The 57,264-nt window shown below is 64.7% G+C and carries 50 protein-coding genes (2 of these 50 running past the window's edge); 35 read left to right on the top strand and 15 right to left on the bottom strand.

Translation table 11 applies throughout. The annotated features are described in order from the left end of the window. The 7 genes from AC1DN9_RS18095 to AC1DN9_RS18125 form a co-directional block, all read left to right on the top strand. On the top strand, window positions 1–264 hold the end of the coding sequence (locus AC1DN9_RS18095) for an RBBP9/YdeN family alpha/beta hydrolase (protein ID WP_478102569.1). The gene continues 315 nt to the left of window position 1, outside the view; only the last 264 of its 579 coding nucleotides appear in the window; the start codon falls outside the window, past its left edge; the stop codon is at window positions 262–264. Continuing rightward, window positions 261–1,265: a sulfate ABC transporter substrate-binding protein gene (locus AC1DN9_RS18100; protein ID WP_478102570.1), complete on the top strand. Its 1,005-nt coding sequence runs from the start codon at window positions 261–263 to the stop codon at window positions 1,263–1,265. The genes AC1DN9_RS18095 and AC1DN9_RS18100 overlap by 4 nt, the downstream gene beginning before the upstream one ends. Then, window positions 1,266–2,159: a sulfate ABC transporter permease subunit CysT gene (cysT, locus tag AC1DN9_RS18105; RefSeq protein WP_478102572.1), complete on the top strand. Its 894-nt coding sequence runs from the start codon at window positions 1,266–1,268 to the stop codon at window positions 2,157–2,159. Beyond that, window positions 2,156–3,055, top strand: coding sequence for a sulfate ABC transporter permease subunit CysW (gene cysW / locus AC1DN9_RS18110; RefSeq protein ID WP_478102574.1), 900 nt, complete (start codon window positions 2,156–2,158; stop codon window positions 3,053–3,055). Before cysT ends, cysW begins: the two co-directional genes overlap by 4 nt. Window positions 3,056–3,067: 12 nt before the next feature. Further along, window positions 3,068–4,162 carry a sulfate/molybdate ABC transporter ATP-binding protein gene (locus AC1DN9_RS18115; RefSeq protein WP_478102576.1) on the top strand — a complete coding sequence of 365 codons (1,095 nt, stop codon included), beginning with the start codon at window positions 3,068–3,070 and terminating at the stop codon, window positions 4,160–4,162. Then, window positions 4,159–4,671 carry a disulfide bond formation protein B gene (locus AC1DN9_RS18120; RefSeq protein ID WP_478102578.1) on the top strand — a complete coding sequence of 171 codons (513 nt, stop codon included), beginning with the start codon at window positions 4,159–4,161 and terminating at the stop codon, window positions 4,669–4,671. The genes AC1DN9_RS18115 and AC1DN9_RS18120 overlap by 4 nt, the downstream gene beginning before the upstream one ends. 322 nt (window positions 4,672–4,993) lie before the next feature. Continuing rightward, window positions 4,994–6,022: an AraC family transcriptional regulator gene (locus AC1DN9_RS18125; protein ID WP_478102580.1), complete on the top strand. Its 1,029-nt coding sequence runs from the start codon at window positions 4,994–4,996 to the stop codon at window positions 6,020–6,022. A 52-nt stretch (window positions 6,023–6,074) separates the two neighbouring features. Here the strand turns inward: AC1DN9_RS18125 and AC1DN9_RS18130 are convergent, their stop codons facing one another. From AC1DN9_RS18130 to AC1DN9_RS18150, 5 genes are all read right to left on the bottom strand, one after another. Beyond that, window positions 6,075–6,518 (bottom strand): LysR family transcriptional regulator, encoded by a 444-nt coding sequence (locus AC1DN9_RS18130; protein ID WP_478102582.1) that lies wholly within the window; start codon window positions 6,516–6,518, stop codon window positions 6,075–6,077. A gap of 169 nt (window positions 6,519–6,687) precedes the next feature. Further along, a complete protein-coding gene (locus tag AC1DN9_RS18135; RefSeq protein ID WP_478102803.1) occupies window positions 6,688–7,851 on the bottom strand; it encodes a porin in 1,164 nt (387 codons plus the stop codon). Between the two features lie 424 nt (window positions 7,852–8,275). Further along, window positions 8,276–8,968: a P-loop NTPase family protein gene (locus AC1DN9_RS18140; protein WP_478102584.1), complete on the bottom strand. Its 693-nt coding sequence runs from the start codon at window positions 8,966–8,968 to the stop codon at window positions 8,276–8,278. Between the two features lie 47 nt (window positions 8,969–9,015). Then, a complete protein-coding gene (locus tag AC1DN9_RS18145) occupies window positions 9,016–10,317 on the bottom strand; it encodes an esterase/lipase family protein (protein ID WP_478102586.1) in 1,302 nt (433 codons plus the stop codon). Between the two features lie 24 nt (window positions 10,318–10,341). Next, window positions 10,342–11,094: a hypothetical protein gene (locus AC1DN9_RS18150; protein ID WP_478102588.1), complete on the bottom strand. Its 753-nt coding sequence runs from the start codon at window positions 11,092–11,094 to the stop codon at window positions 10,342–10,344. 104 nt (window positions 11,095–11,198) lie between these two features. On the opposite strand from AC1DN9_RS18150, the gene smc reads away from it, so the two are divergent. From smc to def, 5 genes are all read left to right on the top strand, one after another. Continuing rightward, window positions 11,199–14,714: a chromosome segregation protein SMC gene (gene smc, locus AC1DN9_RS18155; protein ID WP_478102590.1), complete on the top strand. Its 3,516-nt coding sequence runs from the start codon at window positions 11,199–11,201 to the stop codon at window positions 14,712–14,714. Window positions 14,715–14,808: 94 nt separating this feature from the next. Then, on the top strand, window positions 14,809–15,903 hold the full coding sequence (locus tag AC1DN9_RS18160; RefSeq protein ID WP_478102592.1) for a cell division protein ZipA C-terminal FtsZ-binding domain-containing protein: 1,095 nt from the start codon (window positions 14,809–14,811) through the stop codon (window positions 15,901–15,903). A gap of 24 nt (window positions 15,904–15,927) precedes the next feature. Beyond that, a complete protein-coding gene (gene ligA / locus AC1DN9_RS18165) occupies window positions 15,928–18,015 on the top strand; it encodes an NAD-dependent DNA ligase LigA (protein ID WP_478102594.1) in 2,088 nt (695 codons plus the stop codon). 96 nt (window positions 18,016–18,111) lie between these two features. Then, on the top strand, window positions 18,112–18,510 hold the full coding sequence (locus AC1DN9_RS18170; RefSeq protein WP_478102595.1) for a hypothetical protein: 399 nt from the start codon (window positions 18,112–18,114) through the stop codon (window positions 18,508–18,510). A 27-nt stretch (window positions 18,511–18,537) separates the two neighbouring features. After that, window positions 18,538–19,077, top strand: a complete 540-nt coding sequence (gene def, locus AC1DN9_RS18175) for a peptide deformylase (RefSeq protein ID WP_478102597.1) — start codon at window positions 18,538–18,540, stop codon at window positions 19,075–19,077. 14 nt (window positions 19,078–19,091) lie between these two features. Here the strand turns inward: def and AC1DN9_RS18180 are convergent, their stop codons facing one another. Next, window positions 19,092–19,496, bottom strand: coding sequence for a DoxX family protein (locus tag AC1DN9_RS18180; protein WP_478102599.1), 405 nt, complete (start codon window positions 19,494–19,496; stop codon window positions 19,092–19,094). A gap of 161 nt (window positions 19,497–19,657) precedes the next feature. On the opposite strand from AC1DN9_RS18180, the gene AC1DN9_RS18185 reads away from it, so the two are divergent. Genes AC1DN9_RS18185 through AC1DN9_RS18195 form a run of 3 tightly spaced genes read left to right on the top strand, consistent with a single transcriptional unit; the run spans window position 19,658 to window position 22,745 of the window. Beyond that, window positions 19,658–20,689 carry an amino acid ABC transporter substrate-binding protein gene (locus AC1DN9_RS18185; RefSeq protein WP_478102601.1) on the top strand — a complete coding sequence of 344 codons (1,032 nt, stop codon included), beginning with the start codon at window positions 19,658–19,660 and terminating at the stop codon, window positions 20,687–20,689. Beyond that, window positions 20,686–21,690 carry an amino acid ABC transporter permease gene (locus AC1DN9_RS18190; RefSeq protein WP_478102603.1) on the top strand — a complete coding sequence of 335 codons (1,005 nt, stop codon included), beginning with the start codon at window positions 20,686–20,688 and terminating at the stop codon, window positions 21,688–21,690. The genes AC1DN9_RS18185 and AC1DN9_RS18190 overlap by 4 nt, the downstream gene beginning before the upstream one ends. Beyond that, window positions 21,687–22,745, top strand: a complete 1,059-nt coding sequence (locus AC1DN9_RS18195) for an amino acid ABC transporter permease (protein ID WP_478102605.1) — start codon at window positions 21,687–21,689, stop codon at window positions 22,743–22,745. Before AC1DN9_RS18190 ends, AC1DN9_RS18195 begins: the two co-directional genes overlap by 4 nt. Before the next feature lie 10 nt (window positions 22,746–22,755). Here AC1DN9_RS18195 and AC1DN9_RS18200 read toward each other — a convergent pair whose 3' ends face one another. Next, window positions 22,756–25,341: a [protein-PII] uridylyltransferase gene (locus AC1DN9_RS18200; RefSeq protein ID WP_478102607.1), complete on the bottom strand. Its 2,586-nt coding sequence runs from the start codon at window positions 25,339–25,341 to the stop codon at window positions 22,756–22,758. 29 nt (window positions 25,342–25,370) lie between these two features. Continuing rightward, entirely contained in the window at window positions 25,371–26,201 is an 831-nt protein-coding gene (gene map, locus AC1DN9_RS18205) for a type I methionyl aminopeptidase (protein ID WP_478102608.1), read from the bottom strand. A 157-nt stretch (window positions 26,202–26,358) separates the two neighbouring features. On the opposite strand from map, the gene purL reads away from it, so the two are divergent. Beyond that, window positions 26,359–30,357, top strand: coding sequence for a phosphoribosylformylglycinamidine synthase (purL, locus tag AC1DN9_RS18210; RefSeq protein ID WP_478102609.1), 3,999 nt, complete (start codon window positions 26,359–26,361; stop codon window positions 30,355–30,357). A gap of 81 nt (window positions 30,358–30,438) precedes the next feature. Beyond that, window positions 30,439–30,951 (top strand): methyltransferase family protein, encoded by a 513-nt coding sequence (locus tag AC1DN9_RS18215; RefSeq protein WP_478102611.1) that lies wholly within the window; start codon window positions 30,439–30,441, stop codon window positions 30,949–30,951. A 232-nt stretch (window positions 30,952–31,183) separates the two neighbouring features. Here AC1DN9_RS18215 and AC1DN9_RS18220 read toward each other — a convergent pair whose 3' ends face one another. The 5 genes from AC1DN9_RS18220 to AC1DN9_RS18240 all read right to left on the bottom strand — a co-directional run bounded on the left by AC1DN9_RS18220 (window position 31,184) and on the right by AC1DN9_RS18240 (window position 34,796). Continuing rightward, window positions 31,184–31,969 carry a foldase protein PrsA gene (locus tag AC1DN9_RS18220; protein ID WP_478102612.1) on the bottom strand — a complete coding sequence of 262 codons (786 nt, stop codon included), beginning with the start codon at window positions 31,967–31,969 and terminating at the stop codon, window positions 31,184–31,186. 112 nt (window positions 31,970–32,081) lie between these two features. After that, window positions 32,082–32,345: a BolA family protein gene (locus AC1DN9_RS18225; RefSeq protein ID WP_478102614.1), complete on the bottom strand. Its 264-nt coding sequence runs from the start codon at window positions 32,343–32,345 to the stop codon at window positions 32,082–32,084. Then, a complete protein-coding gene (locus AC1DN9_RS18230) occupies window positions 32,342–32,881 on the bottom strand; it encodes a septation protein A (RefSeq protein WP_478102616.1) in 540 nt (179 codons plus the stop codon). Before AC1DN9_RS18230 ends, AC1DN9_RS18225 begins: the two co-directional genes overlap by 4 nt. 17 nt (window positions 32,882–32,898) lie before the next feature. After that, window positions 32,899–33,318, bottom strand: a complete 420-nt coding sequence (msrB, locus tag AC1DN9_RS18235; RefSeq protein WP_478102618.1) for a peptide-methionine (R)-S-oxide reductase MsrB — start codon at window positions 33,316–33,318, stop codon at window positions 32,899–32,901. Beyond that, on the bottom strand, window positions 33,315–34,796 hold the full coding sequence (locus AC1DN9_RS18240; RefSeq protein WP_478102620.1) for a protein adenylyltransferase SelO: 1,482 nt from the start codon (window positions 34,794–34,796) through the stop codon (window positions 33,315–33,317). Before AC1DN9_RS18240 ends, msrB begins: the two co-directional genes overlap by 4 nt. Before the next feature lie 79 nt (window positions 34,797–34,875). Here AC1DN9_RS18240 and AC1DN9_RS18245 point away from each other — a divergent pair, with 79 nt between their 5' ends. The 18 genes from AC1DN9_RS18245 to AC1DN9_RS18330 all read left to right on the top strand — a co-directional run bounded on the left by AC1DN9_RS18245 (window position 34,876) and on the right by AC1DN9_RS18330 (window position 55,956). Next, window positions 34,876–36,495 (top strand): carboxylesterase/lipase family protein, encoded by a 1,620-nt coding sequence (locus tag AC1DN9_RS18245; protein ID WP_478102622.1) that lies wholly within the window; start codon window positions 34,876–34,878, stop codon window positions 36,493–36,495. 169 nt (window positions 36,496–36,664) lie between these two features. Further along, window positions 36,665–38,308, top strand: coding sequence for a 3-(methylthio)propionyl-CoA ligase (locus AC1DN9_RS18250; protein WP_478102623.1), 1,644 nt, complete (start codon window positions 36,665–36,667; stop codon window positions 38,306–38,308). 166 nt (window positions 38,309–38,474) lie between these two features. After that, the gene (locus AC1DN9_RS18255; RefSeq protein ID WP_478102625.1) at window positions 38,475–39,713 is read left to right on the top strand and encodes a branched-chain amino acid ABC transporter substrate-binding protein; all 1,239 of its coding nucleotides are present in this window, start codon (window positions 38,475–38,477) and stop codon (window positions 39,711–39,713) included. 80 nt (window positions 39,714–39,793) lie between these two features. Then, window positions 39,794–40,747, top strand: coding sequence for a branched-chain amino acid ABC transporter permease (locus tag AC1DN9_RS18260; protein ID WP_478102627.1), 954 nt, complete (start codon window positions 39,794–39,796; stop codon window positions 40,745–40,747). Window position 40,748: 1 nt separating this feature from the next. Then, window positions 40,749–42,080, top strand: coding sequence for a branched-chain amino acid ABC transporter permease (locus tag AC1DN9_RS18265; RefSeq protein ID WP_478102629.1), 1,332 nt, complete (start codon window positions 40,749–40,751; stop codon window positions 42,078–42,080). Continuing rightward, entirely contained in the window at window positions 42,077–42,847 is a 771-nt protein-coding gene (locus tag AC1DN9_RS18270) for an ABC transporter ATP-binding protein (protein ID WP_478102631.1), read from the top strand. Before AC1DN9_RS18265 ends, AC1DN9_RS18270 begins: the two co-directional genes overlap by 4 nt. 5 nt (window positions 42,848–42,852) lie before the next feature. Further along, entirely contained in the window at window positions 42,853–43,548 is a 696-nt protein-coding gene (locus tag AC1DN9_RS18275; RefSeq protein WP_478102633.1) for an ABC transporter ATP-binding protein, read from the top strand. A gap of 178 nt (window positions 43,549–43,726) precedes the next feature. Then, on the top strand, window positions 43,727–45,832 hold the full coding sequence (locus tag AC1DN9_RS18280; protein WP_478102635.1) for a 3-hydroxyacyl-CoA dehydrogenase NAD-binding domain-containing protein: 2,106 nt from the start codon (window positions 43,727–43,729) through the stop codon (window positions 45,830–45,832). Between the two features lie 19 nt (window positions 45,833–45,851). Next, a complete protein-coding gene (locus AC1DN9_RS18285) occupies window positions 45,852–47,321 on the top strand; it encodes a M20 family peptidase (RefSeq protein ID WP_478102636.1) in 1,470 nt (489 codons plus the stop codon). 37 nt (window positions 47,322–47,358) lie between these two features. Further along, window positions 47,359–48,534 carry an acetyl-CoA C-acyltransferase gene (locus AC1DN9_RS18290; RefSeq protein WP_478102638.1) on the top strand — a complete coding sequence of 392 codons (1,176 nt, stop codon included), beginning with the start codon at window positions 47,359–47,361 and terminating at the stop codon, window positions 48,532–48,534. Window positions 48,535–48,680: 146 nt separating this feature from the next. Continuing rightward, window positions 48,681–50,513 carry an acyl-CoA dehydrogenase gene (locus AC1DN9_RS18295; RefSeq protein WP_478102640.1) on the top strand — a complete coding sequence of 611 codons (1,833 nt, stop codon included), beginning with the start codon at window positions 48,681–48,683 and terminating at the stop codon, window positions 50,511–50,513. After that, entirely contained in the window at window positions 50,513–50,734 is a 222-nt protein-coding gene (locus AC1DN9_RS18300; RefSeq protein WP_478102642.1) for a hypothetical protein, read from the top strand. Before AC1DN9_RS18295 ends, AC1DN9_RS18300 begins: the two co-directional genes overlap by 1 nt. Further along, on the top strand, window positions 50,731–51,015 hold the full coding sequence (locus AC1DN9_RS18305) for a Dabb family protein (protein ID WP_478102644.1): 285 nt from the start codon (window positions 50,731–50,733) through the stop codon (window positions 51,013–51,015). The genes AC1DN9_RS18300 and AC1DN9_RS18305 overlap by 4 nt, the downstream gene beginning before the upstream one ends. Before the next feature lie 14 nt (window positions 51,016–51,029). Continuing rightward, on the top strand, window positions 51,030–51,824 hold the full coding sequence (locus AC1DN9_RS18310) for an SDR family oxidoreductase (RefSeq protein ID WP_478102646.1): 795 nt from the start codon (window positions 51,030–51,032) through the stop codon (window positions 51,822–51,824). Window position 51,825: 1 nt separating this feature from the next. Then, window positions 51,826–52,287 carry a PaaI family thioesterase gene (locus AC1DN9_RS18315; protein WP_478102648.1) on the top strand — a complete coding sequence of 154 codons (462 nt, stop codon included), beginning with the start codon at window positions 51,826–51,828 and terminating at the stop codon, window positions 52,285–52,287. 12 nt (window positions 52,288–52,299) lie between these two features. Beyond that, window positions 52,300–53,316 (top strand): NADP-dependent oxidoreductase, encoded by a 1,017-nt coding sequence (locus AC1DN9_RS18320; protein WP_478102649.1) that lies wholly within the window; start codon window positions 52,300–52,302, stop codon window positions 53,314–53,316. 22 nt (window positions 53,317–53,338) lie between these two features. After that, window positions 53,339–54,979, top strand: a complete 1,641-nt coding sequence (locus tag AC1DN9_RS18325) for an isovaleryl-CoA dehydrogenase (RefSeq protein WP_478102651.1) — start codon at window positions 53,339–53,341, stop codon at window positions 54,977–54,979. Window positions 54,980–55,005: 26 nt separating this feature from the next. After that, complete coding sequence (locus AC1DN9_RS18330) at window positions 55,006–55,956, top strand: glutathione S-transferase family protein (protein WP_478102652.1); 951 nt, start codon at window positions 55,006–55,008, stop codon at window positions 55,954–55,956. On the opposite strand, the gene AC1DN9_RS18335 is transcribed toward AC1DN9_RS18330, so the two are convergent. Both AC1DN9_RS18335 and AC1DN9_RS18340 read right to left on the bottom strand, forming a co-directional pair. Beyond that, window positions 55,942–56,487, bottom strand: coding sequence for a DUF4256 domain-containing protein (locus AC1DN9_RS18335; protein WP_478102654.1), 546 nt, complete (start codon window positions 56,485–56,487; stop codon window positions 55,942–55,944). The two genes, AC1DN9_RS18330 and AC1DN9_RS18335, sit on opposite strands and share 15 nt — an antisense overlap. A gap of 6 nt (window positions 56,488–56,493) precedes the next feature. Beyond that, on the bottom strand, window positions 56,494–57,264 hold the 3' portion of the coding sequence (locus tag AC1DN9_RS18340; protein ID WP_478102655.1) for a class I SAM-dependent methyltransferase. 48 nt of this gene lie beyond the right edge of the window; only the last 771 of its 819 coding nucleotides appear in the window; its start codon lies beyond the right edge, outside the window — the gene reads right to left on this strand; the stop codon is at window positions 56,494–56,496.

A 57,264-nucleotide genomic window follows, 5' to 3' on the forward strand; every position in this document is an offset into this window, starting at 1 on the left:
GCGCCGGTTCCCTACGCAAAGCTGCCCTACCGCAGCATCGTCGTGGCCAGCAGCAACGACCCCTACTGCCCGGTGCGGCTGGCCGGCGCCTATGCCCGCTCCTGGGGAAGCGAATTCGTTCGGATGCAGAATGCCGGCCACATCAACATTGAATCCGGGCATGGGGACTGGCCGCTGGGCCTTGCTCTGCTCCAATCCCTGACGAACGAGCCGACCACGCTGATGGACGGCCGTCAAGATTTCGAACCTTTGGCAACGCTATGACTTCCAGAATCAAGACGATCCTTGGCGCGCTCGTGCTCGCCGCCGCAGGTGCTGCTTCCGCGCAGCCGACGACACTTCTCAACGTTTCCTACGACGTGGCGCGCGAGTTCTACAAGGACTACAACGCCGCCTTCGTGGCGCACTACAAGAAGACCACGGGCAAGGACGTCAAGATCGACCAGTCGCATGCCGGCTCCAGCGCCCAGGCGCGCGCCGTGGCCGACGGTCTGGACGCCGATGTGGTCACGATGAACACCAGCACCGACATCGATTTCCTGGCCAACGCCGGCGTGGTCGCCAAGGACTGGCCCAAGCGATTCCCCTACAACGCGGCGCCGACCACTTCGACGATGCTGTTCCTCACGCGCCACGGCAACCCCAAGGGCATCAAGGACTGGGATGACCTCATCAAGCCCGGCGTGCAGGTCGTCGTCGTGAACCCCAAGACCGGCGGCAATGGCCGCTATGCCTACCTGGCGGCATGGGGCTACGTGAAGAAGAAGGGCGGCACCGACGCCCAGGCGGCCGAGTTCGTCGGCAAGCTCTTCAAGAACGTGCCGGTGCTCGCGCGCGGCGGCCGCGACGCGACGACCGCCTTCCTGCAACGCAACATCGGCGACGTGCTGATCACCTTCGAATCCGAAGTGGTCTCCATCGATCGCGAATTCGGCGCGGGCAAGGTCGACGCCGTCTATCCGTCGATCAGCATCGTGGCAGAGAACCCGGTCGCCGTCGTGGAGCGCACGACCGCCAAGCGGGGTTCGGGCGAACTTGCCAAGGCCTACCTCGACTACCTCTACTCTGACGAGGCCCAGGAAATCGCGGCCAAGCATGCGCTGCGCCCGCGTTCCGAAGCGGTTCTCAAGCAGTTCGCCTCGACCTTCAAGCCGCTGCAACTCTTCACGGTGCAGGAACTGTTTGGCAGCCTGAGCGAAGCGCAGAAAGTCCACTTCAATGACGGCGGCCAGTTCGACCGGCTCTATACGCCCGGCGCTAAATAAATGAGCGGTGCAGTTTCTTCGGCGCTGCCGTCCTCGGCGGCGCCGCTTGCGCGTGCGGGCGGCGCAGGTGTCTCCCGGCGCGTGCTGCCGGGCTTCCACCTGACGCTCGGCTACGCGTTGTTGTACCTGAGCCTGATTGTCCTGATCCCGCTTTCGGCGCTGGTGTTCAAGACCTTCACGCTGACCTGGGACCAGTTCTGGACCGCGGTCACGGCACCGCGCGTCATGGCGTCTTACCGGCTGACCTTCGGCGCATCGCTGATCGCCGCGCTGGTCAACCTGGTGTTCGGACTGCTGGTTGCCTGGGTGCTCGTGCGCTACAAGTTTCCGGGCAAACGAATCGTCGACGCGCTGGTCGACCTTCCCTTTGCGTTGCCTACGGCCGTCGCCGGCATCTCGCTGACCGCGCTGCTCGCGGGCAATGGCTGGATCGGCCAGTACCTTGAACCGCTGGGCATCAAGCTGGCCTTTACGCCGGCCGGGGTGGTGATCGCGCTGATCTTCATCGGACTGCCCTTTGTGGTCCGGACCGTGCAGCCGGTGCTCGAGGACACTGAAAAAGAACTCGAAGAAGCCGCGACGAGCCTCGGCGCGACGCGCCTGCAGACCTTTACCAAAGTAATCCTGCCTTCGATCACGCCAGCGCTGCTCACCGGCTTCGCGATGGCTTTCGCGCGTGCGATCGGCGAATACGGTTCGGTGATCTTCATCGCCGGCAACATGCCGATGATTTCCGAGATCACGCCACTGATCATCATCGGCAAGCTCGAACAGTACGACTACGGCGGCGCGACCGCGGTGGCGCTCGTGATGCTGGTGATTTCGTTCGTGCTGCTCCTCGTCATCAACGGCCTGCAGGTATGGCAGCGGCGTCGCGCCGGGAGTTTGTCATGAGCGCGTCTTCCAGAACCGTTCGCCGCGCGCAGGCCGGAACGACCGAAGCCGCCTGGGTTCGCTGGACGCTGATCGGCATCGCAATGACCTTCATGCTGCTGTTCCTCGTGTTGCCGCTGGCCGCCGTTGCGGCCGAAGCATTGCGCAAGGGCTTCGATGCCTACATCGAGGCGTTGAAGGAGCCGGACGCGTGGAGCGCCATTCGGCTCACCTTGTTGACCGCGGCCATTGCGGTGCCGATGAACCTGGTCTTCGGCGTCGCCGCCGCATGGGCTATTGCCAAGTTCGAGTTTCGCGGCAAGGCCTTCCTCACGACGCTGGTCGACCTGCCGTTTGCCGTGTCGCCGGTGGTGGCGGGCCTGATCTACGTTCTGGTCTTCGGCGCGCAGGGTTGGTTCGGGCCGTGGCTCGCAGCGCACGACATCAAGATCATCTTCGCGGTGCCCGGCATCGTGCTGGCAACGGTGTTCGTGACCTTTCCGTTCATCGCACGCGAACTGATCCCACTCATGCAGGCACAGGGCACGGAAGAAGAGCAGGCCGCGATCGTGCTCGGCGCGACCGGCTGGCAGACCTTCTGGCGCGTGACGCTGCCCAACATCAAGTGGGGCCTGATCTACGGCGTGATCCTCTGCAATGCACGAGCCATGGGCGAGTTCGGCGCGGTGTCGGTTGTCTCGGGTCATATCCGCGGCCAGACCAATACCATGCCGCTGCACGTGGAAGTGCTCTATAACGAATACCAGTCCGTCGCCGCCTTCGCGGTGGCTTCGCTGCTGGCCATCCTGGCGCTGGTCACCCTGGTGATCAAGTCCTTCGTCGAATGGCGGCACGAGCGTGAAATGAAGGCCATTGCCGACCTGCCGCCCGAGCGGCCGCCGGCCGTTGCGTCCTGAAGGAGAGAAATCATGAGTATCGAAATTCGCAACGTCAGCAAGCGGTTCGGCGACTTTCACGCCCTGCGCGACGTGAACCTGGACGTCTCGTCGGGCGAACTGGTCGCGTTGCTCGGCCCCTCGGGCTGCGGCAAGACCACGCTGCTGCGCATCATCGCGGGCCTTGAAACCGCCGACGCCGGCAGCATCCTGTTCGCGGGCGAAGACACCACCGATGTGCACGTGCGCGAGCGGCAGGTGGGCTTCGTGTTCCAGCACTACGCCTTGTTCCGGCACATGACGGTGTTCGAGAACGTGGCCTTTGGTCTTCGCGTGAAGCCGCGCGGCACCCGTCCGAGTGAAGCGCAGATCAAGGCCAAGGTGCATGACCTTCTCAAGCTGGTGCAACTCGACTGGCTGGCCGATCGTTATCCCGCGCAGTTGTCCGGTGGCCAGCGCCAGCGCATCGCCTTGGCGCGTGCGCTCGCGGTGGAGCCGAAGGTCCTGCTGCTCGACGAACCCTTCGGTGCGCTCGATGCCAAGGTGCGCAAGGAACTGCGCCGCTGGCTTCGACGCCTGCATGACGAACTGCACGTCACCAGCATCTTCGTCACGCACGACCAGGAAGAGGCCCTTGAAGTCGCCGACCGCGTGGTGCTGATGAACAGCGGGCAGGTCGAACAAGTCGGTTCGCCGCAGGACGTCTGGGACCATCCGGCGAGCCCCTTCGTCTACGGCTTCCTGGGCGATGTGAACCTGTTCCACGGTCGCGCCCACGAGGGCGAGGTGCACGTGGAAGGCATCCGCATCGATTCGCCCGAAAACAGGGAGGTGCGCGACGGAAAGGCGCTGGCCTACGTGCGTCCGCACGACCTCGCCGTCACGCGGTACACGCCCGGTGCAACGGGCATCGTCGCAACCTTGACTCGCGCGATTGTGGTCGGTCCCATCGCGCGATTGGAACTCGAACCCACCGAATCGAATCCTGATAATCCGGGCTCCGGAACCATCATCGAAGCGCAACTTCCTGCGCAACAGTTCCGGGACCTGGGTCTGCGCGAGGGCGACACGGTTGTCGCCACGCCACGCAAGGCCCGGGTGTTCGTAGAGGACTGGGTTTCACCATGATTGACTGGTATTTCGGCGCGCCGCGGCGCGCCCTGGCACTGATTTGCGCAGCGTGTGTCGCGATGCTTGCGTTCGGCATGTATCTGCAGCACGTGGTCGGGCTGGAACCGTGCCCGATGTGCATCGTGCAGCGGTATGCGCTGGTGCTGGTAGGGTTGTTCGCGGGTCTGGCTTCGCTGAGCCGCCGAAAGGGGTTGCAGGTGACGGGCTCGCTGCTCGGCTTTGTCATGGCGGTCGGTGGTGCCTACACGGCGGCGCGCCAGAGCTGGCTGCAATGGCATCCGCCGGAAGTCACGAGCTGCGGACGCGACATCTACGGAATGATCGAGACATTCCCCTTGCAGCGCGCACTGCCGATGATCTTCCGCGGCGCAGGTGATTGTTCACAGGTGGACTGGACCTTCCTGGGTCTGTCGATCGCAAACTGGTCGTTCATCGCATTCACTGGCTTCGCGATCCTGCTGCTGATTCTGGTGTTCCGTCGCGGGACTTCCGGCTACGCGCGCTGAATCCGGCGCAGTCCTTCGCATGAGCCCGCAGACCGGCCGCGCCGGCTGCTGTGAGCGCCCGCGCCATGCAATGTGGCGTCGCGCCCAAAGCTTCGAATGAAGTTCCAGCTTTTTCGCGGCGACCTTCGCGACCTTTCTCGGCCGTTTGAGAGCCAAACGCGGGCACGCGAAGAGTAGATTTGCCGGGGTCGAACAGCGACTCTGAGAAGTCCCCATCTTGCGGCTGAGCCCGCGAGTTGACGACACCACGACGTCAAGCGCACACCTTTTGGACAAGGGTGCTCCGCGCTACTGACAAGCCAGGCAAATCCACGATCGAGTTATGAATTCCAAGGGTGAGGTCTCCATCCCGTTTGCGCATCCCGTCTATGTTCGAAGCGTCCTCGACTGCTTGAACAGTCGTGGCGTATCGCCCTCGACAGTACTTTCAAGTGCGGGCTTGGCTTGGCAGGACCTCTACGACGGCCAGGAGATGGTGGACTTCTCGGTCTTCCGTCGATTTGTCGCCCAGGCCATCCAATGCAGTGGCGAGCCGGCATTGGGCTTGATGGCCGGATCCATGCTCCAGCCGTATCACAGCCCGGTCGGGATCGCGGCCGTGACAAGCGACAGCCTGGGTCAAGGCCTCGAGTTTGTGAGCCGGCACGCCAACCTGCTCTTTGGGAGCGTAGAGTTCCAGATACAAAGCGGCCCTCAGTGGAGCACTATCAAGGTCAGGCCGTTGCGCCCTCTGTGCGAGACGCACGTCTTCGTCATGCAATCCATTCTCGGCGCGCACTGCCGGCTGCTGGAGGCGATGTTGGGGCGGCCCGCCGACGAACTCACCGTGGGATTGCCCTATCCCCGCCCGGCCGGCAACGATGTGCCGTGTTTGCGCTATGTCCGAAGGGTCGCGTTCGATCAGGAACACCTGACCTTCCGGTTGCCTGCGGAAATACTCCGAGTGCCTTGTACTTCTGCGGATTCAAAGGCATTCCTGGATGCTGCGCAGACTTGTCGGCGAATGGAGTCGGAACTGGGGCAGGGTGACTTCGTGCAGCGCGTGCGACGTGTGCTGCTTGACCGAATGACGATCAATCCGGAAGCAGGTGAGTTGGCCGTTGACTTGGGCATCTCCGCACGGACGTTGGTGCGGAGGCTTGCGGACGCTGGAGTCACCTACTCCGACATCAAGGACGAACTGCGCAAGGAGCATGCCGCCTGGTACTTGCAACACACGGAGTTGTCCATGGAGGACATTGCCTCGCAACTGGGATATTCGGATCCGACCAGCTTCGGTCGCAAGTTCAAGAACTGGTATCGCGTCACGCCGAGCAAGATGCGGCAGGCCTTGCGTTGCGGCACTCATTGAGATGGATGACTGCGCGGTTACGAAGATTCCATCTGCGCAGTCAAGAACACGATCAGGCTTTTTGCAAGCGCAACGCCTCAACGACCGAGTGTGACGGCGGTCGCGGCTTGGAAAATTGTGGCAACAGGCGTTCAGATCGACTCGGCAACGCAATCTCCGAAGCGGAGATGACCCCGCGGCCCCTTGGCCAATCGGTATTGATGCTGCCAATGTAGGTGATCGACTCGTTGACGCGAGTGAGGATTTCAATACAGCGGACCTTCAAGGCCACGCCGGCTCGAGTCAGTTGAACCCTGCGCGTCGTGCGCTGAAGCAACGGGGCTTCGAGCATGGTTTCGAGTCGTGCGATGCTTCTGCTTACGCTTGATTTGTGGATCTTCAAAGCGTCGGCCGCCAACGAGAAGCTGGCAAGCGATGCGACATACGCGAAAACGCGGAGGTCGTTGAGGTCCAAAAATCTCTCTGCAAATGGTCTGGATAGAAAACTGTTCGGCATTTGGACTCCCTTGCCATATCTTTTAACCTCATTAACCGCCACGTGAGCGGATGTGGGCTGATGGCTGATTTGTGAACAACTGGACGGCGCGAAGCGCTCGCGGAAGAGATAAAAGGCTGCCCGACTTTTGCCGGGCAGCCCTCAAACTGCCTTCGATGCTGACGCTCGATCAGAAAGCGTGTCGAATACCGATGTCGTAGCCAGTGGAGCTCTTCGGCGTGGTCCAGACGCCGTCGAACGCAACGTTGTACGCCGGGCCGCCGACGGTCAGACCTGCTCCGTTCTTGTTGTTCACGCGAGCCACAGTCGTGTACAGCGCCGTGCGCTTCGAGAGGTTGTGCACGTAGCCAATCGCGAACTTGTCGGCTCGTGGCTCTTCGTTCAGTTCAAATCCGCGGTACCGCACTGCCGAATAGGAAGCACGGATGAGGCCAGGACCGACAGGCACGGTCGCACCAAGCAACCAACCCTTGGCACCAGGATCGGCCAGCATGCCCAAATTCTGGACGTCGATCCTCAGTCGGTTGTCAGAGTATTCGCCGAACAACTTGACCGGTCCGAAATCGTACGAAGCGCCCAGATTCCAGGTCGCGACGTTTGCGGTCAAGCCCATGAAGAAGTCATCTGCCACCGTGCTTTCACCATAGGAGAGGGCGATGTCAACCGGTCCGGTGGCGTAGCCGACGCGACCACCGATATAGCGACCTGCGCGCTGGGTATCGGGCTCGTTGGGGGTCAGAATGGCCGGATCGAACTTTTCGTTCTCGTTGAAGGCATACATGACCTGGCCGTACGCACCGCCCAAATTGGGTGGCAGGAAGTAGCCGATCGAGTTGCTGGCTCGCGTGTAGTTATCGTTGAGCATGCCACCGTTGGCGGTCGAGACCAGATTCTTGCCAACGCCGTTCGTGCCGAAAGGATCGAACACGGAGTCGTTCCAGTACGTCGGGGTGTAGTCGCGGCCCAGGCGAACTTCGCCGAATGCGCCGGAGAGACTCACCGTCGAGCGACGGTTGAAGCTCAAGCCGCCGGCCGGTCCAGCACCGGTGCCGTCATCGTTATTCAGGCCGGCTTCGAGCCAGAAGCTCGCGGCCAGGCCGCCCCCCAGGTCTTCCGTGCCGCGGAAGCCCAGACGGCTCGAGTTGTAGCCGGAGTTGGTGAGGGCCGTCTGATTCGTGGTGATGCTATTGCCAAGTGGGGTTTCCGCCCTGTTCGAGTAGCTGCTGACCGCAGCGTCAACCACACCGAACAGCGTGACGGACGACTGGGCCGAGGCGGTGCCGGCAACAGTCAGTGTTGCCAGGGCGGCCAGGGCGACTAGAGTTTTTTTCATTCCAAGTTTCTCCAAGGTTCAACAAAGGCACCGGTGTGACAGGCTCACCGTGACGGCACTTTTGTGCTCGCACCGGCCCCCGGGCCAACCTCCCATTGGGAAGTTGAGTCGATTCCATCAGAGGCACTTCTGCGCGGCAGACCCGTTCCTGCAAGGTCATCCAATAACCCTGCAAGATCGACCCTCGAAGATCACATCTGCGTTGTCGCGTTGCGACATGACAGCCACCCAGCGATCGCGCAAGGCGCACGACGGCGCCCCGAAAGACGCATATCCCGGACAAGAAAATGAGATGTGGGCGGCGCGCCTAAATCCCGCGCGCCCAATTCCAGAAACACCGCGGAACCGGCTCGGCCGGGCCGTTGGTGTTGCCCCCGGTAGGGGGTGGGCGGCTACACGGAATGAGCCAACCTGGGGGCGAGCTTTACAACGGCAACGTGTCGAAAGCCCCGTAAGCCGTCGCCAGCCACGTTTTCACGCGCTGTCGTTCGAGCAGCCCGAGCGCGTGCGGCCCTTCGCGGTCGTTGACCGCTTTCCAGAAACTCGTGTTGCGCGCATCGATCTTGCGCATGCTCGCGTCGTGCAAGCGGGGCAGGGCGATCACGCGCGCGCCCTGTGCGGTCGCCTTGCTCAGCGACTGCGAACCGAGCAGCAGCCCGAAGTCGCTGCCGCGGCCGTAGTTCTGCACCACGATGTAGTTCGGCCGATTGCCGAAGGTGTCGATCAGCGTGCCCAGCAGGTCGGTCGAATCCTTGCCATCGTCGAGCACATGCCAGAAGTTGACGGCGACGCCGAGTTCGGCGAACACGTCGAACAGGTCCGACTCCTTGATCCAGCGCGACAGCGGCGCCAGCGTCTGGGCCGCAAGGTCGACGATCACGCTCTGCTGGGGATTGGTTTCGAATCCATTCACTACCGTGTCGAGCCCCTCGAAGCTGTCCACCACGATCGGGGACGCGAAGCCTTCGTAGAAGCGCGTGAAGGAACTGTGCGAGCGATCGGTGTCGAATCCGACGAAGGGCTTGCTGTGGTCGATGAAATACTGCGCCAAGACCCGTGCCGTGACCGACTTGCCGACACCGCCCTTTTCGCCGCCGATGAAGTTGAGGGAGCTCATGAGGTTCCTGGAGAGGGATGAGGAGGGATGGAAAGGTCCGGAGGATTCTAGGGGGACGGAAGCTGATTCAACTCGTCCTTCATGCGCTGCTGCAGTTTGTCGATCATTGCGCTCGACTTGAGGATCGAGCTGTGGTCCTCGTCGAACCCGAAGGTGAAATCGGCGCGGCTTTGGATATCGGGCGGGAGGACGCTCCGCAGCGAAACGACACCGTCGTTGCTGCCGGGCACGAAGCGCGACCGGCCGCCGTAGCCGAAAAAGAGCGTGTACCGGATGTCTGCTGGTCGCCGCACCGTCGGGAGTTCGCGCAGGAACGGCGAACCGGGCGCCATGTCGAGCCACGAGCCCGGCACACGCGTCGGCCCGATGCCCGCCCATCGCGCGCTCTCCTGGCCAAGCCAGGGGGTGGAAATCGTGATCACATGATGGACCGGCGGCACGCGCCCCTCGCGCAGGATGATGTTCAAGGCGCCGCGGGTCACCAATCCGCCCATGCTGTGAGCGACGACCACACTGGTGGCGAAGCCGTAGCGATAGTGCAACTCATCGAGCGCGTTGTTGAGCATCATGGCCGACAGGCCAATGGAAAAACCGCTGGGGTAGTAGAAGACCCATGGCTGGAAGGTCGTGCGGTCGAGCTTGTCGATGACTTCTTCCCAATCGCGCGGCGATCCGCCAATGCCGTGCACGAAGATCACCGGCACCCGTTTCGGATCGAAGGGTTCGAGCATGAAGAGTCCCGCCCGGTCTTCGGCAATGAACTGCAGCGGCGCGAACATTCCTTCGCGCACCTTTTGCGGGGAGAAACGCTTTTCGTCGATCGCGGCTTGCGCGCCGAATCCCTCGTTCCGTCGACGCACCAACTCCGCATAGGCTGCGTCGAACACGGCCGGCAGCGCGACCGTGGGTGCGGCGAAAGGAATCCTGATCTGACCGAGTCCTGTCGAAGCAGTCGGCGGATCGTTGACGGCATCCATGGCCAAGGGCGTGCCTTGATAGAGCGCCGCCGGCTCGCCGCGCTGGTACTGCATGTCGCGATTGACATCCTCGAACGCCAGGATTCCATATTGGCCGGGCGGGGCCGCCAGGTGATAGACCCCGCGGCTTCTCGGAATCACATCGAGAAAGATCGGCCGTGGCTCATCGCCGACCTTGTAGAGCACGACCACGATGGGCCCTCGTGCCTCTTTCTCGGTTTCGACGGTCCCCGTGAAATACACGGCATCATGGATGCGCTTCATCTGCCGATCGGCCGTGATGAGCGCGCAGCCAGCGGTCATGGCGCAGAGCATCACCAGCAGCACGATGCGAAGCGTTGGCGAAATCGTCCTGGCGGTCGTCATCGTCATGGTGTGCTCAGGCCTGGATAGGCCCTAATTCTTGGGCACCATCGAAAAGAACGGCCCCAGGCTGCCGAGAAGCCAGTTCTGACTGAAATCGAGTGCCGCGCGGCGGTACTTTTCGTCCGCCTGTGCGGCCATCAGATCGAGGCGCGCAACCACCTTGGAGAGCTCACGATCGACCAGCAAATTGCGCCCGCGATCGCTGATTTCCGTGGCCAGCAGCAGAGGCTTGCCATCCGGGCTGGTCTTGGAGCCGATGAGCCACAGCGAGATCTCGACGTTGCGCGCGGCGCGGAAGCTGTTCTCGGCGTTCACGCCGTCCAGCATGCTCTGCTCCCAGGTGTTGCCGTTGGCCTGCTTGAGCAGCGAGGCCCAACCCACCACCAGCGCTGCGACGCGATCCCCCTCGTAGGGCTTCGGGGTGGTCTCGAAGGCCAGCCGGATGGCGTCGATGCCAGTCGCCCCGTGAAGATCGGGCAGGGGCTGTTCTTGCTGAATGGCATCCCAGGTGCGCTGGATGGCGTCGTCCGCGCTCGCTGCCCACTTCTTCCATTCGCGCGGATTGCGACGGTAGAGAGACAACTGCACGCGCTTGACGGACTGGATGTTGTCGCGCAGCGCCAGATTGGCGATGCGGTTGGCGCCCGTCTGGAGCCATTCCTGATTGTTGTAGGGCTCGGCGCGTTGAGTGGACGTGCAACCGCAGAGCACGAGGGCCGCGGCGCAGATTCCGGGTCGCCAGATTCGAGGTTCAAGCAGGGGAAAACTGGGGGAGGCGCGCATGGGGCGCACGTTATCATCCTCCCCTCAGGTGGCGGCCGGTCCTCCGGATTCAGGCCAGTGAATTCTCCTTACAAATCAACACCTTGGCTTAGGGCCGACCTGTCGTGCGTCTCAATTCCATCAAGCTCTCCGGCTTCAAGTCGTTCGCCGAACCCACCAATTTCCTCTTGCCCGGCCAACTCGTGGGGGTCGTCGGGCCCAACGGCTGCGGCAAGTCGAACATCATGGATGCCGTGCGCTGGGTGCTCGGCGAATCGCGCGCCTCCGAGCTGCGGGGCGAGTCAATGCAGGACGTCATCTTCAACGGCACCACCACGCGCAAGCAGGCCAGCCGTTCGAGCGTCGAGCTGGTTTTCGACAACGCCGACCACAGGGCCGGGGGGCAATGGTCGCAATTCGCCGAAATCGCGGTCAAGCGCGTGCTGACGCGCGACGGCAATTCGAGCTACTACATCAACAACCAGCCGGTGCGCCGGCGCGACGTCCAGGATGTGTTCCTGGGCACCGGCCTGGGGCCGCGCGCCTACGCGATCATCGGGCAGGGGACGATCAGTCGGATCATCGAATCCAAGCCTGAGGAATTGCGGCTCTTCCTGGAAGAAGCCGCCGGCGTTTCCAAGTACAAGGAACGTCGCCGCGAGACCGAGAACCGCCTCGGAGACACGCGCGAGAACCTCACGCGCGTCGAAGACATCCTGCGCGAACTCAACAGCAACCTCGAAAAGCTCGAGAAGCAGGCCGAGGTCGCCGCGCGCTACAACACGCTGACAAGCGATGCCGCGCGCAAGCAGCATCAACTATGGTTCCTGAAGCGCACCGAGAGTGAGTCCGACCAGAGCCGGATCAAGGCGGATGCCGAGAAGGCGATCAACGATCTCGAATCGCGTACCGCCGATCTCCGCCACATCGAGGCCGAACTCGAAACCGTGCGGCAGGCGCATTATTCCGCCGGCGATCAGGTCAACCAGGCGCAGGGCAAGTTGTATGAAGCCAGCGCCGAGGTGGGGCGGCTCGAAGGCGAGATCCGCTTCGTGGTCGAAGGGCGGCAGCGCGTGGAGCAACGGCTGGTGCAACTGCGCGAGCAGATCGCGCAATGGAGCACTCGTCGCGAAGATGCCGAGACCGAGATCGAAACCCTTGCCGGTCAAGGCATCAACGCCGAAGAACAAGCCGAACTGCTGGCCGCGCAGCTCGAAGAGCACGACGCGCGCATGCCTGAGCTCGAAGACGCCCAGCAACGCGCGCAAAACGAGGCGAATGCCCAGCGTGCTTTGGTCGCGCAGGTCCAGCAGCAGATCCAGGTGCTGGCCGCCGACCAGCGCAACATCGAAGAACAGAGCCGCCAGCTCAACCAGCGCGCCGAGCGTCTGCGCAGCGACCAGAACGCGCTCGCGGCGCCCGACGAGGCCCGACTGCGCGATTTGCAGGAGCAGTTCGCTGCCGCGCAGGAGGCCGCCACCGAAGCCGATGCACGGCTGCATGATTTGCAGGAAGCGGTGCCGCAACTCGACGATGACCGTCGCACGCGCCAGCAGGCCGTGAATACCGAAGGCGCGCGCCATGCCGAGCTCTCGGCTCGCCTCGAAGCGCTCAAGGCGCTGCAGGAAAAGGTCAAGACCGACGGCAAGCTCGCGCCCTGGCTGGCCAAGCATGGCCTCGAAAGCCTGCAAGGCCTGTGGAGCCGCATCCATATCGAACAGGGCTGGGAAAACGCGCTCGAATCGGCGCTGCGCGAGCGCCTGGGCGCGCTCGAAGTCAGCCGGCTCGACATGGTCCGCGCATTCGGCGCCGACGCGCCGCCCGCCAAGCTGGCGTTCTATACGCCACCCGTTGCAGCCGTGCCGCCGGGCCCGGCTGCACTGCCGCGTCTTTCCGACCTGCTGCGACTGAGCGATGCCGGCCAGCAGGCGCTGCTCGCTGAGTGGCTGCACGGCTGCCATACGGCGGACACGCTCGAAGACGCCCTGGCCCAGCGCGACAAGCTTCAGCCGGGCGAGGCGATCTACGTCAAGAGCGGCCATGCGGTCACCGCGCACAGCGTCAGTTTCTATGCGCAGGATTCCGAGCAAGCCGGCTTGCTGGCGCGCCAGCAGGAAATGGAAAGCCTGGAGCGCCAGTTGCGCGCCCAGACGCTGATCGCCGACGAATCGCGCACAGCGCTGGCCCGCGCCGAGGCCGCTTACGCCGAAGCGGCCCAGCGCCTCGTCGCCGCCCGACGCGAGGCGGCCGACACGCAGTCGCGTGCGCACGAACTCCAGGTCGAGACGCTGCGCCTGACGCAATTGGCCGAACAGACACGCGCGCGCAGCGAACAACTGTCCAACGATCTCGGCGAAGTCGTCGCCCAGCTCGAAGAGCTGCAGGAACGGCGCATTGCCGCCGAGTCACGCTTCGAAGAGCTGGACATGCAGCTTGCCGACAGTCAGGAGCGCCATGCGCAACTCGACGAGCGCGTGATCGAAGCGGCCCGTGCGCTGGCTGCGAGCCGCGACCAACATCGCAGCCTCGAACGGCAGGCGCAGGAAGCAACGTTTGCGCAGCGCACGCTCGAAGCGCGCCGCGGCGAACTCAGCCGCGCCATCGAGACAGCGACGCAACAGACCGTCTCGCTGGCCGAGGAAGACGAGCGCGCACGCGCCGAACTCGGCCGCTTGTCCGACGCGGCCGCGCAGGCCGGGCTGCAGGATGCGCTGTCGCTCAAGCTCGAACGCGAAAGCGCGCTGGGCGCCGCGCGCAGCCAGTACGACGACCTGACGCTCAAATTGCGCGCGAGCGACGAGCGCCGCCTGCAACTGGAGCGCGAACTCGACCCGCTGCGCCAGCGCATCACCGATTTCCAGCTGAAGGAACAGGCGGCTCGCCTCGGCTTCGAGCAGTACCAGCAACTGCTGGTCGACGCGCAGGCAGATCTCGAAACGGTCGCGCTGTCGATCGAAACCGACAAGGTTCGCCTCACCGGCCTGCAAAGCGAAATCGACCGGCTCAACCGCGAAGTCGCAGCGCTCGGTGCCGTCAACCTCGCGGCGCTCGACGAGCTGGCTGTCGCGCGCGAGCGCAAGACCTTCCTCGATGCGCAGTCCGCCGATTTGAACGAAGCCATCGGCACACTGGAAGACGCGATCCGCAAGATCGACGCCGAAACCCGTGATCTGCTCGGCGGCACCTTCAAGATCGTCAACGAGCACTTCAGCCGCATGTTCCCCGAGCTGTTCGGCGGCGGCAACGCCAGGCTGATGATGACCGGCGACGAGATCCTCGATTCCGGCGTGCAGGTGATGGCGCAGCCGCCGGGCAAGAAGAACCAGACCATCCACCTGCTGTCAGGCGGCGAGAAGGCGCTGACGGCGATCGCGCTCGTGTTCGCGATCTTCCAGCTCAACCCCGCACCCTTCTGCCTGCTGGACGAAGTCGACGCACCGCTCGACGACGCCAACACCGAACGCTATGCCAAACTCGTGACCGCGATGAGCCGCGAAACCCAGTTCCTCTTCATCAGCCACAACAAGATCGCGATGGAAATGGCCGAACAACTGATCGGCGTGACCATGCAGGAGCAGGGTGTGTCGCGCATCGTGGCGGTCGATATGGAATCGGCCGTGTCGATGGTCGAAGCTGCATGATGGCCCCCACGCTCCTCACTTCGTGTGTCGCTGCCCCCCGAGGGGGCCGCAGCCGCCTTGGGGCGGCCCGGCGGCGTCTGAGTCGGCGCCATCCATGAGCAGCCTCACCGTCGCCCTCGCCATCCTTGGCGGACTCGTCCTTGCCGCAGTGGTCGGCTACAACACATGGATGTCGCGCCGCAATGCGCCGCGGCAACCCGACGCCAGCGCCACCGAGCCGCCCGAGGCGGACGCGTCGTCGCAAGGCGGCCAGGAGCCCGTGCTCCATGTCGATCCGCACCGCTTGCCCGGCACCGAACGGCACGAACCGCTGTTCGACCCGGACCTGCCGGCGCCTGCTGCATTGCCCGTACCCACGGCCGACCGGCGCGGCGGTCTCGACCCGCTGATCGACGTGATCGCGCCGGTATCGCTCGAAGGTCTCGCCTCGGGCGACGCCGCGATTGCCGCGATGCCCGCCACGCGGCGTGCCGGCAGCAAGCCGGTCGCGGTCGAAGGACTCAACGAACACACGGGCAATTGGGAGCCGGCGGTGCCGGGCCAGCGCTATGGCGCCTTCCAGGTCGGGGTGCAGTTGGCCAACCGGACGGGCGCGCTCAACGAGATCGAATACTCCGAATTTGTCGTCAAGGCGCAGGCTTTCGCCGACGCGGTGAACGGTGCGCCCGAGTTTCCGGAAATGCTCGACGAGGTCGGCCGTGCGCGCGAACTCGACCAGTTCGCGAGCACGCATGATGCGCAACTGAGCTTCGTGCTTCGCGCGCGGCATGCCGCGTGGAGTCCGGGTTATGTGCAGCAGAACGCCGCGCGGATGGGCTTCGTGGCCGGCATGATTCCGGGGCGCATGGTCCTTCCCGCTGCGGAACCGGGCCTGCCGCCGATCCTGGGCTTGTCCTTCGATACGCAGGCGGCGCTGGCGGACGACCCCGCGCAATCGGCCATCCGCGAACTCACGCTGAGCCTGGATGTGCCCCAGGTCGGCCGTGAGGAGCAGCCCTTCGAGCGCATGCGAGAGGTCGCCGCCGCATTGGCACGCGAAATGGATGGCGTCGTCACCGACAGCGACGGCCAGCCCTTGCGTGACGAGACCATGGACGTCATCGGCGCCGATCTCCTGCAGCTCTACGACACGCTTGATTCGCGCGACCTCTCGGCGGGATCGCCACTGGCGCGCAGACTTTTCAGTTAACCGCCTTCTCTTCGGGAGACCCGCATGACGACGCGCGAAGAGGCGGCTCGCGAAGCCGCCGCGCTGAGCGAGCAGCTTCACCGGCACGCTCATCTGTACTACGTTCTCGACGCACCCGAGTTGCCGGACGCCGAGTACGACAAGCTGTTTCAGCGCCTCCAGGCGCTCGAAGCTGAATACCCCGACCTGCGCACGCCGGATTCGCCGACACTGCGCGTGGGCGGCAAGCCGCTCGATGGCTTCACCAAGGTTCGCCACAAGGTGCCGATGCTGTCGATCCGCACCGAAACCGACATCACGCCCGGCGGCGCCAGCGCCTTTGACGCGCGTGTTCGCAAGGAGCTCGGGCTGGCGGAAGATGCACCCCAGGTCGAATACGTGTGCGAACTCAAGTTCGATGGCCTGGCGCTGAACCTGCGCTACGAAAACGGCGTGCTGGTGCAGGCCGCGACCCGCGGCGACGGTGAAATCGGCGAGGACGTCACGCAGAACATCCGCACGGTGCAGCAGATTCCGCTCCGGTTGCATGGCAAGGCGTCCGAGATTCCGCCGGTCGTGGAAGTCCGGGGCGAGGTCTACATGCGGCGCGACGATTTCGACACGCTCAACGAGCGCCAGCGCGAAAAGATCGCGGCCGGCCAGAAGAACGAAAAGGTCTTCGTGAACCCGCGCAATGCAGCGGCGGGCGCGGTGCGCCAGCTCGACCCGGCGATTGCGGCGAACCGCCCCTTGAGCTTCTTTGCCTATGGGCTCGGCGAGGTCACGCCGCCGGAGCAGGGTGGCCCGAACTGGCCGACGCAGTTCGATTGGCTGCAGCAATTCGATGCCTGGGGATTCCCGGTGGCCTCGCAGACCGCCCGGGCGCGCGGCGCGCTGGAGCTGATCGCCTTCCACGAGACGATTGGCCGTCAGCGCGATGCGTTGCCCTACGACATCGACGGCGTCGTCTACAAGGTCGACAGCCTCGAGTTGCAGCGGCAACTCGGCTTCGTCTCGCGCGAGCCACGCTGGGCGGTGGCGCACAAGTATCCGGCGCAGGAACAGTTGACCGAGGTGCTTGCGATMGAAGTGCAGGTCGGTCGCACCGGCAAGCTGACGCCGGTGGCCAAGCTGGCGCCCGTGTTCGTCGGCGGCGTGACAGTGACCAATGCCACGCTCCACAACGAAGACGAGGCGCGCCGCAAGGATGTGCGGGTAGGCGACACCGTCATCGTGCGACGCGCCGGCGACGTCATTCCCGAGGTCGTCGGCGTGCTGCCGGAGAGCGCAGCCAGGCCGGACGACCAACGCGGGCCGGTGTTCACCATGCCGCACAAATGCCCGGTCTGCGATTCGGATGCGGTGCGCGAAGAGGGCGAAGTCGACTACCGCTGCACGGGCGGGCTCTTCTGCGGCGCCCAGCGCAAGGAGGCGATCCTGCATTTCGCGGCACGGCGCGCGCTCGACATCGAGGGTCTGGGCGACAAGCTGGTGGAACAGATGGTCGATGCCAACCTGATCCGGACGCTGCCCGATCTCTACAAGCTGGGCTTGTCGACGCTGGCCGGCCTGGACCGGATGGCGGACAAGTCGGCGAAGAACATCGTCGATGCGCTGGAGGCATCGAAGAAGACCACCTTGCCGCGCTTCCTGTTCGGCCTCGGCATCCGCCACGTGGGCGAGAGCACCGCCAAGGACCTCGCCAAGCACTTCGGCAAGCTCGACGCGATCATGGACGCGACCGAAGAGCAATTGCTCGAAGTCAACGACGTGGGCCCGGTGGTGGCGCAGAGCTTGCGGACCTTCTTCGACCAGCCGCACAACCGTGAGGTGGTCGAGCAACTGCGCGCCTGCGGCCTTCACTGGGAAGAGGGCGAGCCGGCCGCGCGGGCGCTGAAGCCGCTGGCGGGCAAGACTTTCGTCATCACAGGAACGCTTCCTACGCTGAGCCGCGACGAGGCGAAGGACAAACTGGAGGCTGCCGGCGCCAAGGTGGCCGGCTCCGTCAGCAAGAAGACCGACTATGTCGTCGCGGGCGCCGAGGCGGGCAGCAAGCTCGACAAGGCGCGCGACCTCGGCGTGGCGGTGATCGACGAGGCGCAGATGCTGGAGATCCTTCAAGCGGCCACCTGAACGGGCCCGACGGTGGCTTTACAAGGCTCCTGGCAAGCCCTGTCAACAAGGCGGATGATCCGACGTTGAACGGATGCGTGGCGACCAGGAGTCCTCATGAATCGAATTCGTCTTATTGGCGCTTGTATCGTGATCGGCGGGGCTGCCTTGCTCAGCGGTTGCGTGGCGTACCCGGCGGGGCCGTACTACAACGGCGCCGTGTATTCGGGGGCCTACCCCTACTATTCCTATCCGTATTCCTATCCGGCCTCGTATCCCTACTGGGGGTGGGGCGGACCCTCCGTCTTCATCGGGGGCTTCTACGGGTCCGGCTACTACGGCGGCGGGCGATATCCCTATTGGGGTCGTGGGGGCTGGGGTCACGGCGGATGGGGTCACACGGGCTGGGGTCAGGGCGGCTGGGGTCACGGGGGCTGGGGCAATGGCGGCTTCGGTCCTGGTCGGGGACCGGGCGGAGGCGGGGGGCGGGGGTTCGGCGGAGGCCGCCGCGCCTGAGCGTGGTGGCCTCGCGATAATCCCGCCATGGCCATCCGCGAAATCCTGAAAATGGGCGATCCCCGGTTGCTGCGCGTCGCGCAGCCGGTCGCAGCCTTCGATACCGACGAACTGCATCTGCTCATCCACGACATGTTCGAAACCATGCACGCGGTCAATGGCGCGGGCTTGGCCGCGCCGCAGATCGGCGTCGATCAGCAACTCGTGATCTTTGGCACCGACGCGGTGAATCCGCGCTATCCGGATGCGCCGCTCGTGCCGCGCACGGTGCTGATCAATCCGGTCATCACCCCCATCGGCGATGAGGAAGAAGAGGGTTGGGAAGGCTGCCTGTCGGTGCCGGGCCTGCGCGGCGTGGTGCCGCGCTTCGCCAACATCCGCTACACCGGCTTCGATCCGTACGGCGATCCGATCGACCGTACGGTGAGCGGCTTTCATGCCCGCGTCGTCCAGCATGAGGTGGACCACCTGCTGGGCAAGCTCTACCCGATGCGGGTGCGCGACTTCACGCGCTTCGGCTTCACCGAGGTCCTGTTTCCAGGCCTCGATGCGGGCGAGGACGACTGATCAGTTCAGCCTGATCAGTTCAGCCGACCGCCGCTGCCGGCGACGCTGAATCGTCCGGCGCCGAGGAAGGCGACTGCCATCCCGCCGAACAGGTACATGCCCTGCAGTTCGAGCGCCCAGCCACCGGTGTTTCCGAGGGCCCACAGGGTCTTCGTGTGCACCAGCCAGATCGCGAACAGCATGTTGATGACGACGATCCAGCCCGCCGCGCGCGCGTAGATCCCCGCGATCAGCAGCACCGGCGCCAGGATCTCGCCGATGAACACTAAATAGGCCAATGCGCCCGGGAGGCCATGTGCAGCGAGTTGGTTCGACACGAACCCGATGCCGCCGCTGAGCTTGGCGATACCGTGAAGAAGAATGAGCACGCCGAGCGCCACGCGCAGAACGAGCTTGCCGGTGTCATCGGAACGAATCATGGACGAGGAATCCTCTTTGGTCGGATAAAAAGGCCCCGATTGTGTTCGATGTCGATGAGCGTTTCGCGAATGTGCATCCAACCCGCGGTTCTTTGGCAGACTCTCACCTGCCTCGTAAACTGCCCGCTGCAGCTATTTCCAACAATGAAGAGGGTCTCCGAATGAACCAACGTTTCCGCCCGGCGCTTGCCGCCGCCGCCGCCGCCCTGGCTTTCATTGCCGCGCCGGCGTTTGCCGGCAAGACGCTCGACGCCGTCAAGCAACGCGGCAGCGTCAAGTGCGGCGTGACCAACGGCGTCGCCGGCTTCTCCGCGCCCGACACGCAGGGCAACTGGTCCGGCCTCGACGTCGACACCTGTCGCGCGATCGCAGCGGCCGTGCTCGGCGACGGCAAGAAGGTCGAGTTCGTTCCGCTCAACTCGCAGCAGCGCTTTTCCGCGCTGCAGGCGGGCGAGATCGACATCCTCGCGCGCAACACCACATGGACGCTGACGCGCGACGCATCGCTCGGCTTCCATTTCACGACGATCACCTATTACGACGGTCAAGGCTTCCTGGTGCCCAAGAAGATCAAGGTGACAAGCGCCAAGCAACTCAAGAACGCCACGATTTGTACTCAGGCCGGCACGACCAACGAGAAGAACGTCGCCGACTACTTCAAGGCGCAGAACATCCCTGTCAAGACCGTCGTGTTCGAGAGCTTCGAGGCCTCGTTCAAGGCATTTTTCTCCGGCCGTTGCCAGGCGTTCACGACCGACACCTCGGCGTTGGCCGGCCTGCGCAACAAGGAAGCGCCGAACCCCGACGACTATGTCATCCTGCCTGAACTGATCTCCAAGGAGCCGCTCGCGCCCCTGGTGCGCCGCGGTGACGACGAATGGTTCGCGATTGCCAAGTGGGTGCCCAATGCGCTGATCGAGGCCGAGGAGTTCGGCATCACGCAAGCCAACATCGACGATCTGAAGGCCAACAGCAAGGACCCGGCGCAGCAGCGGCTGCTCGGCACCAGCGACGACCTCGGCAAGTTGCTGGGTCTCGACAAGGACTGGTCCTATCGGGCCATCAAGGCCGTGGGCAACTACGGCGAAGTCTTCGAGCGCAACGTCGGTCCGAAATCCGTGCTCAAGTTGCCCCGCGGCGCCAACAACCTCTGGAACAAGGGCGGCCTGATGTACGGATTGCCGGTCCGATGAGTCGGCCGGCGGCCAGCGGGCGCCGCGCCGTCTGGTTCGCCTGGGCGGTACAGGGCGTGCTGATCGCGGCGGTCGTGGGTGGCGCCTTCTTGCTGGTCCACCATGCGCTCGAGGTGCTCCGGGCGCGCGGCGTGCGCTCGGGATTCGACTTTCTCCTTCAGCCGGCGGGATTCGAGATCTCCGAAGGGTGGCTGAATTTCAACGCGGGCCAGCCATTCTGGCGCGCCTTTCTGGCGGGATTGATCAACACGATCCGCGCCGCGATTCCCGCTGCTGTCGTCGCGGTCGTCTTCGGCACGCTGCTGGGCATCGGCCGCCTGGCGCCGCACGTGCTGGTGCGTGGCCTGTGCGGCGCGTACGTCGAGACGATCCGCAACGTGCCACTGCTGGTGCAGTTGCTGATGCTGTACTTCGCGCTCACGCAACTGCTGCCGGACTCGACCGAACCGCTCGAGCTGGCGAATGGCTTCTGGCTCAGCAAGGGCGGTCTTTCGATGCCGTGGCCGGTGAGCGACGAGGGCGGCTGGTGGCCGAGCCACTTCGAATGGCCCGAGCGTGGCAGCTTCAACGTGAGCGGCGGCGCGGCGCTGAGCCCGGAATACCTCGCGGTAGTGATCGCGCTGGCCCTCTACACGGCAGCTTTCGTCGCGGAGATCGTGCGTGCCGGCATCACGTCCGTTTCACAGGGGCAGAAACTGGCGGCGCAGGCGCTCGGGCTTTCGCCTTGGCAGCAACTCCGGATCGTGGTGCTGCCGCAAGCGCTGCGTGTGATCGTGCCGGCGCTCACCAATCAGTTGCTGAGCCTGACCAAGAATTCTTCGCTCGCCGTCGCGGTGGGCTATCCGGAACTGGTTTCGATCGCCAACACTTCGATCAACTCGACGGGCCGGGCCTTCGAATGCATCGCGGTGATCATGGTGATTTACCTCGGGCTGTCGCTGCTCATTTCCGCCGCAATGAACCGCTACAACGCGCGTGTCGCACTCCGGGGATGGCGATGAGCGGCACGGTCCGATCGCCCGTCGCATGGCGCGCGGAGCTGTGGGGATCACCGCTGCGCGCGGCGTCGACGGTTGCGCTCATCTTCCTGTTCGGATGGGCGGGTTTTCACCTCATCGATTGGGCTGTGCTGCATGCCGTGTTTCGCCCGGACGCCGAAGCCTGCCGGGCCGTGCAGCACGGCGCCTGCTGGGGCGTGATCGCCGAGAAGTGGCGGCCCATCGTGTTCGGGCGCTATCCCTACGAAGACCAGTGGAGGCCGGCGGTCGCTGTCACCGTGCTTTCCGCGACGACGATGCTGAGCGCCTGGCCGCGCACCTGGCGGTGGTGGCTGCTGCCAGTGTGGCTCGTGACGCTGGCGCTATTCCTGGTGCTGATGCGCGGCGGCATTTTCGGACTGGATCCCGTGCCCACCAATCGCTGGGGCGGATTGCCCCTCACCATCGGGCTGGCCGTCGTCGGACTGGCGCTCGCATTTCCACTGGCGCTGGCTCTTGCGCTCGGGCGGCGTTCGCAGTGGCCGGCCGTGCGCACGCTTTGCGCGACCTACATCGAGCTGGTGCGCGGCGTCCCGCTGATCTCGGTGCTGTTCATGGCCTCGTTCCTGCTGCCGTTGCTCTGGCCGGCGGGGTGGCAGCCCGATGTGCTGATTCGAGTTCTTGCAGGGCTGTCACTGTTTGTCGCCGCCTACCTTGCAGAGATCATTCGCGGCGGCCTGCAGGCGGTGCCGCGCGGACAGACCGAAGTGGCGATGGCACTGGGCTTCGGGCGCTGGCCGGTGCAGCGCGACATCGTGCTGCCGCAGGCGCTCCGGATCGTGGTTCCGGCGCTCACGAACAGCGTGGTGGGTACCTTGAAGGACACCTCGCTGGTCACCGTGGTGGGCTTGTTCGAGCTGACCGGCGCGCTGGGGCTTGCCCTCGGCGGCGATCCCACTTGGCGGCCGTTCTACCTGGAGGGCTACCTCTTCATCGCGCTGGTCTACTGGGTGCTGTGCTTCGGGTTGTCGAGGTACAGCGTGTGGCTGGAGCGGCGGCTGGCCACGGGGAGGGTTTAGAGACCACTCCTCAGGAAGCCAACGCCTCCAGCAGTTCCGTCTCGATCGCCGCTTGCGCCCGCTGGCCCTGCAATTCCGGCCCGCTGATCAGGAAGGTATCTTCCACACGCTCGCCCAAGGTTGAAACCTTGGCAAGCTGCAGATTGAGATGGTGCCGGGCCAGCACGCGTGCGACCGAATAAAGCAAGCCCGCGCGGTCGCTGGCCGAGATGCTGAGCAGCCAGCGTTGCGCCTTCTCGTCCGGCAGGAGGCTGACGCGCGGCTTGATCGGAAAGCTGCGCACGCGGCGCGAGACGCGGCCCTTGCTTGGCGTGGGCAGCGGACCCGCCTCGCTCAGCGTCTTGGTCAGCCCGGCCTCGACCATGTTGATGAGGTCGCGGTAGTGCTCCGGAATGAAGGTGGTGATCACCTGGAAGGTGTCGAGCGCGAAACCGTTGCTCGTGGTGTGCACCTTGGCATCCAGGATGTTGAAGGATGCCTGGTCGAAATAGCCGCAGATGCGCATGAACAGGTCCGGCAGGTCGGGCGTATAGACCGCGACCTGCAAGCCTTCGCCAACCGGCGACAGCCGGGCCCGGACCACCGGCGGCGTGCGCGGGTCGATGGGCACGCCCGGATGCGGGACGTGACGCGAAAGCTGTTTGGCATGCCAGGCGATCTCCGACGCGTCGTGGCGCATGAAGTAGCCGACGTCGAGCGTTTCCCAGAGCGCCTTGTGCGAATCCAGGGGCTCCGCGTGCAGCGCGAGTTGCACGAGGGCCTCGCGCTTGCGCGACTCGATCTCGGCGCCCGGGTCGGGCATGCGGCCGCCCAGAGTGCGCAAGGTCAGACGATAAAGGTCCTCGAGCAGCTTGCCCTTCCACGCGTTCCAGACGCGCGGTGAAGTGCCCCGGATGTCCGCGACGGTGAGCAGGTAGAGCGCCGTCAGGTAGCGCTCGTTGCCCACGCGCTTGGCAAAGGCGCCGATCACCTCGGGGTCGCCCAGGTCCTGCTTCTGCGCGACCTGGCTCATCACCAGGTGTTCTCCGACGAGGAATTCGATGAGCTTGGCGTCCTCGCGCGAAATCTCGTGCTGGCGGCAGAAGCGCCGCACGTCGCGCGCGCCCAGTGTCGAATGGTCACCGCCGCGGCCCTTGGCGATATCGTGGAACAGCGCCGCGATGTAGAGGATCCACGGCTTGTCCCACCCGGCCGCGAGCTGTGAGCAAAACGGGTATTCGTGCGCATGCTCGGCGATGAAGAAGCGCCGGACGTTGCGGACCACCATCAGGATGTGCTGGTCGACCGTATAGACATGGAACAGGTCGTGCTGCATCTGCCCCACGATGCTGCGGAAGACGCGCAGGTAGCGGCCCAGCACCGACGTCTGGTTCATGAGCCGGAGCGCATGCGTGATGCCGCGCGGTTGCAGCAGCATGCGCATGAAGGTCGCGTGGTTCACGCGGTCGTTGCGGAACTTGCTGTCCATGACATGGCGCGCGTTGTAGAGCGCCCGCAGCGTGCGCGCCGACAGACCGTTGACGCCGATCGTCTTCTGGTAGAGCAGGAAGGTCTCGAGGATCGCGTGCGGATCCTTGAGGTAGAGATCGTCGCTCGCGACCTCGATCAGCCCCGCCTTTTCGTAGAACCGCTCGTTGATGGGCGTCGGTTCCTCGAACTGCGGCTGGAGACGGTCGGCGATGTTCAGGAGCAGGATCTGGTTGAGCTGTGTGACCGCCTTGGCCGCCCAGTAGTAGCGGCGCATGAGCGCTTCGCTGGCCATGCGCTGCGATTCGCCGACATAGCCGAAGGTCGCGGCCACGGCGGTCTGCAGGTCGAACACCAGGCGGTCTTCGCGGCGGTTGGCCGTCACGTGCAGGCGGGCGCGGATCAGGCTCAGCAGCGCCTCGTTGCGCTTGATCTGCTGAATCTCGAAAGTGGTGGCCAGGCCGTTCTTGGCGAGGTCATCCCAGCGGTTGCCGAAGCCCGCGGCCTTGGTCATCCAGAGGATCGTCTGCAGGTCGCGCAGGCCGCCTGGCGATTCCTTGCAATTGGGTTCGAGCGCGTAGGGCGTGTTTTCGAACTTCTGGTGCCGATGCCGCATTTCCTGCGACTTGGCGGTGAAGAAGGCCTGCGGGTCGATGGCCGCGAAGAAGCTCTTGCGGAACGTCGCGTAGAGCTTCTTGTCGCCGACGATCAGGCGCGATTCGAGCAGCGAGGTCTGTACGGTGACGTCCTTCGCCGCTTCGGCGAGGCATTCCGACACCGTGCGTACGCTGGAGCCGATTTCGAGGCCCGCGTCCCAGCAATGGCCGATGAAGGCTTCGAGACGGCCTGGTTCGATGTCCTCTCCGTGGCCTTCGGGCAGCAGCAGCAGCACGTCGACATCGGAATACGGGAACAGCTCGCCCCGTCCGAACCCGCCGACCGCGACCAGCGCCAACTGGTTGCCGAAACCGGCGTCGGCCCACAGCGCGCTCAGTGTTTCGTCGGCCAGCGCGGCGAGCTGGCGCAGCACCGTGTGCACGCTGCGTGCGGGCGCGCGGGCGCTGCGGAGCTGGTCGAACAGGGCCAGCTTGTGGGTACGGTAGGCGTCACGCAACGAGGAAATGTCCACTGTGGCAGCCCTGGGAGGCCGATGCCACGTCAAGCCGCGGCGGTGGCGGTGACGAAAGCGGGCGGCGGCGGGCTGCCGGCCGAGAGCGTGAGCACCTCGTAGCCGGTCTCGGTGACAAGCACCGTGTGCTCCCACTGCGCCGACAGCGAATGATCGCGCGTCACGATCGTCCAGCCGTCGTATTGGCCGCCCTTGGCGTCTTCCTTGATCTCGCGCTTGCCCGCGTTGATCATCGGCTCGATGGTGAAGGTCATGCCGGGCTTGAGTTCTTCGAGCGTGCCGGGCCGGCCGTAGTGCAGCACCTGCGGTTCTTCATGGAAGCCGCGGCCGATGCCGTGGCCGCAGAACTCGCGCACCACCGAAAAGCCGTTGCTTTCGGCAAAACGCTGGATCGCGAAGCCGATGTCGCCCAGGCGAGCACCCGGCTTGACCTTGACGATGCCGTGCCACATCGCGTCGTAGGTGAAGGTGCAGAGGCGTTTCGCCGCGATCGAGGCGTCGCCGACGACGAACATGCGGCTCGTGTCGCCGTGCCAGCCGTCCTTGATGACGGTGATGTCGCAATTGATGATGTCGCCCTTCTTGAGCGGCTTGTCATTCGGGATCCCGTGACAGACGACATGGTTGACGGAGGTGCAGATCGACTTGGGGTAGGGCACGGTGCTGGCGCCCATGTAGTTCAGGGGCGCCGGGATCGCGCCCTGGACCTGCGTGATGTAGTCGTGCGCGAGCTTGTCGATCTCGTTGGTGGTGACGCCGGGCTTGATGTGGGGGGTGATGTAGTCCAGCACTTCGGAGGCGAGGCGGCATGCCACGCGCATGCCGGCCACGCCATCGGCGTCTTTGTAGGTAATGCTCATGGCCGGAATTATCCCATTCGGAACGTTAAAATTCAGGGTTAGCGCGGATGGCCCCAGTCAGCGGCTGCCGCCTCATTCTCTTCATTCCCAACGCGGCCGACTGGCCGATCCGAACGTGACGTTGCCCGTGAAACCGCCCCTCCATTCCGTTGCTCCCGTGGTGACTTTCTTCGAGGGCGGCAGCGCGCTCAGCGAATTCCGGGCGCAGCAACTGCTGCCGCGCCTCCAGGCCGTCGATTCGCGCATCGAGGGCCTGAGCGCCCGTTTCGTCCACCTGGTCGTCACCGACGCTGCGATCGACCCGTCGGCGCGCGAGCGCTTCGCGGCGCTCCTGGGCTATGGCGAGCCCTTCGTCGCGCCTGCCAAGGCCGGCCTGAAAGTCGTCGTCACGCCCCGCCTGGGCACCGTGTCGCCCTGGGCATCCAAGGCCACGGACATCGCGCACAACTGCGGGCTCGCGCTCCGCCGCGTCGAGCGCGTCACCGAATACCACCTGGCGCTGAAGTCGCCCCTGCTAGACAAGGCGCTGGGCAAGACCGCCACGCTCGAAGGCGACAAGCTCGCGGCGGTCGCCGATCTGCTCCACGACCGCATGACCGAATCCGTGCTGGCCCGGCTCGACCAGGCCGCCGGTCTTTTTGCCGAGTTGCCGCCGCAGCCGATGGCGCAGGTCGACGTGCAGGGCGGCGGCCGGGCCGCGCTGGTGGAGGCCAACAGGACCTTCGGCCTCGCGCTGGCGGAGGACGAGATCGACTACCTGGTCGACGCCTTCACCCGCCTGGGGCGCAACCCCAGCGACGTCGAGCTGATGATGTTCGCGCAGGCCAACAGCGAGCACTGCCGCCACAAGATCTTCAACGCCGACTTCATCATCGACGGCCAGCCGCAGCCGCAGAGCCTGTTCTCGATGATCCGCCACACCGAGCGCCAGAACCCGCAGCACACCGTCGTCGCCTACACCGACAACGCCTCGATCATGGAAGGCACGCGGATCGAGCGCTTCGTTGCCGCATCGGATTCCGGCAGCTACGCCAAGCAGGACGCGCTGAGCCACGTGCTGATGAAGGTCGAGACGCACAACCACCCGACGGCGATCTCGCCGTTTCCCGGCGCTTCGACCGGCGCCGGCGGTGAAATCCGCGACGAAGGCGCCACCGGCCGCGGTTCCAAGCCCAAGGCGGGCCTGACCGGCTTCACGGTGTCGAAGCTGTGGCCGAAGGACGGCAGCTACGGCAAGCCGCACCACATCGCGAGCCCGCTGCAGATCATGACCGAGGGCCCGCTCGGCGGCGCCGCGTTCAACAACGAATTCGGCCGGCCCAACCTGCTCGGCTACTTCCGCGAGTACGAACAGGCCGTGGGCAGCGATGGCGACACCGTGCAGCGCGGCTATCACAAGCCCATCATGATTGCGGGCGGCCTGGGCAGCATCGATGCCGACCAGACAAAGAAGATCCAGTTCCCGGCCGGCGCGCTGTTGATCCAGCTCGGCGGCCCCGGCATGCGCATCGGCATGGGCGGCAGCGCGGCGAGTTCGATGGCGACCGGCGCCAACGCGGCCGAGCTGGACTTCGATTCGGTGCAGCGCGGCAATCCCGAGATCGAGCGTCGGGCGCAGGAGGTCATCAACCATTGCTGGCAGCAAGGCGATGCGAACCCGATCCTCGCTATCCATGACGTCGGCGCAGGCGGCTTGAGCAACGCTTTCCCCGAGCTCACCAACGACGCCGGGCGCGGCGCGCGCTTCGACCTGCACGCCGTGCCGCTCGAAGAGTCCGGCATGGCGCCCAAGGAAATCTGGTGCAACGAGAGCCAGGAGCGCTACGTGCTGGCGATTGCGCCCGAGTCGCTCGACCGGTTCCGCGCGTTCTGCGAACGCGAGCGCTGCCCGTTTGCCGTGGTCGGCGTTGCGACCGAGGAGCGCCAGCTGCTGGTCGGCGACGAAGGCGCCGATGCGCAACCCGTCGACATGCCCATGGACGTGTTGCTCGGCAAGCCGCCCAAGATGCTGCGCGACGTCAAGACCGTCGAGCGTCGCTTCAAGCCCCTGGACCTGACGGGCGTGGATCTGCAGAAAGCAGCCATCGACGTGCTGTCGCATCCGACCGTTGCCTCCAAGCGTTTTCTCATCACCATCGGCGACCGCACGGTCGGCGGGTTGAGCCACCGCGACCAGATGGTCGGACCCTGGCAGGTGCCGGTGGCCGATTGCGCCGTGACGCTGGCCGACTACAAGGGTTTTGCCGGCGAGGCAATGAGCATGGGCGAGCGCACGCCGCTCGCGGCCATCGACGCACCGGCCTCCGGCCGCATGGCGGTGGCCGAAGCCATCACGAACCTGCTGGCTGCGCCGATCGAGCTGTCGCGCGTCAAGCTGTCGGCCAACTGGATGGCGGCCTGCGGCGAGCCCGGCGAAGATGCCGCGCTGTACGACACCGTCAAGGCGGTCGGCTTGGAGCTGTGTCCTGCGCTAGGCATCTCGATTCCCGTCGGCAAGGATTCGCTGTCGATGCGCACCCAATGGCAGGACGGCGGCGCCCAGAAGAAGGTGACGTCGCCGGTGAGCCTGATCGTGACCGCATTCGCCACGCTGGCGGATGTGCGCGGCACCCTCACGCCGCAACTCCATGCCGAAGAGGCCGACAGCACGCTGGTCCTGATCGACCTCGGCCATGGCAAGCACCGCATGGCCGGCAGTATCCTCGCGCAGACGCTGGAACAGAGCGGCGACATCGTGCCCGATCTGGACGATCCGCTAGACCTGGTCAAGCTGGCTGCGGCAGTCAATGCGCTGCGCGCCGAGGGCAAGATCCTCGCCATGCACGACCGCAGCGACGGCGGCCTGTTCGCCGCGGCCTGCGAAATGGCCTTTGCCGGCCATGTCGGCGTGGCGCTGAACGTCGACCTGCTGGTCACTGAAGGCGACGGCATCAGCGACAGCCGCGCCGAATACGGCGACGCCAAGAACTGGGCCGGCCAGGTCAGCGCACGCCGCGAGGAACTCACGCTCAAGGCCCTTTTCAACGAAGAGCTTGGCATGCTGCTGCAAGTGCGCACGTCGGAGCGCAACGAGGTCATGCAGACCCTGCGTGCCCACGGCCTGAGCACCCACAGCCATTTTGTCGGCAAGACCCGGCCTGATGCGTCGACCATGGACGCCGGCAAGGGCAAGATCGAAGTGTGGCGCGACGCCAAGGCCGTCTTCAGCGCCAACCTCATTGATCTGCATCAGGTCTGGGATTCCGTCAGCTGGAAGATCTGCCGCGAACGCGACAACCCGGACTGCGCCGACGCCGAACATGCCGCGGCCGGCGATTCGCAGGACCCGGGCGCGCACGTGCTGTTGGCGGACGGTGTCGCAGACAACGTTGCCGCGCCATTCCTGAAACTTGCGAAACCGAAGGTCGCCATCCTGCGCGAGCAAGGTGTCAATTCGCACGTCGAGATGGCCTACGCCTTCACCGAAGCGGGCTTCGAGGCTTTCGACGTGCACATGACCGACCTCCAGACGGGCAGGGCGGACCTGGCGGACTTCAAGGGCGTCGTGGCTTGCGGGGGCTTCAGCTATGGCGACACGCTCGGTGCCGGCATCGGCTGGGCGCGCAGCATCACCTTCAACCCGAAGCTGGCCGATCAGTTCAAGGGCTTCTTCGGGCGCACCGACACCTTCGGTCTGGGCGTCTGCAACGGCTGCCAGATGTTCGCCGAATTGGCCGACATCATTCCCGGCGCCGAAGACTGGCCGCGCTTCACGACCAACCAGAGCGAGCGTTTCGAGGCGCGCCTGTCGATGGTCGAAATTCTTGAATCGCCCAGCCTTTTCTTCGCCGGCATGGCGGGAAGCCGTCTGCCGATCGCGGTTGCGCACGGCGAGGGCTACGCCAACTTCAAGCACCGTGGCAATCCGGCCAAGGCCATCGCCGCGATGCGCTTCGTCGACAACCACGGCCAGCCGACCGAACGCTATCCGTTCAACCCCAACGGCAGCGCAGGCGGCCTCACATCGGTGACCACCGCCGACGGCCGCTTCACCGCGCTGATGCCGCACCCCGAACGGGTGTTCCGCAACATTCAGATGAGCTGGACGTCAGGCGACAAGAGCGAGTTCAGCCCCTGGCTGCGAATCTGGCGCAACGCCAGAAAGTGGGTGGGCTGAACGCCCAGAGCGCGACTACACCCTCGCGCAGGACATCACGCGACGCCAGCGCTCGCCCAATCCGCACGATTCGCGGCGGCGTTGAGATATGCTCCTATCGTGCAGCGCGCCGCCGCGATCATCGGTTCCGCGATCTTCCTGGTCATCGCTCCGGGCACGCTCGCCGTGTACGTCCCTTGGTACCTCACGCACTGGCACTTCGCGCCTCCGCTATTCCCGATCGCGCGCGTGCTCGGCGCCGCCCTGATCGTTGCCGGGTTGCCCATCTTGCTCGATTCGTTCGCTCGCTTCGCGTTGCAGGGCCTCGGCACACCGGCGCCCGTAATGCCTCCCAAGCGCCTCGTCGTCACCGGGCTCTATCGCTACGTCCGCAATCCGATGTACGTCGCAGTCACGGCGTTGATCGCCGGCCAGGGCCTCCTGTTCGGGAGCGTCACGGTGCTGGAGTACGGCGCGATCGTGTGGGCCGGATTCTTCTTGTTCGTTGTCGCCTACGAAGAGCCTGCACTGGGCGAGCAGTTCGGCGACGAGTACAAGCGCTACCGGGCGAACGTGAGGCGATGGTTACCGCGCATCACCCCATGGCGCGGGTAGGTGGTAAGAACGCTGCGTGCGCGTCGTCGTCCAGCATCGCGATTCGCACGGCAATCGCGTCGCGCGCGTCACGTTCAAGGCCGGGCAAGCGGTCTCCGAGCCACCCGAAGGTGGCGAGGGCCGCTTTTTCCTTCCAGAAACACCGCGGAACCGGCTCCGCCGGCCCGCTGGTGTTGCCCCCGGCGAGGGGGTGGGCGGCTACACGAAGTGAGCCAACCTGGGGGAGAGCCAGTTACTCGACTTTTGCCTTGGCGCGCAGTTCTTCCTGGTACTTCTGCAGACGCTGCTGCTGCAGTTGCTGAATGATCTGCGGTTTGACTTCGTCGAACTTCGGCAGCTGTGCCTGGCGGATGTCGTCAACGCGGATGATGTGATAGCCGAACTGTGTCTTGACCGGTGCGGCCGTGGTCTCACCCTTGTTGAGCTTGACCATGGCTTCGGAGAACTCAGGCACGAAGCTCGACGGCGAAGCCCAATCCAGGTCGCCACCGTTGGCGCCCGATCCCGGGTCCTTGCTCTGCTTCTTGGCGACGTCCTCGAACTTGGCGCCCTTCTTGAGGTCGGCGAGGATCTTCTTGGCCTGGTCTTCGGTCTCGACCAGGATGTGACGTGCCTTGAATTCCTTGCCGCTGTTGGCTGCAGCGAACTTGTTGTATTCGGCTTGCGCGTCGGCGTCCGAAACGGTGTTGGTCTTGCGATAGTTGTCGAACAGCTGGCGGATCAGGATGGCCTGGCGCGCGAGTTCGAGCTGGTTCTTGTAGTCCTCGGTCGAGTCGAGGCCTTGCTTCTGCGCTTCCTGCATGAACACTTCGCGGGTGATCACTTCTTCGCGCAATTGCCCTTGCATTTCCGGCGTGACCGGACGGCCGGCGGCGGCCAGCTGCTGTGCCAGCACGTCCATGCGTACCTTCGGCACCGGCTTGCCGTTGACGATGGCCGCGTTCTGCGCAAGCGCCGCGAGGGGAACCGCGCCAAGGAGCACGGCGGCCGCGAAGGCCTGCAAGATTTGTTTCTTCATAGGGGGAGCCTCGGTCCTGGAGGGAAGCGCGCGAAGGCGCGAGTGAAAAAAGCGCTGAAATGAAAAGGGGGAATTTTTGGCCGCACGGGGCGGCAGGTGTGATCAAAGCGCTTCAAAGCGTTTCGATGGCAATCGCGTGAAGACCCCGTGCGATGAAAACTTGCAGCGCATCATACACAAGCCGATGTTGCGCCACGCGGGGCTTGCCGGCGAACAACGGCGAGGCGATGCGGACGCGGAAATGAGTGCCGTAGCCATCCGCATTGGCGCCCGCATGACCGGCATGCGCGGCGCTTTCGTCGATCACTTCGAGTTGGGTCGGCTGAAGCGCGTCACGCAGACTCGCTTCGAGATCCGCAGATGTCGGAAGGCTCATGCAGCAGGCTTGTCGGACTTGAGGTAGGGCGAGATATACAAGCCCTGCGCGACCAGGAAGACGATCGGGAACACATAGCCCCAGAGCTTGAAGTTGACCCACGCCTCGGTGCTGAAATACGCGGCCACGTAGCCATTGAGCACTGCCATGAACACGCAGTAGGCGATCCAGGCCACATTCAACCGCCCCCAGATGTGCGTGGGCAGCTCGAGCTGCGCGCCGAGCAGCATCTTGAGGAAGTTCTTCTTGAAGACCCACAGCGCAATGGCCAGCGCCACCGCCATGGCACCGTAGAGCACCGTCGGCTTCCACTTGATGAAGCGGTCGTCGTGCAGTGCCAGCGTGAGCGATCCGAAAAGAAGGATCAGCACCAGCGTGGCCTTCTGCATCGGCAGCAGCTTGCGTTCGGTGAACCAGATGATCGCCATCTGGATGACCGTGCCGGCCATGAGCACGCCGGTGGCGGTGTAGATGTCGTAGAGCTTGAACGCGCCGAAGAACAGCAGGATCGGGAAGAAATCGAGGATCAGTTTCATGGTCAGGGGATCCGGGATCAGTCGGTCTCGCGCTTCTGGAAGTCCAGCGAGGCCGAGTTCATGCAATAGCGCAGGCCGGTCTCTGTCGGCCCGTCCGGAAACACGTGGCCAAGATGGGCGCCGCAATTGGCGCAGACGTTTTCGGTGCGAACCATGCCGTGCGAGCGGTCGACGATGTTGCGGATCGCGCCGGGCACCGCTTCCTGCGAGAAGCTTGGCCAGCCGCAGCCGGCGTCAAACTTGGTGGCCGACTCGAACAGCTTGGCGCCGCAGCAGATGCAATGGTAGGTGCCGTCGTCCCAGTGGGCTTCGTACTTTCCGGTGAAGGGGCGCTCGGTCGCTGCATGGCGCGTGACCTCGAAAGCGGCGGGTTCGGCGCCTTTATCGGCAAGCACGGCTTTCCATTCGGCGTCGGTTTTCTGGATGGGTTCGGTCATGATGAGCAGCTGATTTCGATCGTGGAAGCCCAATCGGGCGGGAAACCGGCGAAAGCCTCGTGGCCGGCGTGCTCTTCAAATGGGGTTTCGAGCAGCGCGAGCAAGGTGGCAACGCCGGAATAGTCCTTCTGCTGCGCGGCTTCGATGGCTTGCTGGCCCAAGTGGTTCCGCAGCACGAACTTGGGGTTGGACTGGATCATCAGGTCGGCCGCCCGCGCCGCTGGAATGCCCTTGCGGCGTTCCGAAAACGATGCCAGCCAGCCGTCGATGCCGGCGCGGTCGATGAAGAGATCGCGCACGACGTCCGGATTGTCGCCTGCCACGAGGCCGGACAGACGCCGCCAGAAGATCGTGTAGTCGACCTTTTCCTGCGCCAGCAGTTTCAGCACGCCCTCGATGAGCGCGCGGTCGGATTCTGCCGAGTCGATGAGGCCCAGCTTGGCCCGCATGCGTGCCTCGAATTCGTTCGGGAAGACAGTCTTGTACGACTCCAGCGCGGCGATCGCGATTTCCTGGTCACCGATCAACGGCAGCAGCGCCTGAGCGAGGCAGAACAGGTTCCAGTAGGCGACGTTGGGCTGCTGGTTGTAGGCATAGCGGCCGGACGTATCGCTGTGGTTGCAGATGTGCCGCGGATCGAAACCATCGAGGAACTGGAAGGGCCCGTAGTCGATGGTGAGCCCGAGGATGCTCATGTTGTCGGTGTTCATCACGCCGTGGCAGAAGCCGACCGCCTGCCACTGCGCGAGCAGGGCGGCTGTGCGCTCGCTCACCGCTTCGAGCAAAGCCGCGTAGGCGTTGCCGTTGAAGCGGTCGGTGGTCCGGCAGGCGGGGTCGTAGCGGTCGATCACGTAGTCCGCCAGGGCGCGCAGTTCGTCGTCGCGCTGGTTGGCGGCGAAATGCTCGAAGTGCCCGAAGCGGATGAAGCTCGGCGACAGGCGGGTGACCACGGCCGCGGTTTCGAGTTCTTCGCGGCGCACGCGGGCGTCCGAGCCGGTCACGCAAAGTGCCCGGGTCGTCGGGATGCCCAGCGCGTGCATCGCCTCGCTGCACAGGAACTCGCGGATGCTGGAGCGCAGGACGGCACGGCCATCGCCCATGCGGGAGTACGGCGTGAGCCCGCTGCCCTTCAACTGGACTTCGAGGCCGCCCGCTGTCTCGCCGAGCAGGATCGCCCGGCCGTCGCCGAGCTGGCCGGCCCAAACGCCGAATTGGTGCCCGCTGTAGACGGTGGCGATCGGCCGCGTTCCGGCGATGGGGGCGTTTCCGGTGAAAGCCGCCAACCCTTCGTCCGATTCCAGCAAGGACGGATCCAGGCCGAGCTCGCGCGCGGCCAAGAGGCTGCGACCGACCCAATAGGGCTCCGGCAGCGGGCGGGGCTGGAGTTCGGTGAAGAATTGGGAGCCCAGGCCTGAAAAGCCGGGGACCCAGCGCAGTCCGAGGTCCACGACGTCGGCTTCGTCTGCAAGCATGGTCATGGGCCGGATTGTCCCGCACCGGACGCCGACCCCAAAACGCAAGGGGAATGGTGCTACTGTGGCGCCCATGGACGGACTCATGGTGCGCACCACAGCGCAAGGCAAGGTCGAAGGCGTCGACGACACCGTCGGCAGCGGTACCTATTACTGGAAGGGCATCCCCTTCGCCCAGCCGCCGGTCGGCGCGCTGCGCTGGCGCGCGCCGGTCGAGCCCGAACCCTGGACCGGCATCCGCGAGGCGCGCGAATTCGGCCAGCCCTGCCTGCAAGTCGGCCGCATCTATGGTCCGGGTACCAACAATACCTGCGACGCGACCATTGCGAGCACGCTCAATACGCCGGTCGGCAGCGAGGACTGCCTGACGCTCAACATCTGGCGTCCCGCGAGCACTGACGACAAGCTGCCGGTGATGCTGTTCATCCACGGTGGCAGCAACATCTCGGGCTATAGCGCCGACCCCCTTTACGACGGCGCGAACCTCGCCCGGAAGGCGAATGCCGTGATCGTCACCGCGAACTACCGGCTCGGCGTCTTCGGCTTTCTGAATCTTCCGCAATTGCGGCCCGGCGGATCGGAGGGCGACGACTCCGGTAATTTCGCGCTCCTGGACAACCTGGCGACGCTGCGCTACATCCAGAAGAACATCGCCGCCTTCGGTGGCGATCCCGGCAATGTCACGGTGATGGGCCAATCCGCCGGCGCCATCAACCTGCTGGCGTTGATCGCCTCGCCGCTGTCCGAGGGACTCTTCCATCGCGCCATGCCGTTGAGCGGCGGGATTTCGCTCGCCAGCAACCTGCCGCAGGGCAGCCTGCCGACGCTGATGCCCGCTTCGACCTACCTGGCGCAGGGCAATGCGCTGCTGCTGAATCTGCTCGTGGCGGACGGCAAGGCGGCCGACCTCGACGCCGCTGCGGCGTTTGCCGCCAGCCAGACGAAAGAACAGATCGCCGAGTTTCTGCGCTCGCTGGACGGGAAAGCCATCCTGAACACCGTGTTCGCCAAGGGCCTGACCGGCTCAGGGCCGATTCCGGACGGCGTGGTGTTGCCCGCCGACCCGATCGCCGCGTTCGCCGCCGGGCGCTATACGAAGATGCCGATGGTGGTCGGCGTCACGCGCGACGAGGGCAAGCTGTTCGCGGCGTTCCTGACGCTGTTCGGCGGCAAGCCCGGCATCAAGATCGACGACGCGACGCGCTTCACCATGATGCAGAACTTCGATCCGGACGCGCCGACCACGCTGACGTCCGCCGACATCCTCGACGCGTCGTACCTGCCCGTGGAAACGCCCGAGACAGGTTACGACGCAATGACGGCGCGAATCACCCAGGGCTTCATGATGCGCAGCCGCGACAACCTGCTCGACACCTTGAAGACGCAGCAGGCGAACGTCTGGCATTACCAGTTCGACTGGGCGCAGGAGCCCGCGCCGTGGAACGAGATCTACGGCGCCGCGCATGTCTTCGATCTCGGCTTCGTCTTCGGCAATTTCGGTCCGTCGCTGTTCTCCAATGTGACCAACAGCGCCGCCAACCGCCCTGGACGGTTGGCCCTGTCGGACGCCATGATGGCGAGCATCACCGCCTTCCTTCGCGCCGGCGATCCGAACACGCCCGAACTCGGCGCGCACTGGGCGCCGTGGCCGTCGAAGATCGTCTTCGACGCCAGCCCGGACGCCGCCCGCATCCAAACCCACTAGGCCCGCAACAGGCTCGCAATAGGCCCGCCCGCCGCGGGTGAACTACAACTCGCGACTGCGGGTTTGTGTCATTGTGTGCAGCGCACAACATCGGCGAATCTCGGGCGGTCAGAGGACGCCGCGCCGCTGCCTCGATTTTCAGGAAGCCCATTCAACAAGGAGCCAATAGATGCTGGGTTTGATGCAGGACCAACCATTGCTGATCTCGTCGCTGATCGAGTTCGCCGAGCGCCATCACGGCGACGCCGAGATCGTCTCGCGGCGGGTGGAAGGCGACATTCATCGGTCCACCTGGCGAGAGATCGCGTCCCGCTCGCGCCAGGTCGCCAATGCGCTCGACGACGAGCAACTGCTCTTCAGCGATCGCGTCGCGACACTGGCCTGGAACGGCTATCGCCACCTCGAGCTGTACTACGGCGTGAGCGGCTCGGGTCGCGTGCTGCACACCATCAACCCGCGGCTGCACCCCGATCAGATCGCATGGATCGCCAACCACGCCGAAGACCAGATCCTGTGCTTCGACCTGACCTTCCTTCCGCTGATACAGGCCGTGCATGCCAAGTGCAAGACCATCCGGAAGTGGATCGCGCTGTGTGATGCCGACAAGCTGCCGGCCGACAGCGGCATCCCCAACCTGGTCAGCTATGAGGCCTGGATGGGCCAGCGCCCGACCGCGTACGCCTGGCCGAGCTTCGACGAAAACTCCGCGTCGAGCATGTGCTACACGAGCGGCACCACGGGCAACCCCAAGGCGGCGCTCTACAGCCATCGCTCGACCTTGCTGCATGCCTACGCCGCGGCCTTGCCGGACGTGATGACGTTGTCCGCACGCGACTCGGTCCTGCCGGTCGTACCGATGTTCCACGTCAACGCCTGGGGCATTCCGTATTCGGGGGCGCTGGTCGGCGCCAAACTGGTGTTTCCAGGCCCGGCGCTGGATGGAAAGTCGGTCTATGAACTGATCGAGGCCGAGAAAGTGAGCTTCGCCGCCGGCGTGCCGACCGTCTGGCAGATGCTGCTCGGGCACCTGCAAGCCAACGGGCTCAAGTTCTCGACGCTCAAGCGCACGGTGATCGGCGGCTCGGCCTGTCCGCCGGCGATGATCAATGCCTTCCAGCAACAGTACGGTGTCGAGGTGTTGCACGCATGGGGCATGACCGAGATGTCGCCACTCGGCACCTTGTGCACCTTGAAGAACAAGCACCTCGATATGCCGCAGGAGCAGCAGACCGCCATCCGCATGAAGCAGGGGCGGGCGATCTTCGGCGTGGACATGAAGATCATCGACGGCGACGGCAAGGATCTGCCCTGGGACGGCAAGACCTCCGGCGACCTGCTGGTCAAGGGGCCGTGGGTGGTCAAGGAATACTTCAAGGGCGAGGGCGGCAATCCGCTCGTGACCGACGTGAACGGCCGAGGCTGGTTCCCGACCGGTGACGTCGCGACCATCGACGCCGACGGCTTCCTGCAGATCACAGACCGCAGCAAGGACGTGATCAAGTCCGGTGGCGAATGGATCAGTTCGATCGACATCGAGAACATCGCGGTGGCGCATCCGTGCGTCGCGATGGCGGCCTGCATCGGCGTCGCGCACCCCAAGTGGGACGAGCGCCCGATCGTCGCCGTCGTGAAGAAGCCGGGCAGCGAAGTTTCTCGCGATGAGCTGCTCGCGTTCTACGAGGGCAAGACGGCCAAATGGCAGATTCCCGACGACGTGGTGTTCGTCGAGGCGATTCCGCTCGGCGCCACCGGCAAGATCCTGAAGACGCGCCTGCGTGAGCTGCTGCGCGACTACAAGTTGCCGGGCGTCTGACCCCGCCGTTCTACCGCTGGGTAGCACCAACAGGATGCGCCGTGTCGCATGGGTGATAGAAACAGCCCCGGCAGCGCTTTTCTTACGGGCATTCCCTGACGGGCGAGGTTCCAAACACTTGTAATCTCGTCCCGCATTCCGACAGCTTGACCCCAGGAGACTCTCAATGAAGTTCGCTCTGAAATTCGCAACTGCCGCCATCCTTGTAGCCAGCGCCACCGGCGCCTTCGCTCAAAAGGGTGAAACCGTCAAAATCGCCTGGATCGACCCGCTCTCGGGTCTGATGGCAGCGGTCGGTACCAACCAGCTGAAGACCTACCAGTTCCTGGCCGAGGAATTCAACAAGAAGAACGCCGCCGGCGTGAAGTTCGAGATCATCGGCATCGACAACAAGCTCAGCCCGCAGGAAACCACGAATGCGCTGCGCTCGGCGCAGGACCAGGGCGCGCGCTACGTCCTCCAGGGCAATGGCTCCGGCGCGGGACTGGCGATCGTCGACGCTCTGGACAAGAGCAACGCCCGCAATCCCGGCAAGGAAATGCTGTACATCAACTACGCTGCGGTCGACCCCGACATGACCAACAGCAAGTGCAGCTACTGGCACTTCCGCCTGGACGCCGACACCTCCATGAAGATGGAAGCGCTGACCACTTTCATGAAGGACCAACCGGAGATCAAGAAGGTCTACATCATCGGCCAGAACTACTCGCACGGCCAGCAGGTCTCCAAGTACGCCAAGGAGAACCTGGCGCGCAAGCGGCCTGACGTGCAGATCGTCGGCGACGACCTCCACCCGCTGGCGCAGGTGCGCGACTTCGCGCCGTACGTTGCCAAGATCAAGGCCTCGGGCGCCGATACGGTGATCACCGGCAACTGGGGTTCCGACCTGACGCTGCTGATCAAGGCGGCGAACGATGCCGGCCTCAACAACGTCAAGTTCTATGTCTACTACGGCAGCGTGAGTGGCACGCCGACTGCCATGGGCGCCGCAGCTGCGGGCAAGGTGTACCAGGTGGCCTATGGCCACGCCAACATGGGCGGCGAGATCGAGCGCCTGGGCAACGAGTTCAACAAGAAGTTCAAGGAAGACCTCTACACACAGTCGGCCTATACGGCGTTCGCGATGCTGAGCGACGCCTTTGTCAAGGCCAAGTCGACCGATCCGGTCAAGGTGGCCGCCGCACTGGAAGGCATGCGCTTCAAGAGCTTCAATGGCGACGTCGAGATGCGCAAGACTGACCACCAGTTGCAGCAAGGCCTCTATATCGCCAAGTGGGAGAAGGCGGGCGGCAAGTACCCCGTCGATGCCGAAGGAACGGGCTACACCTTCGTGCCCGTGAAGTACTACGAGCCCTACGTGGCCAGCACGCCCACCACGTGCGAAATGAAGCGGCCGAGCCCCTGATTCCCTGACGGGGAATTGACCGGTCGAGGCCCGACTTCAAAACTCGGGCCTCTTTTCTTTCCACGCGACCCCAAGGACCGATGAACGTCGAATTCTTCGTCATCTCGCTGCTCAACGGCGTCAGCTACGGCTTGCTGTTGTTCATGCTGAGCTCTGGCCTGACCCTGATCTTCAGCATGATGGGCGTGCTGAATTTCGCTCACACCAGTTTCTACATGCTGGGCGCTTATTTCGCGTACAGCATCTCGCAGGTCGTCGGCTTCTGGCCGGCGCTGGTCCTGTCGCCGCTCATCGTGTTCGCGCTCGGCGCCGCCTTCGAGCGCTACAGCCTGCGCCGCGTCCACAAGTTCGGCCACGTCCCCGAACTGCTCGTCACCTTCGGCCTGTCTTACCTGATCCTCGAATTGGTCCAGCTGGTGTGGGGCCGTTCCACCGTGCCCTATGGCTTGCCGACGCAACTGCAGGGTCCGTTGTTCACGCTCTTCGGTACGCAGTTTCCGAAGTCACGCTCGTTCATCATGCTGGTCGCGATGTTGATGCTGCTGTCGGTGTGGCTGCTGCTCACGCGTACGCGCATTGGCCTGGTGATCCAGGCGGCACTCAAGCATCCCGAAATGGTCGAGGCGCTGGGGCACAACGTGCCGCGCGTCTTCATGCTGGTCTTCGGCGGGGGCGCGGCGCTTGCCGGGCTGGCCGGAGTAATCGGCGGCAACACCTACGTGACGGAGCCGGCCATGGCGGCGTCGGTCGGATCGATTATCTTCGTCGTCGTGGTCGTCGGAGGCATGGGGTCGTTGGCCGGTGCCTTTCTCGCGTCGCTGCTGATCGGCATCCTCCAGACCTTCGCGGTCGCCATGGACCAGTCGCTCGCCGGCGGCCTGCAGATGCTCGGCGTCGCGGTGACGGACCAGACGCCGGGCTACGAGTTGCTCAAGCTCACGATTTCCCAGGTCGCGCCGATCCTGCCGTACCTGCTGCTCGTGCTCATGCTGATCTTCAGGCCCAAAGGTCTGCTCGGCACGCGGGAAGACTGACATGACGCAGCAGAACGCACAACCCATTCAAAACACTGCCGCCAGGCAGTACAACCGCTCCAAGCCCCGGAACATCTCGCGCCTGGTGATCTGGACGGTGTTCGCGGTCGCGCTGATCGTGGCGCCGCTGGTATTCACGAGCAGCCTCGCGCTGACGATGCTGTCGCAGATCGGCTATCTCATCATCATCTGCCTGAGCTACAACATGCTGCTGGGGCAGGGCGGCATGCTGAGCTTCGGGCATGCGGTGTATGTCGGCATGGGATCGTTCATCGCCATTCACGCGATGAACCTGGCGGCCAAGGGCAGCATTCCGGTGCCCTTGGTGCTGATCCCGCTGGTCGGCGGACTGGGCGGGATGGTGTTCGCCATCCTGTTCGGCTATGTCACGACCAAGAAGGCCGGCACCACCTTCGCGATGATCACGCTGGGCATTGGCGAACTCGTGGCCTCCATGGCGCTGATGTTCCCGAGCTTCTTCGGCGGCGAGGGCGGCGTGACGACCAACCGTGTCTATGGCACGCCCTTCCTCGGCCTCACCTTCGGGCCGCAGATGCAGGTCTACTACCTGATCGCGGTGTACTGTTTCATCTGCACGGCGCTGATGTATGCCTTTACCGGCACGCCGCTCGGGCGCATCCTCAACGCCGTGCGTGACAACCCCGAGCGTGTCGCCTTCATCGGCTACAACACGCAGCGGGTGCGCTACTTCGCGTTCATCATCGCGGGCTTCTTCGCCGGCATCGGCGGCGGGCTGGGGGCGATCAACTTCGAGATCGTCAACGCGGCGGACAGCCTGAGCGGCGTCCGTTCGGGCGGCTACCTGCTCTTCACCTTCCTGGGCGGCGCGACTTTCTTCTTCGGCCCGATCATCGGCGCGGTGCTGCTGGTGTTTGCCTCGGTGCTGCTGTCGGAACTGAGCAAGGCCTGGCTGCTGTACCTCGGGCTTGTCTTCCTGTTCATGGTCATGTTCGCGCCGGGCGGTGTGGCGAGCCTGATCATGATGAACCTGCGGGTTGCCAAGTTCGGCAAGTTCAAGCGCTTCTGGGGGATCTATGCGGGCCTGATCGCCACGGGCGTGCTCATGGTCGCGGGCGCAGCGGCCATTGTCGAGATGATCTATCACATGCAACTCAACGCAGCGCTCGGACCCGAGTTGCCCTTCGCCGGACTGACGCTCGACACTTCCTCTGCCGCGAACTGGACGGCCGCCGCGGCGCTGTTCTTCGTCGGACTGGGTCTGTTCGAGATCGTGCGGCGACGCTTCGTGCGCACATGGGGCCACGCACAGGAAGAAATCGAAGCCGAGATCAAGCGGAGGGAAGCCGCATGACCCACGCACTTGAACTCAAATCGTTGCGCAAGAGCTTCGGCAAGACGGAGATCATCCGCGGCGTCGATCTCGCCATCGAAGCCGGCGACCGCATCGCGATCATCGGACCCAACGGCGCCGGCAAGTCGACGCTGTTCAACCTGATCAGCGGACGGCTCGCGCCAACCAGCGGCGAGGTGCTGCTCGACGGGCAGCGCATCGACGGCAAGGAGCCTTTCGAGATCAACCGTCTCGGCTTGTCGCGCAGCTTCCAGATCACCAACATCTTCCCGAAGCTCAGCGTCTTCGAGAACCTGCGCTGCGGCGTGCTGTGGAGTCTGGGCTATCGCTATAGCTTCCTGCGCTTCCTGTCGAAACTGCACGACGCCAACGAGCGCACGGAAGAATTGATCCATCAGGTTGGTCTCGACAAGAAGCGCGACGTGCTGGCGGTCAATCTCACCTATGCGGAGCAACGCGCGCTCGAGATCGGCGTGACCATTGCCGGCGGTGCCAACGTGATCCTGCTCGACGAGCCGACCGCGGGCATGAGCAAGACCGAGACCTCGCACTTCATCGCGCTCATCAAGCACGTCACCGTGGGCAAGACGCTGCTCACCGTCGAGCATGACATGGGCGTGGTGTTCGGCCTTGCCGACAAGATCGCGGTGGTGGTCTACGGCGAAGTCATCGCCTTCGACACGCCTGCCGCCGTGCGCGCCAATCCGCGCGTGCAGGAGGCCTATCTCGGCTCGGCCGTTGCCGATGCCCAGGGCGCTGGACACTGACCGATATGCTGAAGCTTCACGACATCCACGCCTATTACGGCAAGAGCCATGTGTTGCATGGTGTTTCGTTTGACGTCGGTCCCGGGGAAATCGTGGCGCTCTTGGGTCGCAACGGCTCCGGCCGATCGACCACGGCGAAGGCCATCATGGGCCTCGTGCATGCCGAAGGAACGCTGCGCTGGAAGGAGCAGGACATCCTTCGCCGCAAGGCCTACGAGATCGCCCACCTGGGCATCGGCTACGTGCCGGAGAACCGCGACATCTTCCCGAAGCTCACGGTGCACCAGAACCTGCTGCTGGGGCAAAAAGGCAAGGGCAAAGGCAGCCGTTGGTCCTTCGACGACATGTACGGCATGTTCCCGCGCCTCAAGGAGCGACAACATACCGAGGCCGGCGTGCTCTCGGGCGGTGAGCAGCAGATGCTGACGCTGTGCCGCACGCTGATGGGCGACCCCGACCTGATCATCATCGACGAGCCGACCGAAGGCCTCGCGCCGAAGATCGTCGAACTGGTGGGGGAGTACCTGCGCACGCTGAAGGACAAGGGCATCTCCGTGCTCCTCATCGAGCAGAAGCTGACCATTGCCATGCAGATTTCCGATCGTGCGCTGGTGATGGGGCACGGCAGCATCGTTTTCGACGGAACGCCTGATTCCCTGCGCGCAGACGCGGCCACGCGCAAGGAATGGCTGGAAGTTTGATACTTCCGTCTGTTGTCCCGGCAGCGACTGAATGTTGTTGCCGGGTCATTCGAAACGCCTAGAATTCCACAAAAAAAGAACACTCGTGCTTTTTAAGTGCGAAGGCCGCGGCGCCGACGGGTGCCATGGCCTTCGAACCCGTTTTTTTCGATCCTCTCCCATCCCAAAGGAACGCAGCATGACGGCTGAATACAAAGTGCTCGGCGATGTCGCCGTGATCACCATGACCAACCCCCCGGTCAATGGCCTCGGTTTTTCGACACGCATCGGCATCACCGACGGTCTCGCCAAGGCGATCGACGATCCGGCCGTCAAGTCGATCGTCATCACCGGCGCGGGCAAGGCCTTCTCCGGCGGCGCCGACATCAAGGAATTCGGCACGCCGAAGGCCCTGCAGGAGCCCAACCTGCTGAGCGTGATCCTCGCGCTCGAAGCATCGACCAAGCCCATCGTTGCCGCGATCCACTCCGTGTGCATGGGCGGCGGCCTCGAACTGGCGTTGGGCTGCCACTATCGCATCGCCGCACCGGGCACCAGCGTTGCGCTGCCCGAAGTCAAGCTGGGCCTCATTCCCGGCGCCGGCGGTACGCAGCGCCTGCCGCGCGTGCTGGGCGTCGAAACCGCGCTCAACATGATCGTCAGCGGCGAGCCCGTCAAGAGCGAACTGCTCGCCACGCTGCCCGGCCAGAAGCTGTTCGACAAGCTGGCGGGTTCGGCTGAATCCCTGTTCGACGAAGCGATCGAGTTCGCCAAGTCGGTGGCCGGCAAGACCGGCGAAGCGCTGCCGCTGGTGCGCAATCTGCCATGCAAGCACCCGCAAGGCGATGCGTACTTCCAGTTCACGCGCAACATGGTCGGCGGCATGTCGAAGAACTACCCGGCGCCGCTGAAGTGCGTCGATGCCGTGCAGGCCGCGACCAAGATGAAGTTCGACGACGGCATGGCCGAAGAGCGCCGCATCTTCACCGCGCTGATGTTCACGCCCGAATCGATGGCGCTGCGCCATCTGTTCATGGCCGAGCGCGCGGCTTCACGCATCCCCGACGTGCCCGAAGACACCCCCCAGCGCACCATCAAGACCGTGGGCGTGATCGGCGCCGGCACGATGGGCGGCGGCATCTCGATGAACTTCCTGAACGCGGGCATCCCGGTCAAGATCCTCGAAATGAAGCAGGAAGCGCTCGACCGCGGCGTGGCCACCATCAAGAAGAACTACGAAGCCCAGGTCAAGAAGGGCAAGCTCAAGCAGGACAAGTACGACCAGCGCATGGCGCTCCTGAGCACCACGCTCGACTACAACGACCTGAAGGACGCGGACCTCATCATCGAGGCCGTGTTCGAGGAACTGGGCGTCAAGGAAAAGGTGTTCAAGGAACTCGATCGCGTCGCCAAGGCCGGCGCGATCCTGGCTTCGAACACGTCCACGCTCGACGTCGACAAGATCGCAGCATTCACGAAGCGTCCGCAGGACGTGGTCGGCATGCACTTCTTCAGCCCGGCCAACGTGATGAAGCTGCTCGAAGTCGTTCGCGGCAAGCAGACGGCCAAGGACGTGCTCGCGACCGTCATGTCCACGGCCAAGAAGATCAAGAAGACGGCGGTGGTTTCCGGCGTGTGCGACGGCTTCATCGGCAATCGCATGATCGAGCAGTACTCGCGCCAGGCCGGCTTCCTTCTGGACGAAGGTGCGACCCCGCAGCAGGTCGACAAGGCCATCGAGAAGTTCGGCTTCGCGATGGGCCCGTTCCGCATGGGTGACCTTGCCGGCAACGACATCGGCTGGGCGATCCGCAAGCGCCGCGCCACCGAGATCGCCGACATGAAGTACAGCCGCACGGCCGACAAGCTCTGCGAACTGGGCCGCTTCGGCCAGAAGACCGGGGCAGGGTGGTACGACTACCAGGCCGGCAAGCGCGACGCCATTCCTTCGGACCTCGTCAACAAGATGATCGAGGAGCACCGCAAGGAAATCGGCATCACGCCGCGCAAGATCTCCGATGAGGAAATCGTGCAGCGTCTCGTGTATGCACTGGTCAACGAAGGTGCGCACATCCTCGAAGACGGCATTGCCTCGAAGTCCGGCGACATCGACATGGTGTACCTCACGGGCTACGGCTTCCCGATCTTCCGGGGCGGTCCGATGCATTACGCATCGCAGGTTGGCCTCTACAACGTGGCCGAATCGATGAAGCGCTTCGCGAAGAACCCGCACGACGACGCGAACTTCTGGAAGCCCGCACCGCTGATCCAGAAGCTGGTGGCCGAAGGCAAGTCGTTCAGCTGACCGGAGGCGAGACCGCTTTATGGTGAAACGCGTGTTCCTTGGGCTGCTGCTGGTGCTCCTTGCACTGGTGGCGGCAGTGGCGGTCAATACCTGGCGTACGCCGTCGCGGCAAGTTGCCGTGACGCCGGCGCCGGCGTTGCCGATCGATTTGCAGGCGGCTGCCAAGCGGCTGTCCGGTGCGATCCAGTTCCGCACGGTGTCCAGCCTCGACGATCCGACTGGTAACGCGGCCGAATTCGACAAGCTGCACGCGTATCTCGCACAGCAATATCCGAAGGTCCATGCGACTCTCAAGAAGGAAGTCGTCGGCCAGCATGCGCTGCTCTACACGTGGACCGGCTCCGACCCCACGGCGAAGCCGGTCGCGCTGATGGCGCACCAGGACATGGTGCCCATCGCGCCCGGCACCGAAAAGGCCTGGTCGGTCGAGCCTTTCAGCGGCGAGATCAAGGACGGCTTCGTCTGGGGCCGCGGTGCGCTCGACAACAAGGGCAATCTGTTCGCGCAGATGGAGGCCATTGAGATGCTCATCGGCAGTGGCTTCAAGCCACGGCAGACGATCTATCTCGTGATGGGCGACGACGAAGAGGTCAGCGGCCTGCGCGGTGCGCTCCCGATCGCGGAGCTGCTCAAGTCGCGCGGCGTCCGGCTCGACTGGGTGCTCGACGAAGGCCTGCTGGTGCTCGACGGCGTGCTGCCGGGCCTGTCGAAGCCTGCGGCGCTGATCGGTCTTGCCGAAAAGGGCTACGGCACATTTTTTCTCTCGCTCGACACGGCGCCGGGCCACTCGTCGATGCCGCCGATGCACAGCGCGATCGGCATGATGAGCGCCGCCTTGGCAAAGCTGGAAGCGACACCGATGCCCGGTGGCATCAAGGGCGTGGCCGGCCAGATGTTCGGCACGCTAGCGCCGGAGATGAGCGGCATCAACCGCGTCATGCTTTCCAACCTGTGGCTCACCGCGCCGCTGGTGGAAAGTCAGCTCGCCAAGAGCCCGAGCAGCAACGCAATGCTGCGCACCACCACCGCGCTGACCATCGTGCGCGCCGGCAACAAGGACAACGTGCTGCCCGGTCGCGCCGAAGCGGCGGTGAATTTCCGCATCCTGCCGGGCGACACCATCGACAGCGTGGAAGCGCACCTGAAACGCGCGCTCGGCAACGACGCGATCCAGGTCAAGCGCTATCCGGGCAATTCGGAGCCGTCGCCCGTCTCGCCGACCGACGGCACCGGCTACCGCTCGATCGAGCAGGCCGTGCGCCAGACCTTTCCCGACGCCGCCGTCGCGCCGGGCCTGATGACCGCCGCCACCGACTCGCGCCACTTCAGCCTCGTGAGCGATTCGGTCTACCGCTTCTCGCCGTTCCGCGTGAAGAGCGAGGACCTCGCGCGCTTCCACGGCACCAACGAGCGCATCGCGATCGCCAACTACGGCGAGGCGATCCAGTTCTATCACCAGCTGCTGCAAAACACCGCGCAGCCTCAGTAAACGTCAACGTCATTCCTCTTCTTCAAAGGACCACACCATGACCAGCGCCGTCATCGTTTCCACCGCCCGCACGCCGCTCGCCAAGAGCTGGAAGGGTGCCTTCAACATGACGCACGGCGCCACGCTCGGCGGCCATGCGGTGCAGCACGCGGTGCAGCGCGCCGGCATCGATCCCGCCACGGTGGACGACGTGATCATGGGTTGCGCCACGCCCGAAGGCGCGACCGGCTCCAACATCGCGCGCCAGATCGCCCTGCGCGCCGGCTTGCCGATCACCACGTCGGGCATGACCATCAACCGCTTCTGCTCGTCGGGCCTTCAGACCATCGCGACCGCGGCGCAACGCATCATCGCGGGCGAAGGCGAGGTCTACGTGGCCGGTGGCGTAGAGAGCATCTCCTGCGTGCAGAACGAAGCCAACAAGCACATGCTGGCCGATCCGTGGCTGGTCAAGCACAAGCCCGAGATCTACTGGAACATGCTGCAAACGGCCGAGCAGGTCGCCAAGCGCTACAACATCGGCCGCGACGCCATGGACGAATACGGCGCCGCCAGCCAGCAGAAGGCCACGGCCGCTCTCGAAGCCGGCCGCTTCAAGGACGAGATCGCACCGATCACCGTGCTGGCCGGCGTGGCCGATCCGGTGATGGGCCTGCGCACCAAGGAAGTCACCGTCGAGAACGACGAAGGCATCCGTGCCGGCACGACCAAGGAAGGCATCAGCGGCATCCGTCCGGCCATCCCCGGCGGGGTGATCTCGGCCGGCAATGCGAGCCAGTTCTCGGACGGCGGCGGCGCCTGCGTGATCGTCGACGAAAAGTACGCTGAGCAAAAGGGCCTGAAGCCCCTCGGCCGCTTCCTCGGCTTTGCGGTCGCCGGCTGCGAGCCTGACGAAATGGGCATCGGCCCGGTCTTCGCGATCCCGAAGGTGCTGAAGCGCCTCGGCCTCAAGGTCAGCGACATCGACCTGTGGGAACTCAACGAAGCCTTCGCCGTGCAGGTCATCTACTGCCGCGACAAACTGGGCATCCCGGCTGACCGCCTGAACGTCGACGGCGGCGCCATCGCGGTGGGTCACCCCTACGGCGTGAGCGGCCAGCGACTGACCGGCCACGCGCTGATCGAAGGCAAGCGCCGCGGCGCCAAGAAGGTCGTCGTCACGATGTGCATCGGCGGCGGCATGGGCGCGGCGGGCGTTTTCGAAATCTTGTAAAGCTCGCCCCCAGGCTCGCGCACTTCGTGTCGCTCTCCACCCCCTGCCGGGGGCAACCCCGGCGGCCCGGCGAAGCCGGTTCCGCGGGGTTTCTGGCCTGGGGCATCACACTGAGAACGTTAGAACGTTACGCAGCGATACGAACCATGAGCCTTCGTCCCACCCTCGAATTCCTCCTCTACGACTGGCTTCATGCCGAGTCGCTCAAAGAGCGCGAGCGCTTTGCCGACCATTCGCGAGAAACCTTCGACGCCGTGCTCGACACCTGCGAGCGCATCGCGCGCGAAAAGTACGCGCCTTTCAATCGCACCGTCGACACGCAGGAACCGCACTTCGACGGCGAGAAGGTCATCCTGCCGCAGGCCACGCACGACGCGCAGAAGGCCTTCGCGGAGTCCGGCATGCTCAGCGCCGCGCAGGACTACGACATCGGCGGCATGCAGTTGCCCTACACCGTGCAGGCCGCGGCCAACAGCTTCTTCGCGATGGCGTCGGTGAGCATCGGCTCCGGCATGCTGACCAGCGGCAACGCCAATCTGCTGATGGTCCACGGCACGCCGATGCAGCAATCGGTCTTTGCGAAGAACGAGTTCTCGGGCCGCTGGTCGGGCACCATGTGCCTGTCGGAGCCGCAGGCCGGCTCCAGCCTCAGCGATGTCGCGACGCGCGCCGTGCCGGACGGCGCGGATTTCCAGGACGATCCGCTGGGACCGCGCTATCGCCTCACGGGCAACAAGATGTGGATCTCCGCCGGCGACCACGAGCTGACCGAGAACATCGTGCACATCGTGCTGGCGAAGATCCCGGACGAGAACGGCAAGCTGATTCCCGGCACGCGCGGTATTTCGCTCTTCATCGTGCCCAAGCGCATGGTCGACACCGAAGGGCAGCTGACCGGCGAACGCAATGACGTCGCACTCGCGGGCCTCAATCACAAGCTGGGTTGGCGCGGCACGACAAACACGCTGCTCAACTTCGGCGAAGGCAAGTATTCGGTCGGCGGCAAGGCCGGCGCGGTGGGCTACCTGGTGGGGCAGCCCGGCAAGGGCCTGCATTGCATGTTCCACATGATGAACGAGGCTCGGATCGGTGTCGGCACCGCGGCGACGATGCTCGGCATGGCCGGCTACTACGCCTCGCTCGACTACGCGAAGAGCCGCCCGCAGGGTCGGCCGGCCGGTCCCGCGGGCAAGGATTCGGCCAAGCCGCAGGTGCGCATCATCGAGCACTCCGACGTGCGCCGCATGCTGCTTGCTCAGAAGGCGTATTGCGAAGGCGCGCTGGCGCTGGAACTGTATTGCGCACGCCTGGTCGACGAACAGAAGACCGGCAGCCCGGAGGCGGCCGACGACGCGCGCCTGCTGCTCGAAGTGCTGACGCCCATCGCCAAGAGCTGGCCGAGCGAATGGTGTCTCGAAGCGAATTCGCTCGCGATCCAGATTCACGGCGGCTACGGCTACACGCGCGACTTCCCGGTGGAACAGTACTGGCGCGACAACCGCCTCAACATGATCCATGAAGGCACGCACGGCATCCAGGCCGCCGACCTTCTCGGGCGCAAGGTGCTGATGGAAGACGGCCGCGGCCTCACGCTGCTGGCCGGACGCATCACCGAAACGATCGCGCGCGCCGGCAAGCTGCCTGCGCTGGCCGGCCATGCCAAGGCGCTGGGCGCGGCCTTGCAGCGCGTCGGCTCCGCGACCAAGGCGGCCTGGTCCACCGGCAATCCGCAGGAAGCGCTGGCCAACGCCGTGCCCTACATGCAGGCTTTCGGTCACGTGGTGCTGGCCTGGATCTGGCTCGACGTGGCGCAGCGCGCGCTCGAGCGCGACGCAGCCAAGGCATCCCCCGCCACGGCGGGCCGGATCGGCGCGACGGACTATTTCTTCAATTACGAACTGCCCAAGATCGGCGCCTGGCTGAATGTGGTGGAAAGCCGCGACCCGACCTGCGCAGCGCTGCCCGAGGAGGCCTTCTGATGGCCGCGACCCAGTCGCATGCCACGCTGGAGAAGTGGATATGGATCCTGATCTACGGTGGCTTGTTTCTGCTCATTCTCGGCATCGCGACCGGTCGCACGGAAGAGGGGCTAGGCTGGTCCATGGCCGTGCCCGGCGTGGTGATCGCCCTGGTCGGCGTCGTGCTGATCTACGTTCGCTCCCGTTTGAAAGACTCGAAGCAATCGAAGGAATCGCCATGATCAAACACGTCGTCATGTGGAAGCTCAGGAACGCCGGCGACGCCGCGAAGTTCAAGGCCAGGCTCGACACGTGCAAGGGCCTGGTGCCCGGCATGCGCGAGTTCGAGGTGGCCGTTCGCACCGAAGGCTTCGAAGCCAATCACGACGTCGTTCTCGTCTCGGCCTTCGACGACAAGGCGGCACTGCAGGCGTACCTGGAGCATCCGGTGCACGTCGAAGTGTCGACATTCCTGGGCAGCCTGCGCGAATCGCGCAGCGTGCTCGACTACGAAACCCAATGATTCCGGAGACACCCATGACTGCACGAAGCATCCAGAAACTTTTCGACCTCAGCGGCAAGGTCGCACTCGTCACCGGCGGCTCTCGCGGCCTCGGCCTGCAGATGGCTCATGCGCTCGGCGAAGCCGGCGCGAAGATCATGCTGAGTTCGCGCAAGGCGGAAGACCTCGAACAGGCGGCGGCCGAACTCCAGGCCGCCGGCATCGACGCGCGCTGGATCGCCGCCGACTGCTCGAAGGAGGAAGACACCCGGCGCCTCGCGGACGAAACGCTGGAGCGCCTTGGCGCGGTGGACATCCTCGTCAACAACGCCGGCGCGAGCTGGGGCGCACCGGCCGAAGACCATCCGGTCGAGGCCTGGGACAAGGTGATGAACCTCAACGTGCGCGGCTATTTCGTGCTGGCCCAGCAGATTGCGCGCGGCTACATGATCCCGAAGAAGAGCGGACGCATCATCAACATCGCGTCGATCGCCGGCCTCAACGGCAACCCGCCCGAGATGCAGACCATCGCCTACAACACGTCGAAGAGCGCAGTGATCGGCTTCACGCACACGCTGGCGGCCGAATGGGGCAAGTACGGCATCAACGTCAACGCGATCTGCCCGGGCTTCTTCATGACCAAGATGGCGTCCGGGTTGATCAAGTCGATCGGCGAGGAAAAGATGGCTGGCCACGCGCCGCTCGGCCGCCTTGGCGACGACGAAGACCTGAAGGGCATCACGCTGCTGTACGCCAGCGATGCCGGCAAGCACATCACTGGCCAGTGGCTGGCGGTGGACGGCGGTGTCAGCGTAGTGCTCGGCGCATGACATGACGTCCACGACCGACAACATTCATCTGCGCTCCTACATCGGGCAGATTCCGTTTGCGAGCCACCTGGGCATCGAGATCGGGAAATTCGAAGGTGGCGAATCGGAATTGCACTTCACCGCGAAGCCCGAGCACCTGAACACCTTCGACGTGACGCACGGCGGGGTCGTCATGACGATGCTCGATATCGCCCAAGCGGCCGCGGCACGCAGCGACACGCCGGAGATCGGTGTCGTCACGATCGAGATGAAGACCACCTTCATGGCACCGTCGGTCGGCCCGCTAATCGCTCGTGGCAAGCTGCTTCACCGAACCGCGACGATGGCCTTCACCGAAGCCAGGATCTACGACGCGCAGGAACGCGTCTGCGCGCACGCGACCGGCACCTTCAAGTACGTGAAGCGCCGCCTGCCCATCGGACCCGCCAGCGCCAACGACATGCGCCCACCCTCTACAGACTGACCGGAGACTTTCATGCCCACCAACCGCCAACAGCTTCTCGACAACCGCCCCGAAGGCGAAGCCGTCGCCAGCAACTTCAAGCTCGTGAGCACGGAGACGCCCGCGCTCAAGGACAACCAGGTACTGGTTCGTCATCACTACATGAGCCTCGACCCCTACATGCGCGGTCGCATGAATGAATCGAAGAGCTACGCGCAGCCGCAGCCGCTCGGGCAGGTCATGCAGGGCGGAACAGTGGGCGAAGTCGTCGAAAGCAAGCACCCCAAGTACGCCGTAAGCGACAAGGTCGTCGGCTTCGGCGGCTGGCAGGAATACAGCGTCGTCGATGCCTCGCAGCCTGGCGCGCTCAAGAAGGTCGACACGACGCATGTTCCGCTGTCCCACTACCTCGGCGCGGTGGGCATGCCCGGCGTGACGGCCTGGTATGGCCTCGTGAAGATCATCCAGCCGAAGGCGGGCGAGACCGTGGTCATCACCGCCGCCAGCGGTGCAGTGGGCAGCGCTTTCGGCGCACTCGCCAAGGCACGCGGCTGCAGGGTGGTGGGCATCGCCGGCGGGCCGGACAAGTGCAAGTACGTCACCGACGAACTCGGCTTCGATGCCTGTATCGACTATCGCCAGCATCCGGACGTGAAGCGCATGAGCGCGGCGCTGAAGGAAGCCTGCCCGAACGGCATCGACGGCTACTTCGAGAACGTCGGCGGCTATATCTTCGATGCCGTCCTGCTGCGCACGAACAGCTTTGCGCGCATCGCGCTGTGCGGGATGATCGCGGGCTACGACGGGCAACCGCTGCCACTGGCCAATCCGGCGCTCTTCCTCATCAACCGCATCAAGCTCGAAGGCTTCATCGTCAGCGAGCACATGGAAGTGTGGCCCGAAGCGCTGGCCGAACTCGGCGGGCTGGTGGCGAGCGGCAAGCTCCGGCCGCGCGAGTCGATTGCCCAGGGCATCGAGTCGGCGCCCGAGGCCTTCCTCGGCCTGCTCAAGGGCAGGAATTTCGGCAAACAGCTCGTCAAATTGATCTGACGGGCCCAGACGGAGACTGGCGATGGATGCGACTCACGAGGTCTTCAACCAGCCGGCTCCGCTGACCGGCTACAACCTTTTCGACACCAATCGGCCGCTGCGCGACGCGTTGAAGTTCAACGCGCCGGAACTCCACCTCGCGGCGCTCGGGCACCTGGGTGCGGCGATGGGATCGGTCGAGATGCAGACGCACGCGCGTCTCGCGAACATCCACACGCCGGTGCTGCACACGCACGATCGCTTCGGGCGGCGCATCGACGAGGTGGAATTTCATCCGAGCTATCACGCGCTCATGTCGACGGCAGTGGGCGCCGGTCTGCACGGCTCGCCGTGGACGGCCTCGGGGCCATCGCCGCATGTGCATCGCGCTGCGGGCTTCATGCTCTTCACGGAGCTGGAGGCATCGATTCTTTGCCCCATCTCGATGACCTACGCCGTGACGCCCGCGCTGCGCGGCAATGGGGCCATTCATGCGGACTGGGGGCCGAAGCTCGCCAGCCTCTGGTACGACCCCACGCTCAACCCCTGGAGCGAGAAGCCCGGCCTGACCATGGGCATGGGCATGACCGAGAAACAGGGCGGCTCGGACGTGCGGGCCAACACCACGCGCGCCGTTCGCGCGGGCAGCGATGCCTGGGGGGAGCGCTACGAGATCACCGGCCACAAGTGGTTCTTTTCCGCGCCGATGTGCGACGCCTTCCTAGTGCTTGCGCAGGCCCCGGCCGGGCTGACCTGCTTCTTCCTGCCGCGCGTGCTGTCCGACGGCAGTCGCAATGCCATCCACATCCAGCGTTTGAAGGACAAGCTCGGCAACAAGGCCAATGCGAGTTCCGAGGTCGAGTTCCACGGCGCGAGCGCTTGGCTGGTCGGGGAAGAGGGGCGCGGCATTCCGCAGATTCTTGAAATGGGCACGATGACGCGGCTCGACTGCGCGCTCGGCACCAGCGGCCTGATGCGCCAGGCCCTGAGCCTCGCGCTGAATCACACGACGCAGCGGCAGGCGTTTGGCCGGCCGCTGATCGAGCAGCCGCTGATGAAGAACGTGCTGGCCGATCTCGCCATCGAGAGCGAAGCCGCGACCGCACTCGCCATCCGCCTCGCGCGTGCCTTCGACCATCAGGACGACGAACACGAGCGCCTGATGGCGCGCCTGCTCACGCCGGTGGCCAAGTTCTGGATCTGCAAGCGCGGCAGCCACTTCGCGCAGGAGGCGATGGAATGCCTGGGCGGCAACGGCTACGTGGAAGAGGGCGGCGAGGGCACGATGGCCCGCGTCTACCGCGAGATGCCGCTCAATTCGATCTGGGAAGGCGCCGGCAACATCATGGCGCTCGACCTGCTGCGTGGCCTGCGCAAGGGCGATGCCGTCGCCGCGATCGTGCACGAACTGGCGCCGGCACGAGGTGTCGATGCCGCACTCGACCGCCTCGCCGACGCCTTGCCCGCACGCATCGAGGCGATGGTGACGGAGTCTGAAGCGCGCCGCCTCGCGCAGGACGTGGCGCTCACGGTGCAGGGTGCGCTGCTCGCGCAGACCGCGCCGGGCGCCGTCGTCGGCGCGTTCTGCGCATCGCGCCTGGGCGGCGACTGGGGGCAAGCCTTCGGGACGCTCGGCACAGGCGTCGATTTCGATGCGATCATTGCGCGCGCGCAGCCCCAGTGACCCCGCAAGAAGGAAGAAGGACTTTCATGGCCGACCTGATCCTCCATCACTACGCGACCTCGCCGTTCTCCGAGAAGATCCGCCTGATCCTCGGCTACAAGAAGCTGGCCTGGAAGTCGGTGATCATCCCGCCGATCCTGCCCAAGCCCGACCTCCTGGCGCTGACCGGGGGCTACCGTCGAACGCCCGTGCTCCAGATCGGCGCCGACATCTACTGCGACACCGCGTTGATCTGCGACGTGCTCGAACATCTGGCGCCGGTGCCTTCGATTTACCCCGAGCCGGGCAAGGGCCTGTCGCGCCTCGTCGCCCAATGGGCCGACAGCACGATGTTCTGGGCTTCGATGGCCTACAGCCTCAGCGGCAAGGGCTTGGCGGACGCGTTCGCCAAGGCGCCGCCCGAGGCGGCCAAGGCCTTTGGCGAAGACCGAAAGGCCATGAGCAGCCACATGGTGCGCCTGCGCCCGGGCGATGCCGCGGCCGCCTACAAGTCTTATTTGCGGCGCCTGTCCGACATGCTGGACGACACCGACTACGTTCTGGGCGGCTTCCCGACGGTGGCGGACTTCGCCTGCTACCACCCGCTGTGGTTCACGCGCAAGCGCACGCCTTCGATGGCCGGCATCCTGCAACTGACGCCCGCGGTCGGCGACTGGATGGACCGCATGGCGGGCATCGGCCACGGCACGATGGAAACCTTCGACGCCACGCAGGCGATCGAAATCGCCGCCGCCTCGACGCCGCACACGCTGCTGTCGGACAGCACCTTCCAGGACGACCACGGCATCCCGCTCGGATCCCGCGTCACCATCGCTGCCGAAAGCTTCGGCCCCGAGCAGACCGAAGGCGAGCTGATCGCCGCCACGCGCACCCACTACACGCTGCGCCGCAGCGGAGACCGCATCGGCACCGTGCACGTTCACTTCCCGCGCATCGGCTACGTGCTGCGGCAGGTCGAGACTTCAGACTCTCAGTGAGCCGCGGAAGCCTCTGGCAGCGTAGTACGACTGCGCTCCGTTGTGATAGACGAACACCTTGCCGTAGCGTCTGTCGCAGAAGAGGGCCCCGCCGAGCGCCCGAATCTCAGACGGTGTCCTGACCCAACTGGACGTCTTCGCATCGAAGTCGCCGAGCTTCTGCAACGCTCGGTACTGTTCCTCGGAGAGCAGGTCGATGCCCATCGCTGCAGCCATTTCGGTGGCGCTGTTCGCCGGCTTGTTCTCCTTCCGCGATTCAAGCGCTTCAGCGTCGTAGCAGACGCTTCTGCGCCCTGATGGACTTTCCGGGGAACAGTCGAAGAAGATGAGGTGGCCTGTTTCCTCGTCCCGGGCAATGACGTCCGGTTCGCCACCCGTGGCCTCCATTTCGCGCAGCGACTTCAGTGCATCGGGATTGGCCTCGAGCCTCGCCTGTACTTGAGTCCATGCGATGCCGGCATGCCGGTGCATGTTCTTCTCGAAGCGGGCCTCAAGCGTTTGGAGCAATTCCTTCTGTTCTTGTGCTTTCATTTCATTTCATTTGAGCGCAACGACGATGTGCGCCTGGATTTTGCCGTCGACCGGCCCGGTGCCGAAGCGCCCGGCGAGCGCCTTGGCACAGGCCGTCGTTGCCGCAGCCAAACCTGTGGGCGATCGGGCCTCGATTTCATTGCGCAAGGGCGTTCCCTGGCAGTAGGCGACCGCCGCCATTTCCGCCGTCGCAGCGCGGCTGCGCGCTGCGACCGTCTCGATGCGCGGTTCGGGGCCGAATCCGGCAGCCGCGACATCCCGCGCAATGGCTTCCCGATCGAAATAACCGTGCGGCGTGCGCGCCATGAAGCGCGGTGGGTCCGCCGGGAAAAGCTCGGCGAGCGCGTTCGTGACCACGTCGGCGAATTCGTTTTCCTCGATGCGATCCCAGACATTGAAGAGCAGGGCGCCGCCCGGCCGGAGCACGCGCCGCGCTTCCGACAACGCGTGCACCTTGTCTGGAAAGAACATCACGCCGAACTGGCAGACGACGGCATCGAAGCCCGCGTCCTCGAACGGAAGTTGCATCGCATCCGCCTGCTGCCAGCGCACCGGCCGCTGGGTGCCGACCGCCGCGGCACGGTCCAGCATGGGCTGGTTCAGGTCCGTTGCAATCAGTTCGACCTGCGGGGGCAGTGCCTTGTCCATCGCCCGGGTGACGACCCCCGTGCCGGCGGCGATCTCGAGCACGCGAGACGGGCCCAGGGACGCAACGCGCCCCGCCAGGTCGACCGCATACGTCTCGAAGACCAACGGAACGACCTGGGTGTCGTACAA

It is taken from the genome of Variovorax sp. 05L425 (genome assembly GCF_056397705.1).

Bases quoted from the DNA above. Each gene is read 5' to 3' on its own strand.
- msrB (WP_478102618.1), bottom strand. From the start codon at position 33,318: ATGACCGAACCCATCCAGAAAACCGACGCCGAATGGAAAGCCGTGCTT.
- AC1DN9_RS18135 (WP_478102803.1), bottom strand. From the start codon at position 7,851: ATGAAAAAAACTCTAGTCGCCCTGGCCGCCCTGGCAACACTGACTGTT.
- AC1DN9_RS18150 (WP_478102588.1), bottom strand. From the start codon at position 11,094: ATGCGCGCCTCCCCCAGTTTTCCCCTGCTTGAACCTCGAATCTGGCGA.
- def (WP_478102597.1), top strand. From the start codon at position 18,538: ATGGCCATCCGCGAAATCCTGAAAATGGGCGATCCCCGGTTGCTGCGC.
- AC1DN9_RS18130 (WP_478102582.1), bottom strand. From the start codon at position 6,518: ATGCCGAACAGTTTTCTATCCAGACCATTTGCAGAGAGATTTTTGGAC.
- AC1DN9_RS18260 (WP_478102627.1), top strand. From the start codon at position 39,794: ATGAACGTCGAATTCTTCGTCATCTCGCTGCTCAACGGCGTCAGCTAC.
- AC1DN9_RS18115 (WP_478102576.1), top strand. From the start codon at position 3,068: ATGAGTATCGAAATTCGCAACGTCAGCAAGCGGTTCGGCGACTTTCAC.
- AC1DN9_RS18255 (WP_478102625.1), top strand. From the start codon at position 38,475: ATGAAGTTCGCTCTGAAATTCGCAACTGCCGCCATCCTTGTAGCCAGC.
- AC1DN9_RS18295 (WP_478102640.1), top strand. From the start codon at position 48,681: ATGAGCCTTCGTCCCACCCTCGAATTCCTCCTCTACGACTGGCTTCAT.
- AC1DN9_RS18185 (WP_478102601.1), top strand. From the start codon at position 19,658: ATGAACCAACGTTTCCGCCCGGCGCTTGCCGCCGCCGCCGCCGCCCTG.
- AC1DN9_RS18320 (WP_478102649.1), top strand. From the start codon at position 52,300: ATGCCCACCAACCGCCAACAGCTTCTCGACAACCGCCCCGAAGGCGAA.
- AC1DN9_RS18125 (WP_478102580.1), top strand. From the start codon at position 4,994: ATGAATTCCAAGGGTGAGGTCTCCATCCCGTTTGCGCATCCCGTCTAT.
- AC1DN9_RS18325 (WP_478102651.1), top strand. From the start codon at position 53,339: ATGGATGCGACTCACGAGGTCTTCAACCAGCCGGCTCCGCTGACCGGC.
- AC1DN9_RS18170 (WP_478102595.1), top strand. From the start codon at position 18,112: ATGAATCGAATTCGTCTTATTGGCGCTTGTATCGTGATCGGCGGGGCT.
- AC1DN9_RS18180 (WP_478102599.1), bottom strand. From the start codon at position 19,496: ATGATTCGTTCCGATGACACCGGCAAGCTCGTTCTGCGCGTGGCGCTC.
- cysT (WP_478102572.1), top strand. From the start codon at position 1,266: ATGAGCGGTGCAGTTTCTTCGGCGCTGCCGTCCTCGGCGGCGCCGCTT.
- AC1DN9_RS18265 (WP_478102629.1), top strand. From the start codon at position 40,749: ATGACGCAGCAGAACGCACAACCCATTCAAAACACTGCCGCCAGGCAG.
- AC1DN9_RS18290 (WP_478102638.1), top strand. From the start codon at position 47,359: ATGACCAGCGCCGTCATCGTTTCCACCGCCCGCACGCCGCTCGCCAAG.
- AC1DN9_RS18280 (WP_478102635.1), top strand. From the start codon at position 43,727: ATGACGGCTGAATACAAAGTGCTCGGCGATGTCGCCGTGATCACCATG.
- AC1DN9_RS18300 (WP_478102642.1), top strand. From the start codon at position 50,513: ATGGCCGCGACCCAGTCGCATGCCACGCTGGAGAAGTGGATATGGATC.
- AC1DN9_RS18305 (WP_478102644.1), top strand. From the start codon at position 50,731: ATGATCAAACACGTCGTCATGTGGAAGCTCAGGAACGCCGGCGACGCC.
- AC1DN9_RS18240 (WP_478102620.1), bottom strand. From the start codon at position 34,796: ATGACCATGCTTGCAGACGAAGCCGACGTCGTGGACCTCGGACTGCGC.
- AC1DN9_RS18220 (WP_478102612.1), bottom strand. From the start codon at position 31,969: ATGAAGAAACAAATCTTGCAGGCCTTCGCGGCCGCCGTGCTCCTTGGC.
- AC1DN9_RS18140 (WP_478102584.1), bottom strand. From the start codon at position 8,968: ATGAGCTCCCTCAACTTCATCGGCGGCGAAAAGGGCGGTGTCGGCAAG.
- AC1DN9_RS18315 (WP_478102648.1), top strand. From the start codon at position 51,826: ATGACGTCCACGACCGACAACATTCATCTGCGCTCCTACATCGGGCAG.
- AC1DN9_RS18330 (WP_478102652.1), top strand. From the start codon at position 55,006: ATGGCCGACCTGATCCTCCATCACTACGCGACCTCGCCGTTCTCCGAG.
- AC1DN9_RS18310 (WP_478102646.1), top strand. From the start codon at position 51,030: ATGACTGCACGAAGCATCCAGAAACTTTTCGACCTCAGCGGCAAGGTC.
- AC1DN9_RS18335 (WP_478102654.1), bottom strand. From the start codon at position 56,487: ATGAAAGCACAAGAACAGAAGGAATTGCTCCAAACGCTTGAGGCCCGC.
- AC1DN9_RS18190 (WP_478102603.1), top strand. From the start codon at position 20,686: ATGAGTCGGCCGGCGGCCAGCGGGCGCCGCGCCGTCTGGTTCGCCTGG.
- map (WP_478102608.1), bottom strand. From the start codon at position 26,201: ATGAGCATTACCTACAAAGACGCCGATGGCGTGGCCGGCATGCGCGTG.
- AC1DN9_RS18245 (WP_478102622.1), top strand. From the start codon at position 34,876: ATGGTGCGCACCACAGCGCAAGGCAAGGTCGAAGGCGTCGACGACACC.
- AC1DN9_RS18270 (WP_478102631.1), top strand. From the start codon at position 42,077: ATGACCCACGCACTTGAACTCAAATCGTTGCGCAAGAGCTTCGGCAAG.
- AC1DN9_RS18225 (WP_478102614.1), bottom strand. From the start codon at position 32,345: ATGAGCCTTCCGACATCTGCGGATCTCGAAGCGAGTCTGCGTGACGCG.
- AC1DN9_RS18100 (WP_478102570.1), top strand. From the start codon at position 261: ATGACTTCCAGAATCAAGACGATCCTTGGCGCGCTCGTGCTCGCCGCC.
- AC1DN9_RS18250 (WP_478102623.1), top strand. From the start codon at position 36,665: ATGCTGGGTTTGATGCAGGACCAACCATTGCTGATCTCGTCGCTGATC.
- AC1DN9_RS18275 (WP_478102633.1), top strand. From the start codon at position 42,853: ATGCTGAAGCTTCACGACATCCACGCCTATTACGGCAAGAGCCATGTG.
- AC1DN9_RS18285 (WP_478102636.1), top strand. From the start codon at position 45,852: ATGGTGAAACGCGTGTTCCTTGGGCTGCTGCTGGTGCTCCTTGCACTG.
- AC1DN9_RS18120 (WP_478102578.1), top strand. From the start codon at position 4,159: ATGATTGACTGGTATTTCGGCGCGCCGCGGCGCGCCCTGGCACTGATT.
- cysW (WP_478102574.1), top strand. From the start codon at position 2,156: ATGAGCGCGTCTTCCAGAACCGTTCGCCGCGCGCAGGCCGGAACGACC.
- AC1DN9_RS18145 (WP_478102586.1), bottom strand. From the start codon at position 10,317: ATGACGATGACGACCGCCAGGACGATTTCGCCAACGCTTCGCATCGTG.
- AC1DN9_RS18230 (WP_478102616.1), bottom strand. From the start codon at position 32,881: ATGAAACTGATCCTCGATTTCTTCCCGATCCTGCTGTTCTTCGGCGCG.
- AC1DN9_RS18195 (WP_478102605.1), top strand. From the start codon at position 21,687: ATGAGCGGCACGGTCCGATCGCCCGTCGCATGGCGCGCGGAGCTGTGG.
- AC1DN9_RS18160 (WP_478102592.1), top strand. From the start codon at position 14,809: ATGAGCAGCCTCACCGTCGCCCTCGCCATCCTTGGCGGACTCGTCCTT.